General features: G+C 68.2%; 57 protein-coding genes and 1 riboswitch (2 of these 58 only partly in view). Of the genes, 27 read left to right on the top strand and 30 right to left on the bottom strand.

The features are described 5' to 3' along the window. Nucleotides 1-1,408 carry the 5' portion of a cobaltochelatase subunit CobN gene (gene cobN / locus B0F77_RS23465; protein ID WP_086665115.1) on the bottom strand. The gene continues 2,156 nt to the left of window position 1, outside the view, so only the first 1,408 of its 3,564 coding nucleotides appear in the window; its start codon is at nucleotides 1,406-1,408; the stop codon falls past the left edge of the window. Nucleotides 1,409-1,443: 35 nt separating this feature from the next. Beyond that, nucleotides 1,444-1,573, bottom strand: a riboswitch (cobalamin riboswitch). Between the two features lie 11 nt (nucleotides 1,574-1,584). Between cobN and B0F77_RS23460 the strand changes: the two genes are divergently transcribed. The 4 genes from B0F77_RS23460 to B0F77_RS48050 all read left to right on the top strand — a co-directional run bounded on the left by B0F77_RS23460 (nucleotide 1,585) and on the right by B0F77_RS48050 (nucleotide 4,947). Continuing rightward, entirely contained in the window at nucleotides 1,585-2,637 is a 1,053-nt protein-coding gene (locus B0F77_RS23460) for a hypothetical protein (protein WP_086665114.1), read from the top strand. Next, nucleotides 2,634-3,254 carry a precorrin-8X methylmutase gene (locus B0F77_RS23455; protein WP_086665113.1) on the top strand — a complete coding sequence of 207 codons (621 nt, stop codon included), beginning with the start codon at nucleotides 2,634-2,636 and terminating at the stop codon, nucleotides 3,252-3,254. Before B0F77_RS23460 ends, B0F77_RS23455 begins: the two co-directional genes overlap by 4 nt. After that, a complete protein-coding gene (locus B0F77_RS23450; protein ID WP_086665112.1) occupies nucleotides 3,251-4,714 on the top strand; it encodes a precorrin-2 C(20)-methyltransferase in 1,464 nt (487 codons plus the stop codon). Before B0F77_RS23455 ends, B0F77_RS23450 begins: the two co-directional genes overlap by 4 nt. Before the next feature lie 86 nt (nucleotides 4,715-4,800). Further along, a complete protein-coding gene (locus B0F77_RS48050; protein ID WP_158102799.1) occupies nucleotides 4,801-4,947 on the top strand; it encodes a hypothetical protein in 147 nt (48 codons plus the stop codon). On the opposite strand, the gene B0F77_RS23440 is transcribed toward B0F77_RS48050, so the two are convergent. From B0F77_RS23440 to B0F77_RS23420, 5 genes are all read right to left on the bottom strand, one after another. Further along, a complete protein-coding gene (locus B0F77_RS23440) occupies nucleotides 4,930-5,655 on the bottom strand; it encodes a cobalt-precorrin-6A reductase (protein WP_086665110.1) in 726 nt (241 codons plus the stop codon). The two genes, B0F77_RS48050 and B0F77_RS23440, sit on opposite strands and share 18 nt — an antisense overlap. Then, complete coding sequence (gene cobM, locus B0F77_RS23435) at nucleotides 5,652-6,392, bottom strand: precorrin-4 C(11)-methyltransferase (protein ID WP_086665109.1); 741 nt, start codon at nucleotides 6,390-6,392, stop codon at nucleotides 5,652-5,654. Before cobM ends, B0F77_RS23440 begins: the two co-directional genes overlap by 4 nt. Next, nucleotides 6,389-7,543, bottom strand: coding sequence for a precorrin-6y C5,15-methyltransferase (decarboxylating) subunit CbiE (gene cbiE / locus B0F77_RS23430; RefSeq protein WP_245848575.1), 1,155 nt, complete (start codon nucleotides 7,541-7,543; stop codon nucleotides 6,389-6,391). The genes cobM and cbiE overlap by 4 nt, the downstream gene beginning before the upstream one ends. Then, complete coding sequence (locus B0F77_RS23425; protein WP_086665108.1) at nucleotides 7,524-7,916, bottom strand: PPOX class F420-dependent oxidoreductase; 393 nt, start codon at nucleotides 7,914-7,916, stop codon at nucleotides 7,524-7,526. Before B0F77_RS23425 ends, cbiE begins: the two co-directional genes overlap by 20 nt. Before the next feature lie 68 nt (nucleotides 7,917-7,984). Then, a complete protein-coding gene (locus tag B0F77_RS23420; protein ID WP_425435708.1) occupies nucleotides 7,985-10,417 on the bottom strand; it encodes a chitobiase/beta-hexosaminidase C-terminal domain-containing protein in 2,433 nt (810 codons plus the stop codon). Between the two features lie 264 nt (nucleotides 10,418-10,681). Here B0F77_RS23420 and B0F77_RS23415 point away from each other — a divergent pair, with 264 nt between their 5' ends. After that, the gene (locus B0F77_RS23415; RefSeq protein ID WP_086665107.1) at nucleotides 10,682-11,521 is read left to right on the top strand and encodes a helix-turn-helix domain-containing protein; all 840 of its coding nucleotides are present in this window, start codon (nucleotides 10,682-10,684) and stop codon (nucleotides 11,519-11,521) included. Next, the gene (locus B0F77_RS23410) at nucleotides 11,496-11,678 is read left to right on the top strand and encodes a DUF397 domain-containing protein (RefSeq protein WP_086665106.1); all 183 of its coding nucleotides are present in this window, start codon (nucleotides 11,496-11,498) and stop codon (nucleotides 11,676-11,678) included. Before B0F77_RS23415 ends, B0F77_RS23410 begins: the two co-directional genes overlap by 26 nt. Before the next feature lie 206 nt (nucleotides 11,679-11,884). Here B0F77_RS23410 and B0F77_RS23405 read toward each other — a convergent pair whose 3' ends face one another. From B0F77_RS23405 to B0F77_RS23390, 4 genes are read right to left on the bottom strand one after another with little or no spacing between them, the layout of a single operon-like run. After that, on the bottom strand, nucleotides 11,885-13,549 hold the full coding sequence (locus B0F77_RS23405; protein ID WP_086665105.1) for a PAS domain-containing protein: 1,665 nt from the start codon (nucleotides 13,547-13,549) through the stop codon (nucleotides 11,885-11,887). A 1-nt stretch (nucleotide 13,550) separates the two neighbouring features. Continuing rightward, a complete protein-coding gene (locus tag B0F77_RS23400; RefSeq protein ID WP_211293959.1) occupies nucleotides 13,551-14,309 on the bottom strand; it encodes an amino acid ABC transporter ATP-binding protein in 759 nt (252 codons plus the stop codon). Next, a complete protein-coding gene (locus B0F77_RS23395) occupies nucleotides 14,296-15,126 on the bottom strand; it encodes an amino acid ABC transporter permease (RefSeq protein WP_086665103.1) in 831 nt (276 codons plus the stop codon). Before B0F77_RS23395 ends, B0F77_RS23400 begins: the two co-directional genes overlap by 14 nt. After that, a complete protein-coding gene (locus B0F77_RS23390; RefSeq protein WP_086665102.1) occupies nucleotides 15,116-16,018 on the bottom strand; it encodes an ABC transporter substrate-binding protein in 903 nt (300 codons plus the stop codon). The genes B0F77_RS23395 and B0F77_RS23390 overlap by 11 nt, the downstream gene beginning before the upstream one ends. Before the next feature lie 135 nt (nucleotides 16,019-16,153). Here B0F77_RS23390 and B0F77_RS23385 point away from each other — a divergent pair, with 135 nt between their 5' ends. From B0F77_RS23385 to B0F77_RS23350, 8 genes are all read left to right on the top strand, one after another. Then, nucleotides 16,154-16,534 (top strand): thioredoxin family protein, encoded by a 381-nt coding sequence (locus B0F77_RS23385; protein WP_086665101.1) that lies wholly within the window; start codon nucleotides 16,154-16,156, stop codon nucleotides 16,532-16,534. Nucleotides 16,535-16,567: 33 nt separating this feature from the next. Beyond that, on the top strand, nucleotides 16,568-16,957 hold the full coding sequence (locus B0F77_RS23380) for a phage holin family protein (RefSeq protein ID WP_086665100.1): 390 nt from the start codon (nucleotides 16,568-16,570) through the stop codon (nucleotides 16,955-16,957). Then, entirely contained in the window at nucleotides 16,954-17,241 is a 288-nt protein-coding gene (locus B0F77_RS23375; RefSeq protein ID WP_086665099.1) for a DUF3618 domain-containing protein, read from the top strand. Before B0F77_RS23380 ends, B0F77_RS23375 begins: the two co-directional genes overlap by 4 nt. Beyond that, nucleotides 17,238-17,507 carry a DUF4235 domain-containing protein gene (locus B0F77_RS23370; protein ID WP_086665098.1) on the top strand — a complete coding sequence of 90 codons (270 nt, stop codon included), beginning with the start codon at nucleotides 17,238-17,240 and terminating at the stop codon, nucleotides 17,505-17,507. Before B0F77_RS23375 ends, B0F77_RS23370 begins: the two co-directional genes overlap by 4 nt. A 61-nt stretch (nucleotides 17,508-17,568) precedes the next feature. Beyond that, nucleotides 17,569-18,417, top strand: coding sequence for a chorismate transformation FkbO/Hyg5 family protein (locus B0F77_RS23365; protein ID WP_086665097.1), 849 nt, complete (start codon nucleotides 17,569-17,571; stop codon nucleotides 18,415-18,417). 38 nt (nucleotides 18,418-18,455) lie between these two features. Beyond that, entirely contained in the window at nucleotides 18,456-18,974 is a 519-nt protein-coding gene (locus B0F77_RS23360; RefSeq protein WP_086665096.1) for a VOC family protein, read from the top strand. A gap of 13 nt (nucleotides 18,975-18,987) precedes the next feature. Further along, nucleotides 18,988-20,076 (top strand): S-(hydroxymethyl)mycothiol dehydrogenase, encoded by a 1,089-nt coding sequence (locus tag B0F77_RS23355; protein ID WP_086665095.1) that lies wholly within the window; start codon nucleotides 18,988-18,990, stop codon nucleotides 20,074-20,076. Next, nucleotides 20,076-20,675 (top strand): MBL fold metallo-hydrolase, encoded by a 600-nt coding sequence (locus tag B0F77_RS23350; RefSeq protein WP_086665094.1) that lies wholly within the window; start codon nucleotides 20,076-20,078, stop codon nucleotides 20,673-20,675. Before B0F77_RS23355 ends, B0F77_RS23350 begins: the two co-directional genes overlap by 1 nt. A gap of 10 nt (nucleotides 20,676-20,685) precedes the next feature. Here B0F77_RS23350 and B0F77_RS23345 read toward each other — a convergent pair whose 3' ends face one another. Continuing rightward, on the bottom strand, nucleotides 20,686-21,654 hold the full coding sequence (locus tag B0F77_RS23345; protein ID WP_086665093.1) for an IS481 family transposase: 969 nt from the start codon (nucleotides 21,652-21,654) through the stop codon (nucleotides 20,686-20,688). 105 nt (nucleotides 21,655-21,759) lie between these two features. Continuing rightward, entirely contained in the window at nucleotides 21,760-22,518 is a 759-nt protein-coding gene (locus tag B0F77_RS23340; protein WP_086665092.1) for an enoyl-CoA hydratase/isomerase family protein, read from the bottom strand. Between the two features lie 102 nt (nucleotides 22,519-22,620). Between B0F77_RS23340 and B0F77_RS23335 the strand changes: the two genes are divergently transcribed. Further along, nucleotides 22,621-23,589, top strand: a complete 969-nt coding sequence (locus B0F77_RS23335; protein WP_158102798.1) for a DUF2332 family protein — start codon at nucleotides 22,621-22,623, stop codon at nucleotides 23,587-23,589. A 217-nt stretch (nucleotides 23,590-23,806) separates the two neighbouring features. Further along, nucleotides 23,807-24,562: a hypothetical protein gene (locus B0F77_RS23330; protein WP_086665090.1), complete on the top strand. Its 756-nt coding sequence runs from the start codon at nucleotides 23,807-23,809 to the stop codon at nucleotides 24,560-24,562. Here B0F77_RS23330 and B0F77_RS23325 read toward each other — a convergent pair. Further along, nucleotides 24,538-25,494: a serine hydrolase domain-containing protein gene (locus B0F77_RS23325; RefSeq protein ID WP_086665089.1), complete on the bottom strand. Its 957-nt coding sequence runs from the start codon at nucleotides 25,492-25,494 to the stop codon at nucleotides 24,538-24,540. The two genes, B0F77_RS23330 and B0F77_RS23325, sit on opposite strands and share 25 nt — an antisense overlap. Continuing rightward, nucleotides 25,491-26,360, bottom strand: coding sequence for an alpha/beta hydrolase (locus B0F77_RS23320; RefSeq protein ID WP_086665151.1), 870 nt, complete (start codon nucleotides 26,358-26,360; stop codon nucleotides 25,491-25,493). The genes B0F77_RS23325 and B0F77_RS23320 overlap by 4 nt, the downstream gene beginning before the upstream one ends. A gap of 95 nt (nucleotides 26,361-26,455) precedes the next feature. Here B0F77_RS23320 and B0F77_RS23315 point away from each other — a divergent pair, with 95 nt between their 5' ends. Then, nucleotides 26,456-27,448 (top strand): helix-turn-helix domain-containing protein, encoded by a 993-nt coding sequence (locus B0F77_RS23315; protein WP_086665088.1) that lies wholly within the window; start codon nucleotides 26,456-26,458, stop codon nucleotides 27,446-27,448. Between the two features lie 75 nt (nucleotides 27,449-27,523). Next, on the top strand, nucleotides 27,524-28,903 hold the full coding sequence (locus tag B0F77_RS23310) for a glycoside hydrolase family 28 protein (protein ID WP_086665087.1): 1,380 nt from the start codon (nucleotides 27,524-27,526) through the stop codon (nucleotides 28,901-28,903). A gap of 54 nt (nucleotides 28,904-28,957) precedes the next feature. Here B0F77_RS23310 and B0F77_RS23305 read toward each other — a convergent pair whose 3' ends face one another. Further along, entirely contained in the window at nucleotides 28,958-29,680 is a 723-nt protein-coding gene (locus B0F77_RS23305; protein ID WP_086665086.1) for an SDR family oxidoreductase, read from the bottom strand. Between the two features lie 68 nt (nucleotides 29,681-29,748). On the opposite strand from B0F77_RS23305, the gene B0F77_RS23300 reads away from it, so the two are divergent. Beyond that, entirely contained in the window at nucleotides 29,749-30,507 is a 759-nt protein-coding gene (locus B0F77_RS23300) for a helix-turn-helix transcriptional regulator (RefSeq protein WP_086665085.1), read from the top strand. Here B0F77_RS23300 and B0F77_RS23295 read toward each other — a convergent pair. Beyond that, on the bottom strand, nucleotides 30,504-31,286 hold the full coding sequence (locus tag B0F77_RS23295; RefSeq protein ID WP_245848573.1) for an esterase/lipase family protein: 783 nt from the start codon (nucleotides 31,284-31,286) through the stop codon (nucleotides 30,504-30,506). The two genes, B0F77_RS23300 and B0F77_RS23295, sit on opposite strands and share 4 nt — an antisense overlap. A gap of 254 nt (nucleotides 31,287-31,540) precedes the next feature. On the opposite strand from B0F77_RS23295, the gene B0F77_RS23290 reads away from it, so the two are divergent. Then, nucleotides 31,541-33,139, top strand: coding sequence for a WS/DGAT/MGAT family O-acyltransferase (locus B0F77_RS23290; protein WP_245848572.1), 1,599 nt, complete (start codon nucleotides 31,541-31,543; stop codon nucleotides 33,137-33,139). Nucleotides 33,140-33,267: 128 nt separating this feature from the next. Continuing rightward, the gene (locus B0F77_RS23285) at nucleotides 33,268-33,693 is read left to right on the top strand and encodes a hypothetical protein (protein ID WP_086665082.1); all 426 of its coding nucleotides are present in this window, start codon (nucleotides 33,268-33,270) and stop codon (nucleotides 33,691-33,693) included. Here B0F77_RS23285 and B0F77_RS23280 read toward each other — a convergent pair. The 3 genes from B0F77_RS23280 to B0F77_RS23270 are packed head-to-tail and all read right to left on the bottom strand — an operon-like array spanning nucleotide 33,603 to nucleotide 35,993. After that, a complete protein-coding gene (locus B0F77_RS23280; protein ID WP_086665081.1) occupies nucleotides 33,603-34,517 on the bottom strand; it encodes an alpha/beta fold hydrolase in 915 nt (304 codons plus the stop codon). The two genes, B0F77_RS23285 and B0F77_RS23280, sit on opposite strands and share 91 nt — an antisense overlap. A 43-nt stretch (nucleotides 34,518-34,560) precedes the next feature. Continuing rightward, on the bottom strand, nucleotides 34,561-35,421 hold the full coding sequence (locus tag B0F77_RS23275; RefSeq protein ID WP_086665080.1) for a hypothetical protein: 861 nt from the start codon (nucleotides 35,419-35,421) through the stop codon (nucleotides 34,561-34,563). Beyond that, on the bottom strand, nucleotides 35,418-35,993 hold the full coding sequence (locus B0F77_RS23270) for an RNA polymerase sigma factor (RefSeq protein ID WP_086665079.1): 576 nt from the start codon (nucleotides 35,991-35,993) through the stop codon (nucleotides 35,418-35,420). Before B0F77_RS23270 ends, B0F77_RS23275 begins: the two co-directional genes overlap by 4 nt. Before the next feature lie 71 nt (nucleotides 35,994-36,064). Here B0F77_RS23270 and B0F77_RS23265 point away from each other — a divergent pair, with 71 nt between their 5' ends. Further along, the gene (locus tag B0F77_RS23265) at nucleotides 36,065-36,970 is read left to right on the top strand and encodes an aminoglycoside phosphotransferase (protein ID WP_211293957.1); all 906 of its coding nucleotides are present in this window, start codon (nucleotides 36,065-36,067) and stop codon (nucleotides 36,968-36,970) included. On the opposite strand, the gene B0F77_RS23260 is transcribed toward B0F77_RS23265, so the two are convergent. From B0F77_RS23260 to B0F77_RS23245, 4 genes are all read right to left on the bottom strand, one after another. Next, entirely contained in the window at nucleotides 36,967-39,102 is a 2,136-nt protein-coding gene (locus B0F77_RS23260; RefSeq protein ID WP_425435706.1) for a discoidin domain-containing protein, read from the bottom strand. The two genes, B0F77_RS23265 and B0F77_RS23260, sit on opposite strands and share 4 nt — an antisense overlap. Nucleotides 39,103-39,265: 163 nt before the next feature. After that, nucleotides 39,266-41,431 (bottom strand): hypothetical protein, encoded by a 2,166-nt coding sequence (locus tag B0F77_RS48045; RefSeq protein ID WP_086665078.1) that lies wholly within the window; start codon nucleotides 41,429-41,431, stop codon nucleotides 39,266-39,268. A gap of 111 nt (nucleotides 41,432-41,542) precedes the next feature. Next, a complete protein-coding gene (locus B0F77_RS23250) occupies nucleotides 41,543-42,403 on the bottom strand; it encodes a patatin-like phospholipase family protein (protein ID WP_245848571.1) in 861 nt (286 codons plus the stop codon). Nucleotides 42,404-42,414: 11 nt separating this feature from the next. Then, nucleotides 42,415-43,506 (bottom strand): alkaline phosphatase family protein, encoded by a 1,092-nt coding sequence (locus B0F77_RS23245; protein WP_245848570.1) that lies wholly within the window; start codon nucleotides 43,504-43,506, stop codon nucleotides 42,415-42,417. A 48-nt stretch (nucleotides 43,507-43,554) separates the two neighbouring features. Between B0F77_RS23245 and B0F77_RS23240 the strand changes: the two genes are divergently transcribed. After that, a complete protein-coding gene (locus tag B0F77_RS23240) occupies nucleotides 43,555-45,876 on the top strand; it encodes a Tex family protein (protein WP_086665077.1) in 2,322 nt (773 codons plus the stop codon). Nucleotides 45,877-45,935: 59 nt separating this feature from the next. Here B0F77_RS23240 and B0F77_RS23235 read toward each other — a convergent pair whose 3' ends face one another. Together B0F77_RS23235 and B0F77_RS23230 are read right to left on the bottom strand one after the other, a co-directional pair. Continuing rightward, a complete protein-coding gene (locus B0F77_RS23235; RefSeq protein WP_086665076.1) occupies nucleotides 45,936-46,913 on the bottom strand; it encodes a hypothetical protein in 978 nt (325 codons plus the stop codon). Between the two features lie 100 nt (nucleotides 46,914-47,013). After that, on the bottom strand, nucleotides 47,014-48,252 hold the full coding sequence (locus B0F77_RS23230) for an ABC transporter substrate-binding protein (protein WP_086665075.1): 1,239 nt from the start codon (nucleotides 48,250-48,252) through the stop codon (nucleotides 47,014-47,016). Nucleotides 48,253-48,458: 206 nt separating this feature from the next. On the opposite strand from B0F77_RS23230, the gene B0F77_RS23225 reads away from it, so the two are divergent. From B0F77_RS23225 to B0F77_RS23215, 3 genes are read left to right on the top strand one after another with little or no spacing between them, the layout of a single operon-like run. Further along, complete coding sequence (locus B0F77_RS23225; protein ID WP_086665074.1) at nucleotides 48,459-48,995, top strand: hemerythrin domain-containing protein; 537 nt, start codon at nucleotides 48,459-48,461, stop codon at nucleotides 48,993-48,995. Continuing rightward, nucleotides 48,992-49,855 (top strand): NAD-dependent epimerase/dehydratase family protein, encoded by an 864-nt coding sequence (locus tag B0F77_RS23220; RefSeq protein WP_086665073.1) that lies wholly within the window; start codon nucleotides 48,992-48,994, stop codon nucleotides 49,853-49,855. Before B0F77_RS23225 ends, B0F77_RS23220 begins: the two co-directional genes overlap by 4 nt. Then, on the top strand, nucleotides 49,852-51,390 hold the full coding sequence (locus B0F77_RS23215; RefSeq protein ID WP_086665072.1) for a phytoene desaturase family protein: 1,539 nt from the start codon (nucleotides 49,852-49,854) through the stop codon (nucleotides 51,388-51,390). Before B0F77_RS23220 ends, B0F77_RS23215 begins: the two co-directional genes overlap by 4 nt. 10 nt (nucleotides 51,391-51,400) lie before the next feature. On the opposite strand, the gene B0F77_RS23210 is transcribed toward B0F77_RS23215, so the two are convergent. The 4 genes from B0F77_RS23210 to B0F77_RS23195 form a co-directional block, all read right to left on the bottom strand. Beyond that, entirely contained in the window at nucleotides 51,401-51,838 is a 438-nt protein-coding gene (locus B0F77_RS23210; RefSeq protein ID WP_086665071.1) for an SRPBCC family protein, read from the bottom strand. Nucleotides 51,839-51,859: 21 nt separating this feature from the next. After that, nucleotides 51,860-52,489 (bottom strand): SNIPE associated domain-containing protein, encoded by a 630-nt coding sequence (locus B0F77_RS23205; RefSeq protein ID WP_158102797.1) that lies wholly within the window; start codon nucleotides 52,487-52,489, stop codon nucleotides 51,860-51,862. 75 nt (nucleotides 52,490-52,564) lie between these two features. Then, on the bottom strand, nucleotides 52,565-53,323 hold the full coding sequence (locus B0F77_RS23200) for an LLM class flavin-dependent oxidoreductase (protein ID WP_086665069.1): 759 nt from the start codon (nucleotides 53,321-53,323) through the stop codon (nucleotides 52,565-52,567). A 64-nt stretch (nucleotides 53,324-53,387) separates the two neighbouring features. Further along, nucleotides 53,388-53,855, bottom strand: coding sequence for a hypothetical protein (locus B0F77_RS23195; protein WP_086665068.1), 468 nt, complete (start codon nucleotides 53,853-53,855; stop codon nucleotides 53,388-53,390). A 144-nt stretch (nucleotides 53,856-53,999) separates the two neighbouring features. Here B0F77_RS23195 and B0F77_RS23190 point away from each other — a divergent pair, with 144 nt between their 5' ends. After that, nucleotides 54,000-54,551: an NlpC/P60 family protein gene (locus tag B0F77_RS23190; RefSeq protein ID WP_086665067.1), complete on the top strand. Its 552-nt coding sequence runs from the start codon at nucleotides 54,000-54,002 to the stop codon at nucleotides 54,549-54,551. 3 nt (nucleotides 54,552-54,554) lie between these two features. On the opposite strand, the gene B0F77_RS23185 is transcribed toward B0F77_RS23190, so the two are convergent. Next, nucleotides 54,555-55,243, bottom strand: partial view of an AfsR/SARP family transcriptional regulator gene (locus B0F77_RS23185; RefSeq protein ID WP_086665066.1) — the final stretch only. Its footprint extends 2,140 nt past the window's final position; 689 of the gene's 2,829 nt are visible here — the last part of the coding sequence; the start codon falls outside the window, past its right edge; it ends in the stop codon at nucleotides 54,555-54,557.

Raw genomic sequence — 55,243 nt, 5'->3', positions numbered from 1 at the left:
GCGGCTGGACGATCACGACGACGTTGTTCGACCGCAACGCGGCCAGCACGATCTCGCCGTCCTTCGACTTGCTGCGGTCGACGAACAGTTCACCGGGTGCCTCACCCCAGTGCTCCTGCATCGACTCGCGGAAGTCCTCTGGCAGCGTCTCGTAGTACGCCCGGTAGTCCGCCGCCGCGATGCGCACCGGGTTGCTCTCGAACTGCTCCTGCGTCAGCCAGTCCGCGTCCTGGCCACCCGCCGCGATCAACGCGTGGATCAACGCGTCGCCGTCCAGTTCCGCTACGCCCGGCAGCTCGTCGCCGATGTCGTATCCGTGCTCCTGCATGGCTTTCAGCAACCGCACGGTGGACGCGGGCGTGTCGAGCCCGACCGCGTTGCCGATGCGGGAGTGCTTGGTCGGGTATGCCGACAGCATGACCGCGATCTTGCGTTCGCTGATCGGGATGTGCCGCAACCTACCGTGCCGGACCGCGATGCCCGCGACGCGCAGCGACCGTTCCGGGTCGGCCACGTAGACGGTGAGCCCGTCGGAGTCGATCTCCTTGAAGGAGAACGGAACCGTGATGATCCGGCCGTCGAACTCCGGGATCGCGACTTGGGTCGCGGTGTCCAAAGGAGACAGTCCGTCGTCGTTCTCGTCCCACGACTCGCGGCTGGAGGTGAGGCACAACCCCTGCAGAATCGGCACGTCGAGCGCGGCGAGCGCACCCACGTCCCACGCGTCGTCGTCGCCACCGGCACTCGCCTTCGCCGGGTTCGTGCCACCGGCCGCGAGCACCGTCACGATCAGCGCGTCAGCCTGACGCAGGGTGTCGAGAAGTTCGGGCTCCGCGGTGCGCAGCGACGAGCAGTAGACCGGCAGCGGCTTGCCGCCCTTGGCCTCGATCGCGTCGCACAACGCGTGCACGAACGCCGTGTTCCCGGCCACGTGATGCGCGCGGTAGTAGAGCACCGCGACCGTCGGGCCTTCCGCGCTGGTCTCGCGTTCGAGCACACCCCACGTGGGCGTGGCCGTCGGCGCCTCGAAGCCGTGTCCGGTGAGCAGCACGGTGTCCGACAGGAACTTGTGCAGCTCGGTGAGGTTCGCCGGCCCGCCGTGCGCGAGGTAGAGGTGCGCCTCGGCGCACACGCCACCGGGCACCGTCGACAGCTCCATGAGCGCCGCGTCCGGCTGCTGCTCACCGCCGAGCACCACCACGGGCACCCCGCTGGCCAGCAGCCAGTCGAGCCCTTCCTCCCACATCCGGCGCCCGCCGAGAATGCGCACCACGACGAGGTCGACGTCGTCGATGAGCGCGGGCAGGTCGTCGGCGGTCAGTCGCGCGGGGTTGCCGAGGCGGTACTCGGCACCGCTCGCACGCGCCGACAGCAGGTCGGTGTCGGAGGTCGACAGCAGCAGGATCACGCAGGCTCCATCCCTCGTGGGGTCCTCGCCCCAAAGTGCGGGTGACTCGGAAGCGGAGTTCCTGACTCCCAGCGTGTTCGCTGGTCACAGTGGCGGGACCGCGCCGGATTCACACCGGCTTCCTCCTGCGCTTCGTCGTTCGGGCTCACCCTAACCGGCGGGTTACAGTCCGACCTATGCGTAGTCACCCGGACGCCTGCCCCGGCGCCGTCGAGCTGCACGCCGCGGCCGACGGCGGCCTGGCGCGCATCCGGGTGCCGGGCGGCACTCTTTCCGCTGCTCAGTGGGACGTCGTGCGACTGGCGGCACTCGAGTTGGGGTCCGGCGTCATCGAGCTGACCTCGCGGGCGAACCTCCAGCTCAGAGGGGTCGCGGACGGCGTCGAGCTGGGCACGCGGCTGGCCGCGGCGGGCCTGCTGCCGTCTGCCACCCACGAACGCGTCCGCAACATCATCGCGGCGCCGTTGGAGGACAACCAGGCGCTGGTGGACGAGATCGACATGGCGCTGTGCGCGGACCCCTCGCTGGCCTTGCTACCAGGGCGTTTCCTGGTGACGGTCGGCGCGTCGGTGAGCGGGCTGGGCGGCGACTTCGGCATGGTCGACGACGTGCTCCTGCTCGCCGGAACCGATACAGGCGTGCGTGTTTCCGACCCTGTCGACGCTGTTGTCACGGCCGCCCGCCTGTTCCAGCAGATGCGTGGAACCGCCTGGCGCCTGTCCGAAGTGGACGACGGTGTGCGAAAGATCACCGAGCACTTCGGGGTCTCGTCCGACGCTTTGTTCACCCCGGCTGTGACGCCTGTCGCACCTTCCCCGACGACTCCCGGCGTCCCACTCGGCCGGCTCGACGCCCACCAGCTGCCCGGCGTCCCACTGCGGCTGACCCCGTGGCGCGGCCTGGTCGTGCCCGCCGGCGCCGACGTCTCCGGCCTGATCACGGCCCCGGACTCGCCGTGGCACGGCGTCAGCGCCTGCACCGGCCGCCCAGGCTGCGCGAAGTCGCTCTCCGATGTGCGTGCTGACGTGCGCGAATGGCTCGGCCGCCAGGAATTGTCAGACCTGCCTGAGACGATAGGAGTGGGGACCCGATCCCCCCAGGGGGCCCGCCAGTCGGAATCGATTCGGCGCCCCGTGCACTGGTCGGGTTGCTCACGCCGCTGTGGTCGTCCGGCCGGCGATGTGATCGAGTTCGTCGCGACCGGCGACGGCTACGAGGAGATCAGGTGACGCAGTACATCAAGGACGGCGCGGAGATCTACCGCCAGTCCTTCGCCACCATCCGCGCGGAGTCGGACCTCACCAGGTTCCCCGACGACGTCGCGAAAGTCGTCGTCCGCATGATCCACGCGTGCGGGATGACCGACCTGCCCGCAGACGTCGGCTTCTCCCCCGGCGTCGTCCGCAACGCCCGCGCCGCGCTCCAGGCAGGCGCGCCGATCCTCTGCGACGCCAACATGGTCGCGTCCGGCGTCACCCGCCGCCGGCTGCCGAAGGACAACGAAGTCCTTTGCTACCTGCAGGATCCGCGCACGCCCGAGCTGGCCAAAACCATCGGCAACACCCGCAGCGCCGCCGCCCTCGAACTCCTCACGGACCGCTTCGAAGGGGCCGTGATCGCGATCGGCAACGCCCCCACCGCGCTGTTCCACCTGATCGACCTGATCGCACAAGGAGCCCCGCGGCCCGCCGCGGTGCTGGGCATCCCGGTCGGGTTCATCGGCGCGCAGGAGTCCAAAGAAGCTTTGGCCGCAACGGATCTGGAGCACCTCGTGGTGCACGGCCGGCGCGGCGGGAGCGCCATGACGGCAGCGGCCATCAACGCGATTGCGAGCGAAGAAGAGTGACGGGCAAGCTCTACGGCGTCGGCCTGGGTCCCGGCGACCCCGAACTCGTGACGGTCAAGGCCGCGCGCCTCATCAGGGAAGCCGACGTGGTGGCTTTCCACAGCGCCCGGCACGGCAGGTCAGTCGCGAAGACCATTGCGGAGCCCTACTTCCGCAGCCAAGATGACCCAAAGCCGCAGATCATGGAACAGCTCGTCTACCCGGTCACCACCGAGGACACGGACGACTACCAGGGCGAGATCGACGCGTTCTACGAGGAGGCCGCGGCCAAGCTCGCCGCGCACCTCGACGCCGGCCGCGACGTCGTCGTCCTCGCGGCGGGCGACCCGTTCTTCTACGGCTCCTACATGCACATGCACAAGCGGCTCGCCGACCGCTACGAATGGGAAGTCGTCCCCGGCGTGACGAGCGTCAGCGGTGCCTCAGCAGTGTTGGGCACCCCGCTGGTGGAACGCGACGAGGTCCTCACCATCCTGCCCGGCACCCTGCCGCCCGCCGAGCTCGCGACCCGCCTCGCCGACACCGACTCGGCCGCGATCCTGAAGCTGGGCCGCACTTTCGGCAACGTCCGCGAAGCCCTCGAAACGTCCGGCCGGCTCGACGGCGCCTGGTACGTCGAGCGTGCCACCACGGGCCGCCAGAAGATCTCACCGCTGGCCGACGTCAACCCCGACGACGTCCCATACTTCTCGCTGGCCCTGCTGCCCAGTCACTCCAAGCCCACCCCGAAGAAGGGCGAGGTCGTGGTCATCGGCCTCGGCCCCGGCGCGCGCACCTGGCTCACCCCGGAAGCCCGCCAGGAACTCGAGGCCGCCGACGAACTGGTCGGCTACTCCACCTACCTCAACCGCGTCCCCGACCGGCCCGGCCAGACCAAGCACGCCTCCCACAACCAGGTCGAGTCGGAACGCGCCGCCTTCGCCCTGGACCTGGCGCGCAAGGGCAAGCGGGTCGCGGTCGTGTCGTCGGGCGACCCCGGCGTCTTCGCGATGGCCACCGCCGTCCTGGAGGTCGCGGCGGAAGCAGGCGACGTCCCGGTGCGGGTCATCCCCGGCGTCACCGCGGCGAACGCCGTGGCGGCCAAGGCAGGCGCTCCACTCGGCCACGACTACGCGGTGATCTCGCTGAGCGACAGGCTCAAGCCGTGGGACGTCATCGCCGAACGCCTGACCGCCACCGCCAGGGCCGACCTGGTGATCGCGATCTACAACCCGGCGTCCAAGGCCCGCACGCACCAGGTCCGCCAGATGCGCGACCTGCTGCTCCAGCACCGCGCCCCGGATACCCCGGTCGTAGTCGGCCGTGACGTCGGCGGTCCCGAGGAGGAAATCCGCGTCGGGACGTTGAAAGACCTCGACCCGGACACGATCGACATGCGCTGCCTGCTGATCATCGGCTCGTCGCAGACCATCGTGACGGACACGGGCGTGGTGTTCACGCCGCGCCGCTATCCGTCCTGAGGAACCTGCCACCACTCAGCGGGCAGACGTGGCGCCCGTCCTCGGGTTTGATGCAGATCTGACTGTGTGAGCCCGAGGAGATGCAGATGAAGGTCGCAGTTGCCGCAAGCGCGGTCGTGGCACTCGTCGCCACAGCACTGATGTCCACCCCCGCGGTAGCGTCCAGCCCCGTGGAATACGTCATCCTGGTGCAGGCCGCACCGAACCGGATCGAGTTACCCGAGCAGTCCTGACCTTCCGGTTCCGGCGAGTCCAGGCCAGCGCAGCACGTCCTCCACCGTCTGCACCACCTCGGCGGGCGGCAGCGGTGGCCTGCGCACGATCACGACCGGAACACCGAGCTGCCGCGCGGCCTCCAGCTTGGCCGACGTCATCGACCCACCGCTGTCCTTGGTCACCAGCACATCGACCCGGTGGTACCGCATCAGCGAAAGCTCACCGTCCACAGTGAACGGACCGCGCGACAGCAGCACCTCGATCCGTTGCGGCATGGGCGGTGCCGGCGGTTCGACCATCCGCGCCAGGAACCACTGCGGACAGTCGGCGAACTCCGCCAGGTCCTGCCGCCCGGTCGTGAGGAACACTCGCGAGCCAGGCAGATTCCTCGCCGCCTCGGCCACGCTGTCCACCCACTGCCACCCGTCGACCGGCGTGAACCCGGGCCGGCGCAGGATCAAAAACGGCACCCCGACCCGCGCACAGGCCTCGAAAGCGTTCGCGGTGATCTGCCGGGCGAACGGATGCGTGGCATCGACGACGGCATCAACCCTGTTGTCCCGCAACCACTGCGCCAGCCCGTGGACCCCGCCGAACCCACCGATCCGCACCTCACCGACCGGCAGCCTGGGCGCGCTCACCCGCCCGGCCAACGACGAAACGACGTGAGGAACGCGAGCAGCCAGCTCCCGCGCCTCCCTCGTCCCGCCGAGGATCAGAATCATCGAACGCGCGTCGCCGAGTACAGGTGACTGTCCGGGAACTGCGTCGCACCCAGCACAGACCCCACGATGATCACCGCGGTCCGCTTGATCCCGGCCGCGGAAACCTGCGCCGCGATGTCGTCCAACGTCCCGCGCAGCACGATCTCGTCAGCACGCGAGGCGTACGCGACCACCGCGACCGGGCAGTCCACGCCGTAGTTCGGCACCAGCTCCGCCACGACCTCGGAAATCCGCTGCACAGCCAGGTGCAGGACCAACGTCGCGTGCGAGCGCCCCAACGTGTCCAGGTCCTCGCCGGGAGGCATCGGCGTGGCGCGCTGCGACGTCCGCGTGAGGATCACCGTCTGGCCCACGCCCGGCACCGTCAGCTCCCGCTGCAACGACGCCGCCGCGGCCGCGAACGCCGGCACGCCCGGCGTCACGTCGTAAGCGATGCCCAACGCGTCCAACCGGCGCATCTGCTCGGCCATCGCGCTGAACACCGCCGGGTCCCCGGAGTGCAGCCGCGCCACGTCCAAGCCCTGTTCTTCAGCGGCGACGAGCTCACCGATGATCTCGTCCAGCGTCAGCTCGGCGGTGTCGACCTTGCGCGCCCCGTCCGGGCAGAAGTCCAGCAGCTCCACCGGCACCAGCGCACCCGCGTACAGGCACACCGGCGACGCGGCGATCAGGTCCCGCCCCCGCACCGTGATCAGGTCGGCGGCCCCCGGACCAGCGCCGATGAAATGCACAGTCACTTGGTCACGCTCCACGTCGTCACGGGCATGTGCGGCCGCCATCCGGTGAACTTGCCGACCGGCGAACCCCGGCTGACCGAGATCCGCACCAGGTCACCGCCGACCTTCGCGTACCACTGCGCCACCACGGCCTCGGACTCCAGCGTCACGGCGTTCACCACCAGCCGCCCACCGGCGCCCAGGGCGTCCCAGCACGTCTGCATCAGGCCCGGCACGGTCAGCCCGCCGCCGACGAAGATCGCGTCGGGCTTCTCCAGTCCCTCCAACGCCTCCGGCGCGCGTCCGATGTGGACCTCGACACCGGGAACGCCCAGGGAAGCAGCGTTCCGCACGATCCGCTCAGCCCTCTCGGCGGACTGCTCCACCGCGATCGCCCGGCACGTCGGATGCGTCCGCGACCACTCGATCGCGATCGAACCCGACCCGGACCCGACGTCCCACAACAGCTGGCCCGGCAACGGCCCCAGTGTCGACAGCGAAATCGCCCGCACCTCACGCTTCGTCAGCTGGCCATCGGTCTCGTAAGCGTCGTCCGGCAACCCCGGCACCCGCGAGTACGCGCTCCCGGTGCTCTCGATCGCGATGACGCACAGCGGGTCCCAAACTTCCCCGGACCACTGGTAGACCCGCTCGGCGGGCCCACCCAACTGCTCCAGCACGGTGATCGGCCCGGCGATCCCGGCCACGACCGCCGGATCACCGCCCAGCACGAGCACCCGGCGTCCCGGCGTCAGCGCGGGCCGCAGCAGGTCCGGCGAGCGCCCGACCAGCGACACGACCTCGACCTCGTTCAACGCCCATCCGAGCCGCGCACAGGCCAGCGACACCGACGAGGGGTACGGGATCACGGTAACCCGCGAACCCAGGAAACGGACCAATGTCGTGCCAATTCCATGGAACATGGGATCGCCGGACGCCAGCACGCACACGTCGCGGTACTTCTCGAACAACGCGGGCAACGCCGGCACCAGCGGCGAGGGCCACGCGACCCGTTCGAACTCGCCGGGCACCAGTTCAAGCTGCCGCCGCGAGCCCATCAGCACCTTCGCGCCGCGCACAGCCTGTTGCGCGGCGGGCGACAGCCCGTCCCACCCGTCGGCACCGATGCCGACGACGGTGACGTCAGCGCGGTCAGACGGTTCCGGTGACACGCTTCACCCGGATCTCGATCACCACGCGCTCCGGGTTCACCCGAGGCTGCTTGTAGCGAAGCGCATACCGCCGCACGGCCTCGTCGACGGATTCCGCGTCGTCGAGAATGACCGCGGGCCCCTCCAACGTGGACCAGCGCCGACCGTCCACCTGACACACAGCCGCGTACCCGGCCTTGCGCACGTGCTTGACCTTCCACGACGCGCCGTGCGTGATGATCCGCGCGATGCCGTTCTCCTGGTCGAGCGTCACTCCGACCGGCACGACGTGTGGAGTCCCATCCGGACGCACGGTGGACAGCGTGCACAGGTGCCGCTCGGCCCAGAACTCGGCGAACTCGGCGCCCCGCTCGATCGACATGTCACGCATCATGCAATGCGACGCCCTCGAAACGAAATCGGGCCCGCCGGCATCGCCGACGGGCCGTCATTCGGGTGCTACTACGGGTAACTGACGACGTTCACCGGCACCGTGCCCGGCGGCGTCACCCCACCCACGTTGTTCACGACGTGGGTGATCGTTCCCTGGTAGTTGAGCGACACGGTGAGCAGGTTGTGCATCCTCACGCCGGACCGGTTGGGCACCTCGAACGCGTTCTCGGCCCGCACCGACGGATTGACGTTGAAGAAGCAGTAGCTGCCGAGCCCCCACGCCTCGTGCGTGGTGACGCTGTCGCCGACCTTGTAGGCCGCGTACCCGGCCTGCCCGTTCGGCCTGTTCCAGGACGCCTGGTCCGGCACGTCGTACGGCATCTCGTTCTGGAAGAAGATCGTCCGCCCGCGCTCGCCGTTCCAGATCACCTGGTACTTCTGGTAGTGCTCGACGAACAACCCGGTGGCCAGCACGTCGTTGCCGTTCACGACCAGACCGGTGTCACCGATCGCCTCGTTCCAGCCCCAGGTACCGGCGTTGCCGTGGTCGGCGCGCCAGATCCAGGTGTGGTCGATGATCGTGTTGTTGCTGTTGACGACCAGGCTGTTGGTCGCCTTGCCCGCCACCGCCCCGCCGACCCGGAAGAACACGTCCTGCAACGTCGTCGGGTTCGCCGCGTGCGACGCCGACGAGCCGGACGGTCCCACGGTCAGCAGCGAGTTCGACAGCGTCGTGCCCGCGTCGAACAGGATGCCCTTGATCCGCACGCCGTCGACGTCCGCGACCTGCATCGCGGTGACACCGTTCTGCGGCACGATCGTCGCGTACCCGATACCCAGCACGACGGTGTTCGGCCGGGTGATGTTGATCGTCTGGTTGACGTTGTAGATGCCGGGCGTGAAGAACAGGTTGCAGCCCTGGCCCAGCGCCGCGTTGATCGTGGCGGCGGTGTCGCCGGCCTTCACGACGTAGAACTGGTTCATCGACAACGACGTGCCGGGCGTACCGCCGTTGATCCACGACGCGCCAGAAGCGTTGGTGCGCAAGGAAGGCAGGAACACCCGGTACGCGCCGTTCTCGAAGTACAGGTAAGGCACGTCACGAGAGACCGGCGTGGTCGCGAGGGTCGTCTCCGGCGGGCTCGGGAACGTGTTCGCGGGTGCGCCCGGAGTCCCGGAGAACACCATGTTCCACACGCCGCCGTCCCAACTGCTGTAGTTGGAATCGCGCGTGTACCACTGCTGCTGCGAGATGGACGCAGTCTGGCCGGACACACGGGTATCAGCCGTGTAGCCACCGGACGCGAACCCGTAACTTGCCGGGTAGAGCGCCAGGTTGCCCCGGATGTCCATCCGACGGAACGGCGCGGCCTGCGCGACCGCCCAGCGGTTGGTGCCGCTGCTCGGGTTGACCGCCATGTTCTCGGCCGAACGCCAGAAGTTCTGCAGCGCAACGCCCTTGTCCGACTCGTTGAACGCGTCCACGGTGATGTCACCGTTGATCACGACGTCACCGGGGTTCTTCCCGAGGCCCGAGACCGACGTGTAGAAGCCGACGTCGTCGTGCACGTTGTAGGTACCCGGCTTGAACAGGTGCGCGACCCGACGGGGCGCCATCTGCGCGGTCAGCGTGTCCTTCTGGTTGTTGAAGTCGGTGTCGAGCTGCGCCTGGATGCTCTGCGCCGACATGCTTGGGTCGAAGACGCGCGTGTTCGGCCCGAAGTTCGGGTTGTCGGGCTGCGTGCACCCCGGCTGCGTGCCGATCGTGTAGGTCGCGCTGGCCACGGCCGAGTTCGCCAGCCCGGACTTGATGCCGATGGCATTCACGGTTCGGCTGCTGGGCACGGAGATCGGCCCGCTGTACACCGGCGAACTGGCCGTCGGCGTCGAACCGTCCACTGTGTACCGGATCGTCGCGCCGGACGTGGCGGTCGAGATCGTCACGGTCTGTGCCGCCGCGTACGCACCACCCGGCGGACTGAACGTCGGCGTGGCGACCGGCGTGCCGATCACGTAGGACGCTGACCCCACCGCGGAGTTCGGCTGGCCGGACTTGATGCCAATGGCGTTGATGGTCCTGTTGCTGGGAACCGAAATCGGCCCGCTGTAGACCGGCGAACTGGTGGTCGGCGTCGAACCGTCAACCGTGTAGCGGATCGTCGCGCCGGACGTGGCGGTCGAGATCGTCACGGTCTGCGCCGCCGCGTACGTGCCACCCGGCGGGCTGAACGTCGGCGTCGCGACCGGTTGCGGCGCACTGTTGTGGGCGTAGCTGAAGTGCGGCGTGTCGTACTGCGGCCCGCTCTTCTCGTAGGTGAACCAGTAGTCGATCACCGTGCCGGCCGACAGCGACCCGACGGTCTTCTGCCAGGTCCCGGCGTTGTTGGTCATCCGGAAGTTCTGCTGCGGCGTGCCGGTGATCAGGTAGTGCACGTCGACGTACAGGGCAGGGGTCGTCGGCGTGAAGTTGATCCGGGCTTGAGTCGCGTCGATCGCGGTCACGTTCTGCGTGTAGTCGTCGGCTGCCTGGGCAGCCCCGACCGTCGCCAATGACGACAGGGCAATCGCTACGGCGGCAAGTCCACGCCGCCATCTCACCTTTGAGAGCGCTCTCACACCTGGAACGGTAAAGCGGAGATGGCAACGAAGGAAGACGAAAGTTTCAGGAAAGGTTCTGAGCTCAACCGGAACGCGAACCGGTCCGGGAAACTGTTTTCACCCGAACGAGCGGCTTCATGGATTGGATACAAGTCATAGCGTCGGCTTATGACTCCATCCACCGCGTACAGCAGGGACCTGGGCGACGAGCTCCGGCGCCTACGGGAGACCTGCACCGGGCTGAAGGGCCACCAACTCGCCGACAAGCTGGGCTGGGACCCGAGCAAGGTCTCAACTGTAGAGCACGGCAAGGCGCGCGCCAGCGAGATCGACCTCATCCAGTACTTGTCCATGTGCGGCAAGGACATCGACTTCGTCAACGACTTCAAGCGCCGCTACCAGTACGCGTTCGACGAGTACCGGGTGCAGGTCTCCGGCAACCTCCGCACGATGGCAATGGCCGAGGCGACCGCCGTCACGATCACGAGTTACGACGTGCTGGCCCTGCCCGGCCTGACGCAGTCACCCGAGTACGCCGATGGCATCTACCGGATGACCGGACTCGTGGCTGAAGAACGCATCCCGAACCTCGTCCAGTACCGGATCGAGCGTCAGGCGATCTTGCGCCGACACAATCGGCCGACTTGCGTGTTTTACATCCATGAGCATGCCCTCCAGTTGCAGGTGGGCAACGCCGAGATCATGGAGGACCAGTACGCCCGTCTGCTGTTCAACACGCACACCATCCGGATCGTGCCCAACGACGCGCCCATCGTCGCCTCCGGCTTCGTGCTCTGGGATTTCCACAAGGCGCGGTCACTCGTCTTCAGCGAAACAAATCTCGCGAACGTCTTCGTCGAAGATCCAGGCGCCATCGCACGCACCAGGCTCTTCTTCGACCGCCTGGATGAGGTCGCCTTGAGTGCGGAACAATCGCGGAGCAAGCTGGCGGAGTACGTCAGCCCACCGCGAGAGGGACTCGATGACTCAGGACCGCACCTGGCGTAAGAGCAGCTACAGCGGCGGAGCGGAGGACGGCAACTGCGTCGAGGTGTCGCTGACCCACGACGCACTGGTGCGGGACTCGAAGAACGCGAGCGGCGACGTCCTCGCGTTCTCGTCCCCCGCCTGGCAACAGCTACTCGTATTCCTCGCAAAGCAGTGACCGAGGATGGCCCTGTTGGCGTCTGCAAGTACCGCCAACTCATGATCCAATCGCCGCTAACTACACCCAACTGACCCGCTGCCACGAACCGGCCACCACGGCGGCCGGTGAGTTGGTAGTAGAAAAGCGCTGGATGATCTTGAGTTGGTGGTACTTGCAGACGCCATGAGCAACAGCGGGGGTGCGGGCATGCTCCTTGGAAGCGGTCAGGTTCCCCGGTTCTCGTTGAGGTAGTTGTAGATCGTGTAGCGGGTGACCTCCAGGACGCCCGCCAAGTGGTCGACCGAGTCGCGGATGAGGAAGAACCCGGCCTCGTCCAGCACCCGCACGACCTGAGACTTGTGCACCTTCTTCATCAGATCGACAGGCACGCCCACGTCAGCGATCGCCTTCTCCACCAACACCCGCTGCAGCGTGTCCACGTCCTGCGGAAACGACTCGACGGGCCCGGAAGCCTCGTGTGCCGCCAGCTTGTTGACGCACAGGCACCCGACGGCAACCCCGGCCGCATCGCGCACGAACGTCGTGGACGACCAGATCGCCCGCCCGTCCGGCGCATAGGTCTCATAGCCGGGCATGTCGGTGGTCGTCCCGCGCCGCACCAACCCCAGCAACAGGTCGGTCATCGGCCCGCCCACCTGCCTCCCCGTCAACGACCCGGCGATAGCGATGATCGAGTTCGGCAGCCGCGACAGGTCGTGGACCACGACCTCGGTGTCCGGTCCCAAGGCCGACGCCAACGAGTCCACCGTCGGCACCAGAGCCGACAACGCCGCCGGCACCGGGGAAACCGTCGAGCTGGACAGCGACTTCAAGGCGGCCCGCACGCGTTCCAACGTGCCGCGCGAAGTGGTGGCATGCGGCGACAACCGGACGTGCTCGGGGCGCACGGTGGCCGCGATGCCGAAGCCGTTCAACGCCTCCCCGACCACCGAAGCGGCCTCGGGCATCGTGAACGCCAAGATCCCGCCCCGGCGTTCACGGGCGGACACGATCCTGCCGCCGCACGACAGCACGATCTCCTCCAGCTCCGAAACCACCGAAGAAACCGCGGCATCGAGCGCGGGAACCCCGGCGACCTCGACCAGTTCCAGCGCCTCCGCGAAGGCTCCGGACACGACCGGCGAGAGGTTCGTGATGTTCCAGGAGGCGGCGTCCGGAGCCGCGTCGTGCACCGCGTTGTCGAACAGGCCCGCGTCCACGGCGCCGGTCCAACCCGATAGAACAGGCGACAATCGTTCCAGGGCGCGGTCCGACAGCACCACGAAACCGGTGCTCCACCCGGCCCGCAACCACTTCTGGCCGCCGACGACCAGCACGTCGGCCAGCTCCCACGGTTCGTCGACCACGCCGAAACCCTGGATGCCGTCCACGATCAGCAACCGGTCACCGATGACCTCGCGCAACGCCGCCAGATCCGCGCGATAACCGGAGCGGAAGTCCACAGCGGACACCGACAACGCGGAAACCTCGTCGGTCAGGCCGACCGCGACCGCCGCGGGCACCACCGGGCCGTTCAGAACCACGGAAGGCAGTCCGGCCCGCACCCACGGATAGGTGTTGGACGGGAACTCCGACGCCGAGTACATGACCGTGCCGGACAACCCGAAGGCCGCCTGGAACAGGCCGATCGAGGTGTTCGGGACCAGCGCGACGTGGTCGGTGTCCGAGCGGGTCAGCCGCGCGACGGCGGCCTTCACCCGTTGTTCCTCGCGCATCAGCGTGTCCACTGTGGATGGACCGGCTAGAGAGGCCTGTTCCATCAGGCGTGAGGTGGCCGCCACCACCGGGAGCGACGGCGGGCCGAAGCGGGCGAAGTCGAGGTACCCCTCCGGTTCGCGGAACTGGGCGAGGTACGAGGCGTCGATCAACTTAGAGCACCTTTGCGAGGAACTGTTGCGTGCGCGGTTGCTGCGGATTGTCCAGCACGTCGGACGGCGTGCCGCTCTCCACCACGGCGCCGTCGACGAGGAACACCACGCGGTCGGCGACCGAGCGGGCGAAGCCGATCTCGTGAGTGACCACGATCATCGTCATGCCGTCGCGGGCCAGCGAGGTCATCACGTCGAGCACCTCGCCGACCAGCTCCGGGTCCAACGCGGACGTGGGCTCGTCGAACAGCATCAGCTTGGGCTTCATCGCCAGAGCGCGCGCGATCGCAACACGCTGCTGCTGCCCGCCGGACAGCTGCGCGGGATAGGCCGAAGCCTTCTCCGCCAGCCCCACCCGTTCCAGCAGCGCCAGCGCCTCCGCGCGCACCTCGGCGCGACCCCGGCCCAGCACCTGGACCGGGCCCTCCATGACGTTCTCCAACGCCGTGCGGTGCGGGAAGAGGTTGAACCGCTGGAACACCATCCCGACGTCACGGCGCTGCGCAGCGACTTCGCGTTCTCGCAGCTCATACAGCTTTCCGCCGGCTGAACGGAACCCGACCGGCACGCCGTCGACCCAGATCCGGCCGGCGTCGATGGTCTCCAGGTGGTTCACGCACCGCAGGAAGGTCGATTTGCCCGCACCGGACGGTCCGAGCAGGCAGACGACCTCGCCGCGGTCCACGGTCAGGTCGATGCCGCGCAGCACTTCGGTGTGACCGAACGACTTGCGGACCCCAACCGCCTCAACGAGGGCCATAAGCACGCTCCAGGTAGTGCTGCCCGACCGACGCGAGGGACACCATCACGAGGTACCAGGCCGCGGCGGCGAACAGGGTTTCCATGATCTCCAGGTTGCGCGAGGAGATGTTGTTCGCGGCGTGGATGAGCTCCAGGAAGGCGATCACCGACGCCATCGAGGTGCCCTTGATCATGTTGATGAAGTTGTTGCCGGTCGGCGGGATGATCACGCGCATCGCCTGCGGCAGCACGACTCGCCGCAGCGTGGTCAACGGCGTCATGCCGATCGACTTGGCCGCCTCGGTCTGGCCGGGGTCGACGCTGCTCAGGCCCGCGCGGACGATCTCGGCCATGTAGGCGCTCTCGTTCAGGCCGAGACCCAGCAACGCCGCGACGAACGCGGTCATGACCACGTTGGTGGGCACCGAGAACAGCATCGGGATGCTGATGTTCTTGAACACCAGCGCGAGGTTGAACCAGATCAGGATCTGCAGCAGCACCGGCAGCCCGCGGAACAGCCAGATGTAGCCGACGGCGAACCACCGCGCGACCGGGTTCGCCGACAGCCGCATCAACGCGATGATCACGCCGAGCACGATCGCGCCGCCCTGCGCGACCACGGCGAGCACGATGGTGTTGAGCAGGCCTTCGAGCATCACCGGGTGCGTGAAGAACCCCGGCACGTCCTCCCACTGGATCTGCGCCTCGGCCATCGCCCAGCCGAGACCCGCGATGACCAGCAGGATCACCGCGCCGCTGAACCACCGCCAGGGGTGGCGCAGCGGCACTACCTCCAGGTGCTGCCGAACATCACTGGACTGGAGATCACTTGCCATTGATCGCGGCCTTGGTGATCGCACCCTGCTTGATGTCCCAGGTGGTGAGGATCTTGGCGTAGGTGCCGTCGTCGATCAGCGACTGCAGTGCGCCCTTGATCGCCTCGGACAGCTTGGCGTTCTGCTTGTTCACGCCGATGCCGTACGGGCCGCCGTTGATCGGCGCGAGCGGCACGACCTCGAAGTACTGGCCGTCGCCCGCGGTCTTCGCGACGTAGACGGCGGTCGGCAGGTCGTTGAGGATCGCGGCGACGCGGCCGGTGCGCAGCTGGTTCTGGTTGCCGGTGTCGCTGTCGGTGACGCTGAGCTGCACCTCGGGCTTGCCCGCGGCGACGCACTTCTGGCTCTGCTCCTTGCCGAACTGCTCCTGCGAGCTGCCGAGGTTGACGGCGATGCCCTTGCCGCACAGGTCGTCGGGTCCCTTGACGCCCTGCGGGTTGCCCTTCTGCACCATGATCGTGATGCCGGAGGTGAAGTAGTCGACGAAGTCGATCTTCTGCTGGCGTTCGGCGGTGTCGTTCATCGCGGCCATCGTCACGTCGACGCGGCCGGTCTCCAGGCTGGTGATCAGGGAGCTGAACGCCATGTCGCTGTGCTCGGCCTTGAGCCCGAGCTTGGCGGCGATCGCCTTGATCAGGTCGACCTCCGACCCCAGTGGCGTCTTCCCGTCCTGGTCGTAGAAGTTGTTCGGCGGGTTCTGGATGTTCGACCCGACCTTGAGCGTGCCGGCCGACGCGATCGCGGGCGGCACCAGCGCGGCGAGCGCGTCGTCCTTCTTGACCGAGCCCAGGTCGGACGACGGGGGCGTGGACGTCTGCGTGGTGTCAGACGTGGACCCGCAGGCGGCGAGCCCCAGTACGAGCAGCGAGGTCACGAGCAGGCGCGGCATCATGGCGGGGACCGTACAACGTCGAGTTGAAGACGTCCACAAAAAGTTGAAGTTCCGGGGTGACCGGCGGCACGCGGGGAATTCCGTCGGCACCTGCTTCGTTGGACGGGATGCCCCCAGCAAACGAGGAGGACCAACATGGCGACGGTCGAGCTGACCAAGGAGAACTTCGACGAGGTGGTCGGCGGCTCCGACGGCTCCGGCATCGTCCTGGTCGACTTCTGGGCCGAGTGGTGTGGCCCGTGCCGCGCGTTCGGGCCCACCTACGAGGCCGCTTCGGACAAGAACGAGGACATCGTGTTCGGCAAGGTCGACACGGAGGCGCAGCAGGAGCTCGCGGCCACGTTCGGCATCCGGTCGATCCCGACGCTGATGATCGTGCGCGAAGGCGTCGTGCTGTTCTCGCAACCGGGCGCGCTGCCCGGCCCCGCGCTGGACGGTCTGATCCAGCAGGCGCGCGAGGTGAACATGGAAGAGGTTCACGCGAAGGTGGCGGAGGCACAGGCTCAGCAGGGCTGATTGGTCCAACTCGGCTGTGGGTACCTGACGTGCATGAACACCGACACGTCGACCGCACAGCTGGTCCACCAGCTGTCCGAGCAGGTGAGCAGGCTCGCCCGCGATGAGATCCGTCTCGCCGTCGCGGAGCTGAAGGACAAAGGCAAGCACGCCGGTGTCGGCGCCGGGATGTTCGGCGCGGCCGGCGTGTTCGCGTGGTGGGGCGGGCTCAGCGTCGTCGCGGGCCTGATCCTGCTGCTGGCACTCGTAGTTCCGCCGTGGGCGGCCGCATTGATCGTCGCGGCCGCCCTTCTGCTGTTCGCGGGCATCTTCGCGCTCGTGGGCAAGGGCCAGGTCAAGCAGGCGGCTCCCCCGGTGCCCCGCCAGGCGATGGACAACGTCCAGCAGGACATCGCGACGATCAAGGAGAGTGCGCACCGATGACCGATCCCAAGGACCAGCTGCAGCGCGACGTCGAGCAGACCCGCCGCGAGCTCGGTGAAACCGTGGAAGCGTTGGCGCACAAGGTGGACGTGCCCGGACGGGTCAAGGAGCAGGCGCACGAGACGGTCGTGCGGATGACCGCCGCGACCAACCAGGCGGTCGACGCGCTGCCCGAACCCGTGGCCGTGCAGATCGAGAAGGCGCGCCGGCACCCCGCGGCCATCGCGGCCGTGCTGATCACGCTGCTTCTCGTTATCTGGAAACTTTCCAGGAGGAATGGATGAAGTTCCTGTACCGCCCACTGGGAATGCTGTTCGGCGCACTGGGAGGGTTCCTCGCAACCGCGATCTTCGGCCAGGTGTGGAAACTCGTCGCGGGTGACCAAGAAGCGCCCAGCGCCACGATGCGGAACCGCACCTGGCGGGAGATTCTGCTGGCCGCGGCGTTGCAGGGAGCCATCTTCGGCCTGGTGAAAGCCGCGATCGACCGCGGCGGCGCCAAGGGTTTTCAGAAGCTCACCGGGGAATGGCCCGGCGACGAAGAGGATTGAGCGCCGCGAAACGAGACGCGAAGGTGCACACCGGCCGTCCCGCGACCTAACCTGACCGGCGATGACTCGTCAGCTGCGAGCTCGCGCGCTGTCCTCGACGTTCGAGCCGCTCACCGCCGTTCCGGACGACCCGGCTCGATCGCGGCTGGGTGTCGTGCGGTTCACCGGCACGTCCTTCAACCCCGTGTTGAAAGCCGGGTGTCCGGAACTGACGGTTTTTCTCGCGGAAGAGGGCGACGGGTTCGCTGAGGTCTGGACGAGTTCACGCAGCGTGGAATCCGGCGAGCACAAAGCGATCGCCTATGCGCACGACGGCGAATACCTGTTCTGCGCCGGCCGGATTCCGCCGTGCGACGAATACACCTACGCCGCACGGCTCGCGTACCGCGCAGCGCTCGAACTCGCCGGAAAACTCGGTTATCTCCACGTCTTCCGCATGTGGAACTACCTGCAGGACCTCACCCCGCAGCGCTACCGCGACTTCCTGCTGGGCCAGGCAGAGGCGTTCGCGCGACGTCCGGTGACGTGGAGCGGCCTGACCGCGGCGACGATGGTCGGCTCGCGCGGCGGCGGCATCGCGTTCCACTTCCTGGCGTGCCGCACGGGCAAGCCGGTCACGATCATCTCGCCGAGCGGCGCGCGCGGCGTCTACCTGAACGGGCGGCTCTACTTCTCCGCGCCGTCCCTGGACGACGCGGAGAAGCTGATGAGCGCGGCGAATCTCGCGAACTGGGGCGTCGACGACGGGTTCGGGCTGCACGACATCACGTCGCTGAAGATCTACGGCCGCCAGCCGGGTGATCTTGCTCGGACCGACCCGCGACTGGCCCCCGGGACGAGCGTGGCACATCTGCACGCCACACTGCTTCTGGACGAGCCCGCCGTGGAGTTCGAGGGCATCGTCGGATAGGCAAGCGAACGCTTGAAGCCTCAACTATTCTGGCTCGCATGCCACAGCCAGAAGGTGCCGAGCTCGAAGCCATCAGGGCCAAGCGAGATGAGCTGCGCGACCAGTTCGTGAAGCCGCTCGACGAACGGGGTGGCTCGCCCACGCGCGGGGTGCACCACATCGCGTTGATCTGCAAGGACGTCGAGGAGACGATCCGCTTCTACCAGGAGTTCCTGGGCTTCCCGCTGGTCGAGCTGGTGGAGAACCGCGACTACCGCGGCTCCAGCCACTTCTTCTTCGACCTCGGCAGCAAGAACCTCCTGGGGTTCTTCGACTTCCCGGGTCACGACCACCCGGCGTTCATGGAGACGATCGGCGCCGTGCAGCACCTGGCGCTGTCCACCTCGCCCGAGCGGTTCGACGAGATCAAGTCCAAGCTGGACGAGGCCGGGATCGAGTACCTGGGCCCCGACCGCGGCGTCGAGGACAGCCTGTACATCCGCGACCCCAACGGTGTAGGGATTGAGTTCTACCGGGAAGAACTCGGCGAGTTCGAAGGTACGACCCTGATCAAGTGAGGACGGAGTCGCAGTGGCGCAAGAGGTCAAGGGCATCGTCGCCCGGGGCAAAGGTCAACCCGTCGAACTGACCTCGGTGCTGGTGCCAGATCCCGGTCCGGGCGAGGCCGTGGTGAAGGTGCAGGCGTGCGGCGTCTGCCACACCGACCTGCACTACCGCGAGGGCGGCATCAACGACGAGTTCCCGTTCCTGCTGGGCCACGAAGCCGCGGGTGTCGTGGAGTCCGTCGGTGAAGGCGTCGCGGACCTGGAACCCGGCGACTTCGTCGTGCTGAACTGGCGCGCCGTCTGCGGCACCTGCCGTGCTTGTCGTCGAGGCAAGCCCTGGTACTGCTTCTCGACCTTCAACGCCTCCCAGCCGATGACGCTGACCGACGGCACGAAGCTCTCCCCCGCGCTGGGCATCGGCGCGTTCGCCGAGAAGACGTTGGTCCACTCAGGACAGTGCACGAAGGTCGACCCGTCCGCCCGCGCGGCCGCCGTCGGCCTGCTGGGCTGCGGCGTCATGGCCGGCGTCGGTGCCGCCATGAACACCGGCGGCGTCACCCGCGGCGACTCGGTGGCCGTGATCGGCTGCGGCGGTGTCGGCGACGGCGCCATCGCGGGCGCCCGCCTCGCTGGTGCCGCGAAGATCATCGCCGTCGACACCGACCCGCGGAAACTGGAGTGGGCCAAGGGTTTCGGCGCCACCCACACCATCAACGTCCGCGACGTCGACGACGTGGTGGTGGAAATCCAGCGACTGACCGACTCGTTCGGCGCGGACGTGGTGATCGACGCCGTCGGCCGCCCCGAGACGTGGAAGCAGGCATTCTACGCCCGCGACCTGGCCGGAACCGTTGTCCTGGTGGGCGTTCCGACGCCGGACATGCAACTCGACATGCCGCTGATCGACTTCTTCTCGCGCGGCGGCTCGCTGAAGTCCTCGTGGTACGGCGACTGCCTGCCCAGCCGCGACTTCCCGATGCTCGTCGACCTGTACCAGCAGGGCCGCTTCGACCTCGACGCGTTCGTCAGCGAGGAGATCCCGCTGGACGGCGTGGAAGCAGCGTTCGAGAAGATGCACCACGGCGAGGTCCTGCGATCGGTCGTGGTCTTCTGATGACCCTGCGCGTTGATCACACCATCACGTCCGGCACCTTCTCGCTGGACGGCGAGACCTTCGACGTCGACAACAACGTGTGGGTCATCGGCGACTCGTCGGAGTGCGTCGTCATCGACGCGCCGCACGACGTCGACGCCATCCTGAAGGTCGTGGACGGACGTCGCGTCGTGGCGATTCTCCTGACCCACGCACACGATGACCACGTCCGGGTAGCGCCGGATCTGGCTCATGCCACCGGTGCACCGCTGGCTCTGCACCAGGACGACCACATCGTCTGGTCGTTGACGCACACCGGCGTGATCCCCCACCAGGCGTTGGAAGACGGCCAGGTGCTGACCGTGGCCGGCGAACGGATCGAGGTGCTCCACACGCCAGGACGTTCGCCTGGCGCGGTGTGCTTCTACGTGCCGTCGCTGGGTGCGGTGTTCACCGGGGACACGTTGTTCCAGGGCGGGCCTGGGGCTACCGGGCGGTCGTTCTCGGACCGGCCGACGATCGAGAAGTCCATCCGGGAGAAGCTGCTGACGCTGCCCGGCGAGACCGTGGTGCACACGGGCCACGGCCCGGACACCACGATCGCCGCGGAGGTGTTCTAGATGTACTTGGTCATGAGGTTGGTGACTGAACGCGGCTGATGGGTGGCTGACCATCAAGTGCGAAGTGACCGCGTTCAGTGTTGTAGTGATCAAGCCACGGCGCCAGCGCTGCGGATCGAGTGGTGTTGTCGAGGAAGATCTCGTGATAGGCCCACTCGGTCTGCAGCGTGCGGTTGAACCGCTCGACTTTGCCATTCTGCCAAGGACAATGCGGCTTGATGGTCTTGTGGCGGGCGCCGATCGCCGCGACCGCGGTGGCGAAGTCGCGGGAGATCAGGTAGTTCTTGGCGTTGTCGGTCAGGACGCGGTGAACGCGTGGGATGCCCTGTTCGGCGAACCACGCGGCAGCGCGAAGCAGGAACCCGGCACAGGTAGTGCCGCGTTCATCGTCAAGGATCTCTGCGTAGGCGAGCCGGGAGTGGTCATCGATGGCGGCGTGGACGTAGTCGTAGCCCAGGCCTCGGTGGGAGCCGGGACGCAGGCCGCGGCCGTGCGCGCGCCAGCCGCCTCCCGGCGGGATCTTGCCGATCTTCTTGACGTCCAGGTGCAGCAGATCGCCGGGTGCGGGGTGTTCGTAGCGGCGGGTGGTGTGCCGGGTCGCGCGGATGCGTTGCCCGGTCAGCGGATCGCACTCGGCCAGCCGCGGCACGCCGTGCCGGGTCAGCACCCTCGACACGGTGCGAGCGGGGACGCCGGTGCAGGCGCTGATCCGAGCAGGGCCGCAGCGCAGCTCGCCGCGCGCCATTACGATCTTCAGTTCTGTCTCGGCCGAGGTCCGCGACGGCATGTGGTGCGGCCTGCTGGACCGATCAGCCAAGCCCGCCAGACCCTCGTCGCGGAAACGACGGACCCAGCGGTGCGCGCACTGCCGGGAGACTCCGAGCTCTTTGGCCACGTGGGCGACCGGTCTGCCGGCAGCCACCCGTGAAACCAGGACCAGGCGTCCGTGCGGGGTCAGGCGGGCGTTAGCGTGTCCCATCGAGGCCTCCGGTTGTGGTGACTGACTTCGCAATCACCACCGCACCCGGAGGCCTCACCCATGATCAAGCCGACACACCGTCACCAACGTGTTGGCCAGGTACATCTAGAACCGCGGGGGCCGCTTCTCCAGGAACGCCGACACGCCTTCCGCGTAGTCGGCGCTGGAGGCGGCCTCCGCGTACAGCGCCCGCACGAAGTCGTCCTCGTGCCCGCCGTCGGTGATCGAGTTGATGATCTTCTTGGCGCCGCGCACCGACACCTGCGCCCGCCCGGCGATCTGTTCGGACAGTTCCTTCACCCGCGCGTCCAACGACTCCACGACCTCGTTCACGAGCCCGATCCGCAGGGCCGTCGCAGCGTCGAGCAAATCGGCCGAGAAGAGGATCTGCTTCGCCCACGCCGGTCCGACCGCGTCCACGAGCGCCTTGGTGGACGTGAAGTTGTAAACGATGCCGAGTTTCGCGGGCGTGATGCCGAATCGCGCGTCGACAGCCGCCACCCGAATGTCGCAGGCCAGGGCGATCTCGCAGCCACCGCCGACGCAGAAACCGGAAATCGCGGCGATCGTCGGCTTGTCCAGCCGGGCGATCGCACGTTCCCCGTTGTGCACGGCCTCGCCGTAGTGAGCGGCTCCCTCGGGGCCCCGCCGCAACGTGGAGAACTCGGCGATGTCGGCGCCCGCGGAGAAGTGCTCCCCACCCCGGATGACCAGCACACGGATGCTCTCATCAGCGGAAACAGTCGCCATCAACCCAGGCAGGGCCGACCACATCTCGTAGCTCATCGCGTTGCGCTTGGCCGGGCGGTTGATCGTCAACGTGGCGACCGGGCCGGCCGCGGACAGTTCCAGGAACTCGCTCACCCGCCGCACGATACCCACCGTCTTTGGCGGCACGCCCGGTCTCAGTTGGGTAGAAGTGCGTTCCCGCCCTTGTAAAGTCCGTTGCCGAAGAGGGGAGAGAAGGTGACCGCGGCCAGCATCGGCGCTTCCACCCTGCGCACGTTCGCAGTGCGGTTGCGCACCAGCGCGCCCGTGTCCGCGCGCATCCTCTCGGAACTGGCGAGCGAACTCGACCGCGGCGGGCCGGTGGCGGATCTGATCTGTTCGCACAGCGCCGTGCACAGTCCGTTGTTCGGCATCCAGGCGCTCGCCGGGGTGCGGTTGCTGATGCTGTCGGGAAAGGCGCCGGAACTGAGCCAGCGCTTCGCCAGCGCGCACGCCGCGGCGATGGCGGGCGAGTCCGACTCCACGGCGCTGCTCGCCTGGCTGGCAGCGCGCAGGGCGATCGTCGAGAACCCGGGCGAGATCCTGGCGGCGCTCGACCGCACGGTGCAGCAGCACCAGCCCACGACCGCCGGGTTCCTGTTGAGGGGCCTGACGATGATCGGGGCGCCCAAGGTGCGGCTCCTCGAACTCGGGGCGTGCGCGGGCCTCAACCTGATCCTGGACCACTACCGCTGGTTCGGCCTCGGCTGGGAGTGGGGCGACCAGGACTCGCCCGTGCGCCTGGCCGCCGTCGGGCCGCCACCGCCGAAGCTCGAGATCGTCGGACGGGCCGGGTGCGACCTGCAGCCGCGCGACCCCGGCGACGCCAAGCACGCGATGATCCTGCACTCGTTCATCCCGCCCGAGCACGACGCGCTGCGGTGGGACCTCGACGACGCCATCGAGCTCGCCGCCAAGGTCGGGGTGAAGGTCGACCGCTCGCCGGCCGGGCGGTGGCTGCGCGAGAACCTCGTGCCGCCGGACGAGCGCGGCACGTACACGGTGATCTGGCACAGCTCGTTCTGGCCGTACCTCACCGAGGACGAGCGCAACGAGATCGAGACGACGCTGACGGCCGCCGCGGGCTCGATGCCGCTCGCGCGCGTTGCCTACGAGCCGACCGATTTTCGCTCGAACCCACGGCTCACGGTCACCATTTACAGCTAAGCAGGCTGCCGGAAGTTGCGTCCGTTACTCGCCCGCCGGACGTGCGTCCGGCCCCGATGGCGTCTGCAAGTACCACCAACTCAACATCAACAGGCACTTTGCCACTACCAACAGGCCTGTCCGGTGGCGGGCCGCAGTCCTTGCGGACGCCACTCGGCACCAGCTGGCACAGATGTTCCGGACAGGAGTTCTGGCCAGGCGCTTAGCCTCCGCCGTTGTGAAAACGATCCGCGCCTCCCTGCTGGCCGTCGCCCTCTTCACCACGATCCTCGCCGCACCCGCCCACGCCGCCGTGTCCGACCACGACCTGGCGTTCCACTGGGCGCCGGTGCACTACCAGGACACCGACTCGTCGGACTACGACGCCGACTACCTGTCCACTGTGGACTTCGACGGCGACTGGAACGGGCTGAACAACTGGGAGAACCAGACCCAGCTCGCGAAACTCACCGGCGCCGCCTACTACTCGGTGGTCGAGACGTCGACGCACTGGTTCATCGTCCACTCCTTCTTCCACCCGCGTGACTGGGACGACGAGCCCGACCCGTCCGGCAAGCGGACTCACGAGAACGACCTGGAAGGCGCGCTGCTGACCGTCCGCAGGGACAGCGGGTTCGGCACACTCGAAGCCGCGGTCACCGTGGCGCACAGCGACTTCTACTCGTACGTGCCCGCCGGATCGCCGTACCGCAACGGCGCGGAGACCATCGACGGCACGTTGCTGCTGGTCAACGGCCGCCCCGCCACCCGGCAGAAGGCCAAGGGGCACGGCCTGTACCGGTGGGACGGCAACAACTTCCCCGGTGGCGACGGCAAGGACAACGCCGCCAACGCGCCGTGGGGCTGGGACGACCACGACGACGGCGCGATCTACCGCGGTTACCTGGCCACCGACCCGGCGTTGGTGGTCGACAAGTACTTCTCCAACAAGGGCAGCTTCAGCCTGACCTACACGCGCAACGCCTTCCGCTGAAACGCCACCAACGCCTCATCGATCGCTTTGTTGTTCCAGCGCTGAAGGTTGACGGCGAGCGACACCTGTCGCTCGCCGTCCGCGCTGTGGAACGACCACGTGCCCGCGCCCCACGCCGACCCGTCGTGTCCCCAGAAGCCGCTGTGCTCGTGCAGGCCGAGGCCGTACTGCACCGTCGAGCCGTCGAACGCGACCACCGGACCCGTCTTCTGCATCAACGCCAACGACTCCCGCGACACGATCCGGCCGTCGAGCAGGGCGGCGAAGAACAGGTTGAGGTCCTCCACGGTCGAGATCAGCGAGGCCGACACGCCGACCCACGACATGTCGTAGACGCTGTAGTCGCGCGGCGGATCGAGCAACCCGAACAACGCCTCGTACATCGGCGGGTGCGGCCCCTCGATCCGCGTCCCCGTCGGGAACATCGTGTTGCGCAAGCCCGCGCGTTCGATGACGTTCCGCGTGATCCACCGCTCGGCGGTCATGCCGGTGACGCTCTCGATGAGCCGGCCGAGCAGCAGATAGCCGGTGTTGGAGTAGGTGCCGGGCGGCACGGCGGGCGCGTCGACGCCCAGTTTGATCAGCTCGCGCGGGTAGAAGTGCCGGAACTGGTTGTCCTCCAGGCTCTTCGGCGAACCCTCCAGCAGCGACGGGAACGCGAGGAACCGGTAGTCGGCCAGCCCGCTGGTCATGCTCAGCAGCTCCCGGACCGTGCTGGCGCCGTGGACCGGCGTGTCCAGCTCGATCCTGCCGCGCTCCACCAGCAGCATGATCGCGGCGGCGGTGAACGTCTTGGTGACGCTGCCGACGCGGTGCCGCATGTCCGGCGTCGCATCACCGGCGGCGCCACGCCACACGTGACCGTTGTCCCGCACTTCCGCCCACACGCCGGGAACTCCGGCCTGGTGGATCGCCTCCAGCGCGGCCCTCATGCCAGCGCCCGGCGCAGCACGTCACCGATTTCGGCGAACTGGCGTTGCGACACGTCGGCGGACAACAGCGCCTGCGAGCCGTGGAACGTCCCAGGCCACTGGTGCAACTCGACCTGCACGTCCGACTGCATGAGCCGCAACGCGTAGGCGATGTTCTCGTCGCGGTTCGGGCAGAACTCGGCGCTGGCGATGTACGCGGGCGGCAGGTCGGACAGGTCCTCGGCGCGCGCCGGGGCCGCGTACGGCGTGGCGGGCTGCCCACCCAGGTAGTGCGCCCACGCCTGACCGGCCTTGGCGCGGTTGTACCAGGGCGTTTCGGTGAAGTGCCGGGCCGACCAGGTCGTCAGCCGATCGTCGAGCCCCGGCTGGTGCAACAGCTGGAACCGGATCGGCGGGCCCTGTTCGTCCCGCGACCTCAACGCCAGCGCCGCCGCCAGCCCACCGCCCGCGCTGTGCCCGGCGACCGCGATGGAGTCCGCGCTCTCGTACGCCCACCGCAACACCGTCCAGGCGTCGTCCAGCGCGGCCGGGAACGGGTGCTCCGGCGCCAACCGGTAGCCCACGGAGATCACGACAGCACCCGACCGTGCGGCCACACGGGACGCCCACGGGTGTTCGGTCTCCACGTCACCGATGCACCACCCACCGCCGTGCATCCAGATGACGGTGCCGTGCGCCTCATACGGCCGATAGATCCGCACGGGCACGTCGGGGTCGCCGGGCACCAGCAGGTCCTCGACCTCCATGCCGTCCGTCTCGGCGGGGATGCCGGCGGCGAGCTTGGCGAGGAACTCCCGTTCCTTCGCCACGTCGGTGAGCTCGGCTTTCGGGAAGAACGGGATGAACGCTTCCAACTCGGGATCCATGCGTTCCATCCTCACGATCTCCTCACCGCTCTTCAGCCGACGTGCGTCGCGCAATCCGCCCCGGTCGCGCGACGTTCGTCGCTATCGTCGTCCACATGGAGGCCTTGGCGACGCGACTGTCGAACCTCGACTCGCACGTCGAGGGCGCGATCAGGGTCGTGATCTTCTACGACACGCTGATGCGCCGCCGGGTCGACCTCCCCGCCCTGGCGCGGGCCTCGGCGGGCCTGGCCGAGTGCGTCGCCGGGATCCGGTTGCACGGCACCGGCAAGGTGATCCGCATGTCGCCGGCCGGCACCGAAGCCGCCGCCACCAGCCCGATGTCCTCGCGGAGTGCGATCACGCTCGACGACGAGGAGATCGGCGAGGTCTGGCTGGAACGCGCGGAAGCCGGTCCTCTCGACGAAGTGCTGCTCGACCGCCTCGCCATCGCCGTCGCCGCCGTGGTCGAACGCTACGGCCCGGCGCGCACCACGATGGCCGATCCCGCGCTGGTCGAGCTGGTGATCAGCGCCGACGGCGACGAGGCCGGACGCGCACGGGCGTTGCGCCTGCTGGGTTTCGCGCCGGACCAGCGGATCCACGTCGCCGCGGTGCGCGCCGACCAGCCGCTGGACCGGATCGCGGCGCTGGTCTGCCCCGCACACCTGGTCAAGGCGGCTCCGGTCGATGGTTCGGGTGTCCTGCTGGCCACGAAACTGGGCGACTTCCCCGCCGGAACTCGCGCCGGCGTCGGCGCCGACCCGCACCCCGCCCGAGCGTGGACCGAAGCCCGGACAGCGCTGCGCTTCACCACCTCCCGAACACCCGTCGTCCACCACCCCGACCTGGGAGCGCTCGCCCTGCTCGCCCAGGTCTCCACCGAAAACCTGCGCGCCAACGCCGACGTGGCCGCGGTGGCCGAGTTGTCCCCGGAAGACCTCGAAACCCTGGACGCCTACTGCGCCACCGGCTCCCTCCGCAAAGCCGCCGACCTGCTGCACCTGCACCACAGCAGCGTCTCCCGCCGCCTGGAACAGATCAGCCTCGACATCTCCGACCTGGCCAGGGTCAAGCTCGCACTGGCCGCCTTCCGGCTCCTCGACTAACGGACCGCAAACGTTTACAGTCTTTCTGTAACGCCGCCGCCCAACGTTGCCTTCACTGTGGAAGAGGACGTCGAAATGGACGGCAGGATCAACCGTCGGCTGCTGATGAAGTCCACCGTCGTGGCCGTGATCGCCACCCCGGCGCTGACCAGGACCGCACTCGCGGCTTCGAGTCGTTCGGCCGCGGTGCCCGAACTGCCCTGGCCGGCCGCCAACGAGATCGTGCGGAACACGAAGCTCCCGTCGTTCCCCGACAAGAACTTCGACGCGACCGCGTACGGCGCCAAGGGCGACAACAAGACCGACAACACCGAAGCGTTCAAGAAGGCCATCGCCGCCTGCAACGCGGCCGGCGGCGGCCACGTGATCGTCCCCAGGGGCACCTACGTCACGGGCGCGATCCACCTGCTGAGCAACGTCGACTTCCACCTCGAGGACGGCGTGCTGCTCAAGTTCTCCAGCGATGCCTCGAAGTTCCCCACCGTGCTCACGCGCTACGAGGGCATCGAGTGCATGAACCGCTCTCCCATGGTCTACGCCCACAAACAGACCAACATCGCGCTGACCGGCAAGGGCACACTCGACGCGGGCGCGACCGGCAGCTGGAACAAGGGCAGCGACCGCTCGTACCTGGAGTCCTTGGTGGCCAAGGGAACCCCGCCGGAGAAGCGCGTCGTTCCCGGCTCCGGCAAGAACATGCGCTCGACGTTCATCGAGCCCTACTCGTGTGACACCGTGCTGATCCAGGGCGTCACGCTGAAAAACCCCAAGTTCTGGCAGATCCACCCCACGCTCTGCAAGAACGTCACGGTCGACGACGTGCACACGGACCCCACGACGTCCGCCAACAACACGGACGCGTGCGACCCGGAGTCGTGCGACCACGTCGTGATCTCCAACAGCGACCTCGGCGCGCACGACGACAACGTGGCGATCAAGTCCGGCCGCGACGAGGACGGCCGGCGGATCAACGTGCCGTGCCAGAACCTCGTCGTCGTCAACTGCCGCATGAACGGAAACTGGGGCGCCATCACGTGCGGCTCCGAGCAGACCGGCGGCATCCGCAACGTCTACGGCTACAAGCTGAACTGCGTCAACGCCACCAAGTTCGCCCTGTACGTCAAGTCGAACACCAAGCGCGGCGGCTTCTCGCAGAACATCAACCTGGACAGCGTGTCCGGCACGTTCGAGCGCGCGTTCGTCTACGTCACCACGACCTACAACTCGCAGACGGGCAGCAACGTGCCGAAGTTCGGCCCGTTCTTCATCTCGAACTGCGGCAGCACCAAGGCTTCGAAGGTCCTCGACGTCTCCGGCCTGACGCAGGAGCACGTGAAGGGGCTGGAGCTGAAGGACTCCAAGTTCACCGTCAGCTCCACCACCAACACCGTCAAGAACGTCGACGGCCTGAAGTTCACCAACGTCACCGCGAACGGCAAGCCGATGACCAAGTAGGCCTCAGCTCTGGGTAGGCCTCAGCTCTGGGTAGGCCTCAGCTCTGGGTAGGCCTCAGCTTTGGGCAGCCGGCCGCACGACGATCTCGTTCACGTCGACGTCGGCCGGCTGCTCGATCGCGAACGCCACGGCGCGGGCGATCGCGTCCGGAGAGATCGCGATCTCGTCCCGCATGCCCGCGATGCTCTTGCGCACGTCGTCGTTGGTCGACGCCTCAGCGAACTCCGTGTGCACGATCCCCGGCGACACGGTCGTCACGCGGAACGTGCCGTTGGACTCCTGGCGCAGTCCCTCGCAGATCGCCCGCACGGCGACCTTGGTGCCCGCGTAGACCGCCATGGCCGGCACAACGCGGAACGCGGCGGTGGAGGCGGTGGTGACGAAGTGTCCCGCCTGCTGCGCCCGGAACACCGGCAGCGCGGCCGCGATCCCGTGCAGCACGCCCTTGATGTTGACGTCCACCATCTCGTCCCACTCGTCGACGCGCAGGTCGTCCAGCGGCGAGATCGGGCCCGCTCCCGCGTTGCCCACCAGCACGTCGAGCCTGCCGAACCGCTCACAAGCCAGTGCCACCAACGAATGCAGGTCCTCCCGCCGCGTCACGTCGGTCCGCACGTGAAAACCCCCTGTCTTGGCCGCCAAATCCGCGAGACGGTCTTCCCGCCGTGCACCGAGCACGAGACGTGCGCCCCGTTCCGCGAGCAACAACGCGGTGGCTTCCCCGATGCCGCTGCTGGCGCCGGTGATCGCCACGACCTTTCCTTCGATTCCTGTCATGAACCCAGCCTGCGACGGTTTTAGCCTGGTATCCAGAGCCGTCTTATGCTGGTACTGGAGGTGCCAGCATGAGCGAACTGGGCGCGTTCCTGCGCAGCCGCCGGGAGCGGATCACTCCCGCTGAGGCCGGTCTGCCGAGCACCGGCCGCCGCCGCACGCCGGGCCTGCGCCGGGAGGAGCTCGCCGTGCTCGCCGGGATCAGCGCGACCTGGTACACCTACCTCGAACAGGGCAGGAACGTGCAGGCGTCGGACCAGGTGCTCGGAGCGATCGCGGTGGCGCTCGGGCTCGCTCCGTCCGAAAAGGACCACCTGTTCCGGCTCGCCGGGCGTGCACCGGCAGAGGCCCCCGAGGAGACCCTGCCGGACGAGGTGGCCGCCGTGCCGAACCTGTTGGGGCCGAACCCGGCGTACGTCATCGGCGCCACCTACGACGTGCTCAGCCACAACGCGGCCGCCGCCGAGCTCTTCCCGAACCTGCAAGCGGGTCAACCGAACTTCGCGCGCTGGGTGTTCACCGAGCAGGAGTCACGGCACGTCCTGCTCGACTGGGAACCGGAGGCGCGCGGCCTGCTCGCCCGGCTGCGCACGCTCGCCGGCCGGCACCCCGGCGACGCGCGGTTCACCCGGCTGATCGACGACCTGCACGAGGCCAGCCAGGAGGTGCGCTCCTGGTGGCCCCACCACGAGGTGCAGGCCCAGAGCAGCGGCCGCAAACGCCTGCGGCACCAACGGCTCGGGGCCGTCGACTACGCCTACACGGCGTTCCACCTCGCCGAGCAGCCCGCCCAGACGCTGGTGATCTACGCCGACCCGCGGCCCTGCTAGGCCGCCCTCGGGTACATGCGTGCCATTCCCGGTGGCGCGGCGAAGGGCGCCCACGTGCCCTCCGCCTGCGCCAGCCGGTCAGCGACCACCCACAGAACGGTGGCGTTGAAGCCATAGCCGAGGTGCGACGACGACACCTGGACGTTCTCCCGCCGCGTTCCCGGCTCCTCGATGCACGACTCCCACGACACGATGCCGTCCGTCTTGGAGTAGATCGACGTGGCGGGCACCGGGATCGGCGGCCGCGTCGACTCGAGCGGCGGGAACTCCTCGCGCGGGATGTGCAGGCGCGAGAACAGCGCGAAGGCCGGCATCGCCCGTGACTGCACGGGATCCGACATGTTGTACGGCGAGCCGAGCGTGATCACCTGGCGCACGCGGTGCGGGTGGTCCCGCGCCATCTCGCGCGCGAAGATCCCGCCGAGCGACCAGCCCACAATGGAGACCGGGCCGCCGTGCGCGTCGGAAACCTTCTTCACCAAGGCGTGCATGCCGTCGACCGCGCGGCGTGTCGGGCCGATGTTGCGGCCCAGGCCCCAGCGGTGGACGTCATAGCCCAAACCGGATAGAAACCGGCGCAGCATCACCGTCGACGAGTCGGCGGCACCGAGACCGGGGAACACCAGGACCGGGTGACCGTCACCGGACGGCGCACCGCGCAGCATCGAACGCGTGGCGACGAACTCGCTCACGTCCAGAGCGCAGCGGGTGGGCTCGGTGAGGTACCAGAACAGGCCGGGCGCGCTTCCTCTGACGAGGTGCAGTGGAGAAGCAGGCACATCGAAGACTTCGTCTGAAGGTACGGCAGACATAGGAGCCTCCCCACACGTCGACAACCCCGAGCCGGCGCCCTGGGCCGCGTTGCCCAGTGAGTCCATGATGTTTCGTGAACGATCTTTTCGCCAGTACTTTCGAGTCTCGATTCGCCACCACCAGGTAACACGTTGGCAACCTCACACCTGTGCAGTGCCTCTCACCTGCATGGACGTCGATTCAGAAGCAAAGCTCCTCTACCATTTTTCGAGTGGATCGGATGAGCTCTCTGGACGCAGGCTTCTACTTCATCGAGGACGAGAACGTGCCCATGCACGTCGGTTCCGTCCTGGTTTTCGACGGCCCGGCGCCGTCCTACGGCGACGTGATCCGCCTCTTCGTGTCGCGGTTGGACCAGGTCCCCCGCTACCGGCAGAAGGTGAAGGCCCTGCCGTTCCACGTCGGCCGTCCGGTCTGGGTCGACGACGACCACTTCAACATCCTCTACCACGTGCGGCACACCGCGGTGCCGTCGCCGGGCGGTGAGGACCAGCTGCGCAACCTCGCGGGCCGGATCTTCGCGCAGAAGCTCGACGACTCCAAGCCGCTGTGGGAGGCCTGGCTCGTCGAGGGCCTGGAGGGCGGCCGCTGGGCCATCATCTCCAAGGTCCACCACTGCATGATCGACGGAGTGTCCGGAACGGACATGCTCCAGCTCATGCTGGACTTCAAACAGGAAAGCGTTCTCCCGGAGCCGAGGGAGTGGAAGCCGCAACCACAGCCGTCGACGCTCGACCTGGTGGTCGACGGTGTGCGCGACGCCGTGGTGACCCCCGTGCAACACCTCGCCGCGCTGCCCGCCGTCGCACGGAACCTGCGGTCGTTCAGCGAGATCGTGGACTTCGGCAAGTCGGTGCTCGGTTCGCTTCCCGGCACGGCACGTCGTCTCGTGACGCGTGCCGCGACGTCTCTCAACGGTCCTATCGGGCCGCACCGCCGTTGGGTGTGGGCGCGCGCGAACCTGGCTGAGATCAAGCAGATCCGCAAGGCCGCCGGTGGCACGGTCAACGACGTCATCCTCACCGCGATCACGCGTGGTTTCCGGGACCTGCTGGAGAAGCGCGGCGAGCTGACCGAGGGCATGGTCGTGCGCACCATGGTGCCCGTGTCGATGCGCAAGGCCGACCAGCACAACGAGCTGAACAACCGCGTCAGCGCGGTGTTGGTGAACCTGCCCGTGGGCGAGTCGGACCCGGTCAAGCGCCTCGCGTCGATCCGCGCGCAGATGGACGACCTGAAGAACTCGCGTCAGGCCGCCGGCGCCGACGTGATCACGAACCTGTCGAACTTCGCCGCGCCGACGTTGATGGCGCTGGGCTCGCGGACCGCGATGCGGTTCCCGCAGCAGATCCTGCAGACCGTCACCACGAACGTGCCGGGCCCGCGCATCCCGCTCTACATGCTCGGCCGCCCGCTCGTGGAGATGTTCCCGTACGTGCCGATCGCCTCCACGATCCGGATCACCGTCGGCATCTTCTCCTACCTGGACAGGTTCACCTTCGGCATCAACGCCGACTTCGACGGCGTGCCGGACGTCCAGCTGCTCGCCGACGGCATCCGCGCGGGCTTCGACGAGATGGTCGCGCTGGCCGCAGAGGCCGAGGAGAAGGCCGCCGCGAAGGCAGAGGTCGCCAAGGAGGCCGCCGCCGTGGCCGCCGAGCAGGCCGCCGCGGTGAAGCCGGCCGCCAAGCCCGCTGCGAAGCCCGCTGCCGCGAAGGCCACGGCGAAGCCCGCCCCCAAGCCGCGGGCCGTCCGCTCGACGGCCAAGGCCGCGCCGAAGAGCTCGGTGAACGGAGTGAAGCCGGAGACCACGGCCTGAGACACGATCTGACGGTTCAGGCGGGCGCGCACGACCTGCACCTGACCGTAGTAGGACTCGACGCACGGCTGGGCGCCCTCGGGCTGGCGCTCGGTCAGGTCGACGACGTCCGCATCGAGCTGGAGAACGTGCGATGGTCGCGCTGGCGTGCTCGCCGCGCGACCATCGTGTGCCGGGACGTGCACGTGAACCCGCCCGCGGTGCTGGTGTCGTCCCCCGTCGAGTTCCGCGTCGAAGTGAACTTTTCCGACATTCCGGAGTTGCAACCGGTCAGTTGGTTGCCGTTGACCGTCCGGTTGGTCGGCACGGAGCTGCACGTGCGGCTGCACAAGTGGCTGCCGGCGCGCGTGTTCGCCGTGCCGGAACTCCCGCGCGGGATCCAGCTGACGGGCGTGGAGCAACTCGACGACCACTTCGTGCTGACCGGAGCCGCTCCCGTCCTGCGGGAGCGGCTCACGCTCGGTCAGCTCGCGGAGGTGCTCAAGCGGTTGGCGTCCATCCAGTCCAGCACCCGCTCGGACACGACGCCGGGGATCTCCATCTGGGGCACGTGACCGATGCCCGCGTACTCGTCGTAGCGCCAGTGCGGGTGCCGGCGGGCCACGTACCGGGCGGCGGCCACGTTGACCAGCCGGTCCCGGTCGCCGCTCATCAGGAACACCGGCACGCGCACCTTCGACATCGCCGCGTAGTAGGCGCCGCGCTTCGACGTCGTGAACACGGTGCTGCGGGCGGCCGCGAGGAACGCCGTGTCCAGCCCCCGCACCTTCGCGCGTTCACCGATCAGGTGCTCCGACGCCTGCTTGAGCTCCTCGGGGATGCCCGACGGGTCCGCGCAGACCAGTTCCAGCAGGCGGTCGACCTGCGCGCGGGGCGGCGCGGTCTTCGCCCTGGCCAGGAACCGCTCGCCCAGGCCGGGCACCGAGTACATGAAGAACGTCCCGAGCATCGTCGGGTCCGGGCGTGTCCCGAACACCATCGGCAGCGCCGGGTCGACCAGCACCAGGCCCCTGACCAGGCCGGGGTTGTGGGCGGTGTGGAACAGGGAGATCATCCCGCCCATCGAGTTGCCGACCAGGATCACCGGCTCGCCCACGACGTCGGTGATGAACCGGCCGAGCAGCCGCGAGTTGGCCTGGACCGTGGTCTCGCGGCCCTCCGGATGCGTCAGACCGTGCCCGGCGAGGTCGACGGCCACGACGCGCGCCTTCTTCGCGAGCAACGGCGCCAGCAACGCCCAGTTCAGGTGCGAACCGCCGAGCCCGTGCACGAGGACGATCCGCGGTCCGTCGTCCGGTCCGCCGAAGTCGACCCAGTGCACGGGCCCGTCGAGGTCCGCGTACTGACTGGTGCCGCCGAAGTTCGCCACAGTCGTCATACCAACCAGTATGTCGCTTGGGGCTACTGATCGGTAGGGCTCGTTAGCGCCACGGCGTCGCGGGCTTGCACTTGTCCGCCGAGGCGCCCTTCTCGCCGTGGACGATCTCCTTGGTGTCCGGGGCGTAGTAGCAGGTGGCGGCCAGCTCGGTGTTGGTGCCGAGCAGGTTCCCGGCGTCGTCGTAGGCCCACAGCTCCATGGGACCGTTCACGCTGGGGGCCCAGTTCGACGGGTAGGCGATGCGGGCGACGTAGGTGCCGTTGACGATCTTGGCCTCCGCCACCTCGCCGTCCTGGGGCCGGTAGGTGATCCGGGCGACGGACGAGTCGACGCGACCCGCCACGACGCGGTAGCCGGGGGCGCCCGCGAGCTCGGGGATGGACGGGGTGACATCGCCGCCAAGAGCGCTGCTGACCCAGTCCACGGAGAAGTGTCCCGGCAGCCAGCCGCGGACGACCTCAGCGGGACGGAACGTGTAGTACTCCACTCCGCCGCGGCCGAGATCGCACGTCAAGACCGCCCTATCGGTGTAAACCAACGCCCACGGACCTGCGTCTTCGCGGCCGTACTGGTACATCGTCGGCCGACCCGTCATGTTCTCGGCCTTGGCACAGCCCTGCTCGATCGCCGTGATCTGCTCCGGGGTGAGGCCGAAGGTGTGCCGCAGCGTCGGCGTGGACGTCGGTGACGTCGTGATCTGGACGGCCGGCGTGTGCTCCGCCGGACCTGACCTGAACAACACCACGCCCGCCGCCACGACAGCCATCGCGGCAGCGGCGGCGAGGATCGGCACGGTGAGCCGGGACGACCTGCGGCGGCCGGTGAGCGCCCGTTCGACCTCGGCGCGGATCTGGGTGTGCCGGCCCGGTGGCAGGTCGCGAGTGGGTGGAAGCATGCTGGTCATCGGTCCTCCCCGGTGTGCACGAGCTCGCGGTGCTGCTGGAGCTTCGACTTGGCCTTGCTGACCCGTGCCCGCACGCTGCCCTCGGTGATGCCGAGCACCGCCGCGGCGTCCGCGTACGACACGCCGGACCACACGCACAGCGCGAGCGCCTCGCGTTCGTTGCGCGGCAGCTTCGCCACGGCGGTCAGCAGCTCCTTCATCCGCCGCTGGTCGTCGAGCCGCTCGGCCACCTGGTCCGCGTGGTCGGGCATCGGCCGCTCCTCGCCGACGCGCCGCAGGTTCCGCAGCCGGCGCGTCAGGGACCGCTGGTCGTTGCGCACCACGTTCGTCGCCACCGTGAGCAGCCACGGCAACGCCGACTCGCGCTCCAGCCGCACCTCGGCACGCTTGCGCCAGGCCAGCAGGAACGTGGCCTGCAGGTGGTCCTCCGCCTCGGCCCAGGACGCGGTCAACCGGAAGCAGTGGTTGTAGACCGCCTTCGCGTGCCGGTCGAACAGCACCCCGAAGGCGTGTCCACCGCCCTCAGCGGCCTGCGACCACAAGGCGCGGTCGTCAGGGTCTTCGGTTGTCATACCTGTTCGTGTCCGCTCGCCCCGCCGGTGTTGGCACCAGTTTCACGTGCCGCTCTCTAACGTTCCGGAGCGTGGCACATCTGGGGGTGGCCGACCTGACGGACATCGCGCACGCGGCATACGGCCGTGAACTGCGCGAAGTGGCACGTCTGCGCGGCGGCAGCAAGAAGGGCGTCTACCGGCTGATGCTGGACGACGGAACCACGGGCATCGCCTACGTGTGGCGCGCGTCCGAGGATTACTGGCCGGAGCACGAGTACGACCCGTTGTTCGGCAACGCGAGCGGACGCGACCTGTTCCTCACGGCGCACACGACGCTGTCCGAGGCGGGGGCGTGCGTCCCGCGTCTGGTGCTGGTCGACCGCGACGTGATCGTGGTCGAGGACCTCGGCGGCGACTTCCTGGAGAAGCAGCTCGACGGCGGTACCGAGGTGCTCGAACGGCTGTGGGACGACGTGCAGGCCATGCACCAGCGCCTCAGCCCGCGCTACGGCCGCCCGAACTCCCTCCAGCCCGCCGACGCCCCACCGGTGCCGGACGTAGTGCTGCGGCGGGCGCTCGGACATCTCGACGCGTGCTGCGAGCGAGTCCCGCGCATCGCCGCCGAACGGTCACGGCTGGAAACCCAGCTGCGCCAACGGCATGCGCTGATCGAGCCGCGCACGACCTACGGCCTGATCCACGGCGAGCTGGGCCCTGACCACGTGCTCGTCGCCGACGGCAGGCCGGTGCTGATCGACATCGAGGGCGTGATGTTCTTCGACGTCGAGTGGGAGCACGTGTTCCTGGAACTGCGGTTCGGCCCGCACTACCGCCCGGTCGCGGGCCTCGACCCGGCGCGGCTGTCGCTGTACCGGCTGGCGCAGTACCTGTCCCTGGTGGAGGGTCCGCTTCGGTTGCTGGACGGCGATTTCCCGCACCGCGACGCGATGCGGGAAATCGCCGATCACAACATCGAGCGCGCCCTGTCCTGTTAGATCTCCAGGTAGTCGAGGTTGGGCCCACCGTTCGCGGTCGTCGCGACCGCCCGGACCGTGTTCTCGCCGGCGTCGAGGTCCAGCGTCACGGTCACCGACTGCCAGGTCGTCCACGCGCCGGTGCCCGCGAACGCCTGTTCGTCCACCGCGAGCCGGCCGTTGACCGAGATGTCCAGCGGCCGGTTCGCCGTCGTGCCGTTGGCGAACCGCAGCGTGACCTGCCGCGGTCCGGCGACGTCACTGGTGACCTTGAACTCGACCGCGGACCCCGCGACGTTGTCGTAGTTGACGAACCCGGTGCCGGAGAACCCGGCGTGGTTCGACTCCACGACCCCTTGCGACACAACAGCGTTCTCGGCCTCGTACCGCGACTCGGGCGTGGGCTCGCCACCGCCCGCACCGGGATGGGCCGACCCGAGCCACGCCTCGTCGATCCGCAGCTGCGCCTTGCCCTGCGTGGACGTCTTCTCCACCCGGATGTGGCGCGCGGTCGTGTTCGCCGGCAGGTCGATGAACTGCACACCGCGGTGGTTCGCCAGCGATCCGGACTTCACGTTCGTCCAACTGGAACCGTCGTTCGACGTGTAGACGTTGTAGTTCTTGATCCGCGCGGAACCTGACGCCGGATACGTCGTCGAATCCTCACGCTGGTTCAGCGCGACGTACGAGACCTTCTTCGCCGACCCCAGGTCGAAGCGCAGCGACACGGTGCCCGCACCCGTTGCGTCCCAATAGGTCTGGTAGTTGCCGTCCGCCGCGTGCGAAGCGGGGTGCCCGGAACCCGAAGCGGACGCGCTCATCGTGTAACTCGACGGCGCGATGATCCCCTCGCGCCCGGCGGTCTCGACCTTGAACACGGTGTCGTACTGGTCCCAGTTCGAGATGCCGCTCAGCGTGATCGTGCCACCGGCCTGCGCCCAGTTCACCGCCGCGCCCGTGCGCAGGTTCGTGACCTTGCTGACCTTGTACCCGTTGTCCCGCACCTTCAACGTGCTGCCGGACGGCTTGGTGAGCACGTGGACGTAGTTGTTCTGAGGGTTGCTCTTGGACACGGTCGTGACGCCGTGCGCGCCGTCGTTCCAGAACCCCGGCTTGAGCCCGCCGTTGAGGTACCCGCCGCCGGACGTGCCGCCGATCGACTCCCAGATGTCGGCGAGGTAGGTGCTGGTGAAGTTGTTGAAGGAGGCCTGGTTCGACGGGAACTTGCCGTTGACCATCGCCGTCTCCGCCATCAACGCCTTGACGTCGCTGCCGACGTTGGTGATCAACCGCCCCAGCGTCAGCTTGTAGTCGACGGTGGAGTTGGTGCCGGAGTACCACCACGCTCCGCCGCTCGGCAGCTTGAAGCACGCCTCGATCAACCGCGGCGCCGCCGTGTAGACCGCCTGCGGGTAGTCGTAGTTCGGCGTCATGCCGGTCTTCTGCTCGTTGCTGATCGTGTCCATGATCGCCGTGTCCTCGTTGTTGTTGCTGAGGACCATGTCCGGACGATCCTTCCGGATCCGCTCGTACAGACCGTTCTGCTCCCAGTAGGCGTTGTCGTTGTCGATCCAGAACCCGGCGAGCTTCGGGTACCGCTGCATGACCTCGACGAAGTTGTCGTAGCTGAACTGCCCGAACCCAGGCCGCTCCTGCAGGTTGACCGTCTTGCCCTTGTACTTCGAGTACCCGGCCGAGTCGAGCCACTCGTGCCCGCCCTCGTCGTGCCACTGCGGGTCGTCGGTCATGTAGTTGATGACCTTCAACCCTTCCGCCGAGGCGGCGTCGACCAGCTCGCCGAGGAAGTCCCGCTTGGTCGAACAACTTCCCGGAATCGCCGACGGCCACGCCCGCGCGTACCCGAGCCTGCTGTGGAACGACGCCAGCACGAGGTACTGCGCGTGCAGCTTCTTCGCCTCGTCGACCCAGTACTTCGCGCTCCAGCCACCACCCGTGACAGCGGCTTCCCAAGCGCTGCAACTGGTGTAGCCCGGATTCGTCCGCATCCCCCAGTGCAGGAACAACCCGGACGTGGACGCCCGCAACCAGTCCTGCCGCGGATGCAGCACCTCGGCGCGCGCCGGAGTGCTCACGCCTGCAACGAGTAGAGCGGCGGTCATCAACACGCCGAGACGACGCAACCTTTTGCGCACGAGCCAGCCTCCTGGTGGACGCCTCCTGCGGCGGAAGGAAGACGTGCTCGGTGTTACCGCGCAAAGGTCTACGCCAATCGACGGCCGCGCTCAAGAGGTCATCGGAGGTATGAGCGAATTACATGCCCTGCAGAATCGATAAAGGCTCCAAATGAGCCGATGTCTAACGCTCGTCCCGCTTGAAGAGCCGGCCGACACCGGTCACGAGGCAGATCGCCAGAACCCATCCGACGACGGTGAAGGCCAGCGACAGCCACTTGGTGGTGCCCAACGGTATCCACAGATCGCTGTGATGCAGGCTCACCACCGGCAGAAGAAGGTCGAACGTGTACAGCCACGAGTGGAACCACCCGGCTTCGATGCCACTCCTCACCGGGACGAACCTGCCGACCCGGTTGAACAGCAGCCCTCCGAGGACGAGCAGCCCGCCGAGCCACCAGAGCATGAGGAAGGGCCGGTACCCGTATCCGACGGTGGGCTTCAGGATCAACCAGACGTTGCTGTACACCGTGCCGCGAACGCCCTTCCACTCACGGCGGCGCCTGTCCTCCTTGGCCACCAGCACCTTCACCGCCTGATCATGACGACCCGCTCGTTCGTATGTGGCGGCGAGCTGCAGGTAGACCTGCGGGACGTAAGGACGGTCCTTCAACCAGTTGAGGCGCTTCTCCAGATCCATCGGCTTGTCGCGCAGGGCGCCGTAGACGAAGTGGTCGAGTTGCGTCCCGTCCGACCAGTCGGGTTCGCGGTCGTCGAGAGACCCGGTGGTCACGTCCCGCAGGTCCAGCGGGCCGTCCGGCTGCTCGGCGAAGTTCAGCCGCAACGTCCCGCGGATCTGGCTGCCCTTGAGCTTCAACGCCGGATCGCCCGCGAGCGCCGCGCCGTCGAACGTGACCTCGGTACCGATCCTGGCGTCGCACATCCGCACGCCACCGCTCACGCGCGCCTGATCGAACTTCACGGCGTGCCCGACCCGGATCCGGTCACACCGCAGCGCCTCGACCCGGCTCTCGAACCACCCTTCCCGGAAGTCGACCTTGCCGTCGACCGACGCGCCCGCCAGATCGACCCTGCCGTTCGCGGTGAACATGCGGCGCAGCGCCACGTTCCGGTCCACCCTGATGCCACGGGCGACCAACGCGTCCCGTTCCTTGTTCTCGAACCACCCGCCGGTGCAGTTGAGCGTGCCGCCCACGTGCGCGTCGCTGAGCACGACCTGGCCCAGCGCGTGGAACCGCTCGGAGTCGCGCACACCAAGGCTGAGATCGCTGTGCACCTTCAGTCCCAGCGCCTCGATCGCGGTGTCGAACCTGTTCTGGAAATGACCGCCCTGCGCCCGAAGCGCACCGCCGATCTTCGCGTTCGACAGGCTGAGCTTGCCGTGCACGAGAGTTCCCGCCCGCATCACCAGGTTCATCGCGGTCGACGCCAGCGTGAGGTCGATCGCCCTGCCGCCGGCGTTGCGGAACTGACCACCGGTGAAGTCGAGCCAGCCGCCGATCTTGCATCCGACCAGGCTCAGCTCACCCTCCACAGTGCACCCGCGGGAGAACTCGGCCTCCTGCCTCACGGTCATGTTCGGCCCTTGCAGGGCCATGCCGCGGAGGTTGAAGAAGCGGGCACCGTGGCAGATCAGCCGTCCGGCGATCTCGGCACCGCTCAGGTCGACCTCACCCTCGACGGAGAAACCGTGCCGCCAGAAGACGTGTTCCCGCACGACGAGACCGCTCAGCTCCAATGCCTTCTCGGTCCCGGGATTGCGGAAGACCGCTCCGTCGCAGATGAACTCACCGCCGATGTGTGCGCCGATCATCCGCATCGGCCCGGTGACCCGGAACTTCCCGGTGCAGTAGACGTCCTGCTCCACCCGCAGCCCGTCGGCCTCCAGCGCGCCGTCGGCCGAGCCGACGATCACGCAGTCCTCCATGTCCAGCTGCCCCGCGACGTGCGCGCCGGTGAGCTGCACGCACCCGTTCACGTGGCAGTTGTGCAAAGCCAGGCCGTCGTGCAAGCGGACCTGCGAGGCACGCAGTCCGGGTAACCGGCAGTCGGTGAAGTAGAGGCCCGCCATCGTCGCCTGCTCGACGTTCGGTGCGTGGTCGAACGCGCATCCCTCGAACTCCACCGGGAAGCCGACCTCGCCCGCCTCCAGATCGAGCTCCCCCGTCACCACCACGTCGCACAGGATCAGCACGCGCGGCCGGCAACCGTTCCCGCGCAGCAACTGCTTCGAGAGGAATCCGGCGCCGACCTTCCGTCCCGCTCCGGCGAACCTGACCCGCCCCATCTTCTCGATCGCGTTGTACAGGTCCATCTCCGCCGGCGTCATGTCGCGCGCGCTCCCCAAGGACGCGACCGCGGGTGATGGACGCGATCTGATGTGTCGGGTTAGTCCGCCTGAACCGGTCTGTTGTTAGCCGTCAGGCGAACGTTCACCCGATCAGCCGTGAGAGGGGTGGCCGTACAGCCCGGCGCCGGTGATCTCCAGCGTCGTGAGGAAAGCGTTCGAAGCCTGGTAGGAGGCCTCGACCAGTTCCGCGGTGTGCGAGAAGTCCAGCGGCGTCACGGCCTGCACCGGCGGTCCTGGCAGGTACAGCACGGGCGCGTGCTGCGAGGCGAGCTCGACCTCCAGCACCGCCTGGTTGCGCATGCCCAGGGTCGCCCAGAACAGCAACGTCTCGGCGAGCGTCTCGGGCACGGTCGGCAGGTGGCCGGGGAACGCGCAGTCCAGCACCACCAACGACCGCGCGCCCATCGCCAGCGCCTGGCGGATCGGGACGTTCGCCAGCACACCGCCGTCGTAGAGCACGTGCTCACCGATGCGCACGGGCGGGTAGATGCCGGGAATCGCCGCGCTCGCCATGATCGCCGGGACGAGCTCACCCGACGTGATGTTGACCGCCTCGCCGGTCACGCAGTCCACCGACACCGCCCCGAACGGCAGCGTCAGCTCCTCGAACGACGTGCTCCCGTCGAGCCCCTCGGCGAGCACGGCGGCCAGACCGGTGTTCGGGAACAGGTAGGTCTTGTTGGTGCGGAACGACCTCAGCTGCGCGATCGGGCCGCCGGGGAACACCCGCTGGCGCGTCATGCCCTCCCACATCACGGCGAGCCGGGACGCGGCCTTCTCCGGGTCCAGCGCCAGCAGCGAGCCGTTGACCGAGCCCACGGACGTGCCGACGACCAGGTCGGGCCGGACGCCGTGCTCCTGCAGCGCGCGCAGCATGCCGACCTGCGAGGCGCCGAGGCTTCCCCCGCCGCCGAGCACGAAACCGATGGGACCGGGCAGTTCGATCGTCACGTCGGATGATCCTAAGGCGAAACGTGGCAGAGCACCGGAATCGCCGTTTCACGTCTCGTCAGCGACCCGTGCATGCCGGTGAGGTTGCTCAGCAGGGGTTCCGCCTGGCTGCGCACGACCACCGCGTTGTCCTTCATCGCCACGACGACGTCACCGATGCGGTCGGCCGCGAGCGGGCTGACCGGACCGAACCACCCGGCGTCGGCGGCCTGTTCCCGGGAGAAGACATCCGCCCGGTTTCCGAGGAACTCCCGCCACACGTGCAGGACCTCGTCGCTCTCGGTGTGCAGGTAGCGCACCCGAGGTTCGCCCGCGATCACCCGGACTCCCTGCCACAGCTGGGGTTCGGTGTCGAAGTCGATCCGGTCGTCCACGGTGATCATGCCGTGGTCCGCGGTGACGACGAGCAGCGCGCCGGACGGCAACCGTGCCGCGATACGTGCGGCCAGCGTGTCCACGAACTCCAGCTGCAGCAACCACTCCTCGGATCCTGGCCCGTAGAAGTGCCCGATCGTGTCAAGATCGGCGTGATAGGCGTAGCAGAACGACCGGTCCTGCTGGACCGCCGCGACCGCGCCCAGCGCGAGGTCGCCGAACCCCGCCGTGCCGCGGAACCACGAGCCGCGCAGCACCGCCCGCGTGAGGCCGCTGCCGCGCTGGTTGAGCGGGGCGACCGTGCTCACCGCGACCCCGGCGGCCGCCGCGCGTTCGAACAGCGTCGGGTGCGGCTGCACGACCTCGGGCACGAGCGTCTTGCGCAGGTCGTGGTGGTGATCGCCGACGCGCGACCAGGTCAGCGAGTTGAGCACCTCGTCCTGCACCACGAACGTGTAGCCCACGATGCCGTGCCCGCCGGAGAGCAGCCCGGTGCCGATCGAGGCGATGCTGGTGGCGGTCGACGACGGGAAGCCCGCGTCGATGTCGCGGCCGGGCAGACCGGACAGGAACGGGGCGTGCTCGGCGTGGTCGCGCAGCAGTTCGTGCCCGAGCCCGTCGACGAGCAGCAGCACGACACGCCGGGCGACCGGCAGGTTCAGCGTGTTGTCCGCACCCGGTACCTCCAGGCCGGACAGCAGTGAGGGGACGACCTCGGCGATGGTCACCCGGACACCGTGCCACGTCGAATCGGACAGCGGGCAGAATGGCGCGCTGTGACAACGCTCATCCACCAGAAGATCGCTGACGAGCTCGGCGTGGCCGCGGGCCAGGTGAGCTCAGCCGTGGAACTGCTCGACGGTGGCTCGACCGTCCCGTTCGTCGCCCGCTACCGCAAGGAGGCGACCGGCGGTCTCGACGACGCGCAGCTGCGCACGCTCGAGGAGCGGCTCGGCTACCTGCGCGAACTGGAGGAGCGCCGCGCGGCGGTGCTCGAGTCGATCCGGTCGCAGGGCAAGCTCGACGAGGCACTCGAAGCGCAGATCCTCGCCGCCGAGAACAAGGCGCGGCTCGAGGACCTGTACCTGCCGTACAAGCCGAAGCGCCGCACGAAGGCCCAGATCGCGAAGGAGGCCGGTCTCGAACCGCTGGCCGACGCACTTCTGGGTGATCCTTCCCTGAATCCGCAGGAAGAAGCCGCGAAGTTCGTCGACCCCGCGAAGGAGGTCGCCGACGCGGCGGCCGCCCTGCAGGGCGCGCGGGCCATCCTGGTCGAGCGGTTCGGCGAGGACGGCGACCTCATCGGTGAGCTGCGCGAGCAGATGTGGACGCGCGGCCGCGTGGTCTCCAAGGTCCGCGAGGGCAAGGAGACCGAGGGCGCCAAGTTCGCCGACTACTTCGAGTTCGACGAGCCCTTCGGCAAGCTGCCGTCGCACCGCATCCTGGCGCTGTTCCGCGGCGAGAAGGAGGAGGTCCTCGACCTCGTCCTGGAGCCGGAGGAGCCGGTCGAGGACGGTCCCTCGTCGTTCGAGGTGCGCATCGCCTCGCGCTTCGGCATCGACGACCGCGGCCGCCCCGGCGACAAGTGGCTCACCGACACGGTGCGCTGGGCCTGGCGGACCCGGATCCTCGTGCACCTGGGCATCGACCTGCGCGGCCGCCTGCGCCAGTTCGCCGAGGACGAGGCCGTGAAGGTGTTCGCCTCGAACCTGCGCGACCTGCTGCTGGCCGCCCCGGCCGGCACCCGCGCCACGATGGGCCTCGACCCCGGCTACCGCACCGGCGTGAAGGTCGCGATCGTCGACGCCACCGGCAAGGTCGTCGCGCACGGCGTCATCCAGCCGCACGTGCCCGCGAACCGCTGGGACGAGTCGATCGCGAAGCTCGCGGTGTGGGCCAAGCAGCACAACGTCGACCTGATCGCGATCGGCAACGGCACGGCCTCGCGCGAGACCGACAAGCTGGCCGCCGACCTGATCAAGCGCCACCCGGAGCTCAAGCTCACCAAGATCGTGGTGTCCGAGGCGGGCGCGTCGGTCTACTCGGCGTCGGCGTACGCGTCCTCGGAACTGCCTGGGCTCGACGTGTCCATCCGCGGCGCGGTCTCCATCGCGCGCCGGCTGCAGGACCCGCTGGCCGAGCTGGTGAAGATCGACCCGAAGTCCATCGGCGTCGGCCAGTACCAGCACGATCTGGCCGAGGCGAAGCTGTCGCGCTCGCTCGACGCGGTGGTCGAGGACTGTGTGAACGCGGTCGGCGTGGACCTCAACACCGCGTCCGTGCCGCTGCTGACCCGCGTCTCCGGCATCACCGCCGGTCTCGCGGAGAACATCGTGCTGCACCGCGACGCGAACGGTCCGTTCAAGACGCGCACCGCGTTGAAGGACGTGGCACGGCTCGGCCCGAAGGCGTTCGAGCAGTGCGCGGGCTTCCTCAAGATCCGCGGTGGCGACGAGCCGCTCGACGCCTCCTCGGTGCACCCGGAGGCGTACCCGGTGGTGCGCAAGATGCAGTCCGCTGCCGGCGCTGAACTGATCGGCAACACCGCGGTGCTCACGAAGCTGCGGCCGGAGCAGTTCGTCGACGAGAAGTTCGGTCTGCCGACCGTCACGGACATCCTGCGCGAGTTGGAGAAGCCGGGCCGCGACCCGCGCCCGGCGTTCAAGACGGCGACCTTCGCGGACGGCGTCGAGAAGATCGCCGACCTCAAGCCCGGCATGGTGCTGGAGGGCGTCGTGACGAACGTGGCCGCGTTCGGCGCGTTCGTGGACATCGGCGTGCACCAGGACGGTCTCGTGCACATCTCCGCCCTGTCCAACAACTACGTCAAGGACCCGCGCGACGTCGTGAAGTCCGGTGACGTGGTGCGGGTGAAGGTGCTGGAGGTCGACGAGGCCCGCAAGCGGATCGGCCTGACGCTGCGCCTGACCGACGAGCCGGGCAAGCCCGCTCCGAAGCAGCAGGGCGGCGGTGGCGGTCGTGACCGCCGGCCTCAGCGCGGGGGCCAGCCCCAGCGTGGCGGCCAGAACCGCACCTCGACTCCGCCCGCGAGCGGCTCGATGGCGGACGCGCTCCGCAAGGCGGGGTTCGGCAAGTAGCTTCAGACCATGAAGGGACCCTTCATCCACCTGAGGTGGATGAAGGGTCCCTTCATCGTTCAGGCCTTGGGTCCTGCCGCTTCCGAATTCTTGATGTGTACGGGTGGCCGGGGGCGCGCCAACGCAAAGGCGTAGGCGGCGCGAAGTTCCGCGATCACTGCTTCAGGTTCTGCACGCAGGCGCGATGGCAGAGTCTGCACAACACTGATGCCCACCGCCGCGTACCTCGAGTTGCGCGCCAGCGTCTTGGCGTAGGCGTCCTTGCTGTAGTGGAACTCGTTGCTGTCGATCTCCCAGGCAAGCCCGACTTCGTCGCACCACGTGTCCGGCATGCCGACGTAGCCGCCCTCCAAGTCGACGATGACAACGTTGCGATACGGCGTCGGCAGTCCTGCCTGATGCCAGATCTCCAACGCGTCTGCTTCGGCCACCGACCGCACACCCAGATCGATCTCGTTCAGCACTCGTCTCGGCAGAGCAGTCCCTCGCTTGGTGCCTGTGTCCAGCTTGCGACGCAGTTCGGTCGGGTCAGCAAGCCGACTTTGAATGGCTTCGATCAGTAGCGCGCGAACGGGATCAAGGTCCCGTAGACGGCGCACCCCGTCCAGCACGGCGCGTACGGGAGGGGCAAGCGGTATACCGTCGCGAAAGAACACAGGCGGGAAGAACACCGTTCGTTCCACCACGGCGAACCCGGAGCTGAGCACGCGGCACTTGTGAGGTACGAGGACGTGCACGAACTGCGGATCGGGGCCAGCGCGCAGGTTGTAGAGGCGCGCCGCCTGGAGACCTGTGACGAGTGCGCCGTGTCCAGCGAGCATCAACGCAGCCTCGACCCGCTGCCGAATTGTCGGTTCTGACCGTTCAAGCAAAACGATTCCGGGTAGCAGGCGACGCCACCGGCCGCCTGGTTGGCATTGCCGGTACGTGGTCGTCTGGCCGATTCCCAGCGTCTCCAGTTCCGACGCGCGGATCACGCCGAAGCGGCTGTGCTGCCAGAGCTGACCTTCAACACCGTCCCACTTACCTCGCTCCATGAACCCATAGTGCTCAGCAGCCCTGACAATTCCGGCGCGCGTGGTGGATGAAGGGCTCCTTCCTCCACCTGAGGTGGAGGAAGGAGCCCTTCATCGAGAACTACCTGGCGCGGGTGCCCTTCGCCTTCACCAGCTCGGACTCGAACAGCTCCTCCACGGTCGTGAGACCGCCGGGTGCCGACCTGTCCACCTTGGTGACGTACGACTGCGTGGACGACGGCCGCCCGACCAGCGAGTAGTGCAGCGGGCCGGTCAGCCCCTGGGTGTCCAGGCCGTTGGTGTCGTGGAACGCCTTCAGCACGCCGTCCCGGGTGAGGTCGCCGTTCTTGCAGGCCTTCTCCACGACCGACAGGAACACCTTCGCGACGGTGTAGCCGTGGTCGACGTAGAGCGCGGGCTTGTCGTTGGGGTAGTTCTTGTTGAACGCCGCCGCGACCTCGCGCGGGCCGGCCTGGGTGCCGGTGAACGGCGCCACCGACGTCACCACGGACACCTGCTTCTCCACGGCCGCGGCGACCGGCGACTCCAGCAGCGCGGGGTCGTAGCCCACGACGTTGACCATGAACGGCACGTCCCACTTCAACGCCGCGGCGACGCCCACCGCGGCGGCGGTCTGGGCGGGAGCGGTGCTGAGCACGATGGCCTTCGCGCCCTGGGCCTTCAGCGAGGCGATCTGCTGGGAGAGGTCGGCCGTGGTCTCACTGATCGGCTGCTCGGCGATCTTCATGTTCCACTGCGTCCCGACGAACCGGCTGCCCTCGACGGCGTTGTCGCCGTAGCTGCCCTGGACGTAGACGTGGCCGACGGTGTCGCCCTCCTTGATGACACCGCGGCGCTTGTAGTGGTCGAGTCCGTTGATCACGTCGAGGTCGTAGGTCGTCCCCACGATCATCATGTGCGGGTTGCCGAGCAGGGACGCGGCCCACGACGCGGGCGCGGTCAGCGTGCGCGTCTGCATGATGTCCGGCTCGATGGCCGTGGTCATCGGCGTTCCCGCCAGCTCCAGCAGGCCCAGGACCTGCGGCTCCAGCTCGAAGTAGGCGTCGAGCGCCTTCTGCACGTCGTACGCGTGGTCCTTCTGCTTGAGCTCGACCCGCCGGCCGCAGATGCCCCCGCGGTCGTTGACCTGCTTCAGGTACAGCTCGTAGCCCTTCATGCGGGTCAGCGCGGAGGCTTTGAACGGGCCGGTCATGTCCGTGAGGATGCCGAGCGAGATCGTGTCAGCCGTAACGCCCGGTCCGGTTTTGACCTGCGCTTTCTCATCGTTCTTGGCGCCGCAGCCGGCGGCCAGCACGGCGAGCGCCAAGGCGGTGGGCAGTACACGGCGGCGGAAGGGCATGCAGCAGTCCTTGTCCAAATGATCGCGACATACTAAGCGGTAGCTCAGTATTGATTTCGTCGTCACATAATGCGTCTCTATGTGGTACGGAACACAGATACGTAAGGTTCATGCGACTACCGCTCGACTACGCAGTGTGCTAGCTCTTCGGTGCCGAACGAAATGAGATACGGCGTGATCGCCCACATTTCGGGTATACGGACGGCATGGCTGACGTGATCACATTGCTGCGGAAGCAGCACGAAACGATCCGCACGTTGTTCGCCGAGGTCGAGAGTTCTAGCGGCGCCGAACGCAAGGAAGCGTGGCATCAGCTCGTGCGGCTGCTCTCCATCCACGAGACCGCAGAAGAAGAGATCGTGCACCCCGCTGTCGCACGCGTGAGCGGTGGCGAGCCGATCGTGGACGCACGCGTGGCGGAGGAACACCGCGCGAAGGAGCTCCTCAGCACGATGGACGACATCGGTCCCGACGCGGAGGGCTTCGACACTCTGCTCGTGCAGCTCCGTGACGACGTGCTCGCTCATGCGGCCCACGAGGAAGAGGCCGAGTTCCCGCTGCTGCGCGAGGTGCACGACCAGGAACGCCTCGAACGCATGGCGCGCGCGGTGGAAGCCGCCGAAGCGATCGCGCCGACCCGTCCGCACCCCGGCGTCGAGAGCCCGATCGCGAACCTGGCGCTCGGCCCGGTCGTGGCGGTGGTGGACAAGGCCAGGGACGCGATCCGCAAGGCGCTCGGGTGAGGATCGTCGTCACCGGCGGCTCCGGCAACGTCGGCACGGCGCTCCGCCGCCACCTCGACTTCGAGGACGTCGGTGTGGACGTGCGCACGCTGTCGTCGTTGAGGGACGCCATCCGCGGTGCCGACGTCGTCGTGCATTTGGCGTGGGCGATCAAACCCACCGATCGGCAGACGAACGTCGACGGCAGCGAACACGTCCTCGCCGCGTGCCTCAAGGAAGAGGTCGGCCACTTGGTGTGCGCGTCGTCGGTCGCGGCCTACGCACCGGCGGCGCGCTGGTCCCGCATCGACGAGTCGTGGCCGGTGACGGGCATTTCCGGCAGCACGTACAGCGCGCACAAGGTGCGGCTGGAAGAGATGATCAGCCGCTATCCCTTGCCGTGCACGGTCATCAGGCCGTGCGGCATCGCCCAGGCGTCTGCGGCCCCGCAGCTGCGACGCTGGCTGCTCGGCCGTTGGCTGCCACCGGCGGTGTTGCCGTTGTTGCCGATCCCGCTGTGGAACGACTTGCGCCTACAGCTCGTGCACTCCGACGACGTGGCGCGCGCGATCGTGGAGATAGTGCGCCGCAGGGCGTTGGGCACCTTCAACCTCGCCGCCGAACCGGTGCTGACCGCGCCGATGATCGCCGAACGCGTCGGCGCCGGCCGCCTGCCCGTCCCGTACCCGGTGATCGAGAAGCTGGCAGGGGCGACGGCGCGGCTCGGGTTGCAGCCGTTGACCCCGGAGTGGGTCCGGATGGCCGATCAGGCACCTCTCGTGCGGACCACACGCGCACACGATGATCTGGAATGGTGGCCCGAACACGACGCGCGTGATGTGCTGCGCGAAGTCGTCACGGCAATGGGAGGGCGTGCGTGAACGAGGTGGACGCGGTCGTCATCGGCTCCGGCCCGAACGGCCTGGTCGCGGCGGCACTGCTGGCGGACGCGGGCTGGGACGTGCTGGTGCTCGAACAGCGCGCCACCCCCGGCGGCGCCGTCACATCGGCCGAGATCACCGCCCCCGGCTTCACCAACGACGTCTACAGCGCGTTCTACCCCCTCGGACTCGGCTCGCCCGTCCTCGGCGCGTTGAACCTCGACGTGCAGTGGCAACACGCACCTGCCGTGCTGGCCCATGTGCTGCCCGACGACCGCGTGGCGCTGCTCTCGCGCGAGGTGGAGACCACGGCGAAGTCGGTCGGCGCGTTCTCTCACGCCGACGCCGACCGGTGGGAGGCGGAGTACGCGCGCTGGCGCACCGTTCGTGACGCCGTGCTCAGCTCGCTGCTGCGCCCCTTCCCACCGGTGCGTGGCGCACTGTCTCTCTTGAAGGCCGCCGGAGTAGGCGACGCCTTACGGCTCGCGCGCACCCTCACGCTGCCCGTGCGCCGTCTGGGCGAGGAACTGTTCGACGGCGAAGGCGCCCGTGTGTTGTTGGCGGGCAACACGATGCACACGGACCTCGGCCCGGACCAGGCCGGCGGCGCGGGCTTCGGCTGGCTGCTGGCCATGCTCGGCCAGGACGTAGGCAACCCGGTGCCCCGCGGCGGCGCGGGCGAGCTGTCCGCGTCTCTCGTGCGCCGCTTCGCTGGACGCATCGACACCAACGCCCGTGTGACCTCAGTGCTCCACGCACGCGGCGTGGCCGTTGGCGTGCATCTGGCAGACGGTTCCGTCGTACGCGCACGCCGCGCCGTCCTGGCCGACATCCCCGCACCGTCGCTCTACCTGGACCTGATCGGCGGCGACGCCCTGCCCGGCAAACTGGCAGACGACCTGAAGAAGTTCCAGTGGGACGGCGACACGATCAAGGTCGACTGGGCGCTGTCCGGCCCGATCCCGTGGACCAACCCGGAAGCCGCGCAGGCGGGCACGGTCCACCTCGGCGGCGACGTCAACGGCATGGCCACCACGGCCCACGAACTCGCGTGCGGCAAAGTCCCGCGCAACCCGTTCATGGTCATGGGCCAGATGACGACGACCGACCCGTCACGCTCCCCCGCCGGCACCGAAGCCGCCTGGGCGTACACACACGTACCGCTCAACGGCAACTGGACCCCAGACCGCCTGAAGCGCCGCGCCGACCGCATCGAGCTGATGATCGAGGAACGCGCCCCCGGCTTCCGCTCCCGCATCCTCAACCGTTCGGTCCTCGGCCCGGACGAGATCGGCACGGTCAACGGCGGCACCGCGGCCATCCACCAGCAGCTGATCTTCCGCCCGGTGCCGGGCCTCGGCCGCGCGGACACCCCGTTCGACCGCCTCTACCTGGCGGGCTCGTCGGCGTGGCCGGGCGGCGGCGTGCACGGCGCGGCGGGCGCGAACGCGGCACGGGCGGCGCTCACGCGCTGGGGTGCGGCGGGTGAGCTGTACCGGACCCTGGTCCAGGGCCTGCACAAATCGATCTACTGACGCGCTGCGGTCAGGAGCGTCCGCGCGCCAGTGCGTCAAGGCGTTGCAGGGTTTCCTTGTTGCGCGGGATGAGCAGCATGTCCTGCAAGAACGACGGCAGCAGTGCCGACGGACCGCGCACCACGCGCTCGGCCATCCGCACGTGCGTGATCGACTCCGACCGCGGCTGCAGGGTGAGGGTGATCCGCGCGGCCCCGGCCGGCCACAGCCGCGCGTCCAGTTCCAACAACCCGCCCGGTTCGCAGCGCACCACCTCGGTGGTGTCCTGGATGACCAGCGGCCACGGCCCCACGCTGTGGTGGATGCGCGTGCCGGCCGCGGGCCAGCCGGTGTCCACGTCGCGGATGTGCGACGCGCCCACCACCCAGCCCGCGTAGGACCAGCCGTCGGCGAGCACCGTCCACACGGCGTCGACGGGCGCTTCGACGTTCAGGGAAACCTCAGCCACGCCCCCGAGGTACCCCGTGAATCAGGAAGCAATCCGGCGCGTGCGGCGGCTTTCTGCCTTGCGTTGCAGGTGGTCGGCGGTGAGCTCCAGCTCGTAGGTTCGCAACGCCTGGTAGCGCGGCGAGATCCGGAGGGCGAACGTGCCGCTGAGCCGCTCGATCGCCGACGCCGCGCGATCGAGCCGCCTGCGGGCGGCGTCCAGGCCACCGGCTCGCAACATGCGCAGGCAGTTCTCGGCCTCGCAGTTGTACGAGCGGAGCATCAGCGCCGACCAGTCGTCGACGAGCCGGCGCCCCGTGGCGTCCGACCCGTTGTAGGTGACCTGCCCGCCACCCTCGACCGCCTGGCCGTTCTTGATCAGGGTCTTCATCTCGTCGTGGATCAGGTCGAGCTGGGTCTGGTGGTCCACCGACTCCCCGGTGCGGAAGACGCCGGCCCGCTGGAAGGTCAGCTCCTCCTTCAACGGCTGCAGCTCGGCCCGCGCGCTCTTGATGCGGTGCCGCAGCGCGACGAGCTCGGCGCCGGCCCGGTCGACCTCCTCCAGCGCGTGTGTCTGCGCTGTTCGGGCGTCACCGATTCGAGCGAGCAGCTCCTGCAGGCCTTCGACGGCCCGTTCCAGCTCAACGATCCGGCGGTTCTTGCGCCCGAGCATGCTTACCTCCCCGAACAGCGACGAAAGGCCCATGCCCGTTCCATCGCAAGGAGGTATCCGCCGTTATCTCTCGCGCTATGCACTCACTCCATCGAGTGATCCCACGAAACGAACGAATCCTTCGGGGTCCTCGCTCGTGGCGGACTGCTGCAAGATCACGCTGGTGGCGCCCGCCGCGGCCACCGACGACACCAGGTCCGTGACGAACGCACGGTCGCGCGAGTCCGTCTCGACGTAGACGACGATCGGGTGCTCGCGGGTCGCCCGCGTCTCCCGCACCCGCGCGACGTCGGCGGAGGCATCCAGGATCGTGCCGTCGCCGACCTCGCCGGCGAGGTCGAGGGTCTTCGGGCCGAGTCCGCCCACGTAGATCGGCATCGGCGCGGGTGGCGGCCAGTCCAGCGCGACCTCGGTGAGCGACACGTACCTGCCGGAGCACGTCACCCGTTCGCCCGCGAGCAGGGCGCGCAGCGCGTCCGTGTACTCGCGCAGCAGGGTCAGCGGCGACGACACCCGTGCGCCGACCTGTCCCATCCACGACTGCAGTCCGTGCCCGACGCCGATCGTCACGCGTCCGGGGAACAACCGGTCCAGCGTCGCGGCCTCCATCGCGGTCAGCGCGACGTTGCGCAACGGCACCGGCAGCAGCCCGACGCCGACCTTCAGCCGGGAAGTCCAGGCCAGCGCGGCGGAAGCGGCCGCGATACCGCTCTCCAGGAAGCAGTCCTCCCACAGCCACAACGAGTCCACACCGGACTCCTCGGCGGCGAGGACGACGGAACGCAGGTTCTCAGGCGGAAGCTGGGGCCGGTAGACAGCGCCGAGTGTGGTCACCCGACAACTACTACCGGCCCCGGCCTTCATTCAGCAAGCACCGCGGTTCAGCAACAGCGTTGGTTCAGCCGGCGCTGTGGTAGGTGACGTCCCAGTGGTTCGACTCGCGGTAGTAGATGTTGCCAGCGGCCGACTTCCACTTGTTGCCACCGATGGACGTGAAGGTCCCGGTGATGTAGTTGGTGACGCAGCTCGACAGCCGGTAGTCGACCTTGTACCCGTTCCAGTGCGAGTAGGTGCCCGACGCGTGGCCGGTCTCGGTGCCGCCGGTGATGGTCAGCGCGCAGCCCGACGCCCGCTTGAACGTCTTCGCACCCGCGATGGTCGTCTGGTTGATCTGCTCGAACGAGGTGCAGTTCGAACGGTTGCGGTCGCTGCAGTTGCCACTCGAGTCCCAGGCGATGCCGGCGGCGCGCAACTGCGCGGTCGCCTGCGCGTGGGTGTACTTGGCCGGGGCCGCCGAGGCGATGGACGCGCCCATCAGCAGAGCGGCGAACATCGCGATCACGGCTGCGATCGTGCGAACGAACATGCTCTCTCTCCTTATGCCCAAAGCAAGGTGCGGCAGAAGGTAGGAACGAGCGGTAAAGAGACGCCTAAATCGACCTTTGGCCGATCTTTGGCGCCTCCGTGGACAGTCCCGGTCGTCAACATCAAGTCGATCGGAGCAACAACGATGCGCATCCGCCACGCCGTCGCGGCGACCGCACTCTCGCTCGGACTGCTGTCCGGCCTCAGCGGCATCGCCAACGCGATGCCCGAGGGTCCCGCCGAGCAGGAGACGCCCATCTCGCAGGAGCAGGCGGCCGCCGGGTACGGCGGCACCATCAAGCGGTCCGAGGTCATCAGCCGGGCCAAGGACTGGTGGAACCGCAGGGTTCCGTACTCGCAGAGCGCCTACGCGTGGGACGTCAACCACGGCAAGAAGTACCGCCAGGACTGCTCCGGCTTCGTCTCGATGGCGTGGAAGCTCACCTCGAGCCGCACCACGTCCACTTTGGACGAGGTCGCCACGCGGATCTCGTGGACGAGCCTCGAGCCGGGCGACATGATCCTGCGCAACGGCCACGTGAAGCTGTTCGAGAAGTGGGCGAACTCGGCCCACACCTCCGTGTGGATCTACGAGGAGGGCAACACCCGCGACGACATGGACCACGAGACCATCTCGATCGAGGCGCTGAAGGACGGCGGCTACGCGCCGTGGGAGTACAAGAAGATCCGCGACTGATCATCAGCTGATCGCGAGGCCCCATTGAGCTGGCCACTGGCGCACCTCCCCCCGTTCACGGGTGCCCAGTCGCGCGAACAGCCCGGCGGCCTCGTCCCAAAGGCGGTCCGCGCCTGCCATGTCCCCCAGGCAGGCGTGGACCGCTCCGAGGTCTCTGAGGGTCCGTGCCCGCCACAACGGCAGGCCGAGGTCGTTCCAGGTGGACAGCACCTCGGTCAGCACGACCCGCGCACCGGTGTGGTCGCCGGCCGCGAGCCGCCACTCCCCCAGCGTGCGGCGGACGAGCGCCTCGCCGAACCGGTCACCGACGTCGCGGCAGCCGTTCAGCGCGGTGTGCAGCAGCTCCTCGGCCGGGTCGAGCAAACCCTTGCGCAGCAACACCTTCGCCCACGCCTGGGCAGTGTAGCAGCCGAGCAGTTCGTCGCCGGTGCCCGCCACCATCTCGTAGGCACGCACGATGTGCTCCTCGGCCAGGTCCAGCTCGCCGCGAGCGCGGTGCACGAGCCCGATCCCGCGGGCCGCCAACGCCTCACCCCGTCTGCTCTTCGCCTGACGGTAGACCGATTCCGCGTGTCTCAACGTGTCGAACGCACCCTGGTCGTCGCCGAGTTCTCGTTTGATGGAGCCGATTCCGTAAAGCGCGTGCGCGAGGCCTTCCGGGTCCTGCGACTCCAGCAGCTCGCGGGCCCTGC

The organism is Lentzea kentuckyensis, assembly GCF_002150765.1.
Classification (GTDB): Bacteria; Actinomycetota; Actinomycetes; order Mycobacteriales; family Pseudonocardiaceae; genus Lentzea; species Lentzea kentuckyensis.
This window is presented reverse-complemented; position numbering and strand designations above follow the sequence as displayed.

What these genes read in the sequence shown, in the direction of transcription:
- B0F77_RS23315 (WP_086665088.1), top strand. Translation starts at nt 26,456, where the DNA reads ATGGAGGCCTTGGCGACGCGACTGTCGAACCTCGACTCGCACGTCGAG.
- B0F77_RS23460 (WP_086665114.1), top strand. Translation starts at nt 1,585, where the DNA reads ATGCGTAGTCACCCGGACGCCTGCCCCGGCGCCGTCGAGCTGCACGCC.
- B0F77_RS23235 (WP_086665076.1), bottom strand. Translation starts at nt 46,913, where the DNA reads ATGGAGCGAGGTAAGTGGGACGGTGTTGAAGGTCAGCTCTGGCAGCAC.
- B0F77_RS23425 (WP_086665108.1), bottom strand. Translation starts at nt 7,916, where the DNA reads ATGATGCGTGACATGTCGATCGAGCGGGGCGCCGAGTTCGCCGAGTTC.
- B0F77_RS23385 (WP_086665101.1), top strand. Translation starts at nt 16,154, where the DNA reads ATGGCGACGGTCGAGCTGACCAAGGAGAACTTCGACGAGGTGGTCGGC.
- B0F77_RS23365 (WP_086665097.1), top strand. Translation starts at nt 17,569, where the DNA reads ATGACTCGTCAGCTGCGAGCTCGCGCGCTGTCCTCGACGTTCGAGCCG.
- B0F77_RS23320 (WP_086665151.1), bottom strand. Translation starts at nt 26,360, where the DNA reads ATGGATCCCGAGTTGGAAGCGTTCATCCCGTTCTTCCCGAAAGCCGAG.
- B0F77_RS23410 (WP_086665106.1), top strand. Translation starts at nt 11,496, where the DNA reads ATGACTCAGGACCGCACCTGGCGTAAGAGCAGCTACAGCGGCGGAGCG.
- B0F77_RS23345 (WP_086665093.1), bottom strand. Translation starts at nt 21,654, where the DNA reads ATGGGACACGCTAACGCCCGCCTGACCCCGCACGGACGCCTGGTCCTG.
- B0F77_RS23350 (WP_086665094.1), top strand. Translation starts at nt 20,076, where the DNA reads ATGACCCTGCGCGTTGATCACACCATCACGTCCGGCACCTTCTCGCTG.
- B0F77_RS23290 (WP_245848572.1), top strand. Translation starts at nt 31,541, where the DNA reads ATGAGCTCTCTGGACGCAGGCTTCTACTTCATCGAGGACGAGAACGTG.
- B0F77_RS48050 (WP_158102799.1), top strand. Translation starts at nt 4,801, where the DNA reads ATGAAGGTCGCAGTTGCCGCAAGCGCGGTCGTGGCACTCGTCGCCACA.
- B0F77_RS23395 (WP_086665103.1), bottom strand. Translation starts at nt 15,126, where the DNA reads ATGGCAAGTGATCTCCAGTCCAGTGATGTTCGGCAGCACCTGGAGGTA.
- B0F77_RS23400 (WP_211293959.1), bottom strand. Translation starts at nt 14,309, where the DNA reads ATGGCCCTCGTTGAGGCGGTTGGGGTCCGCAAGTCGTTCGGTCACACC.
- B0F77_RS23275 (WP_086665080.1), bottom strand. Translation starts at nt 35,421, where the DNA reads ATGACCAGCATGCTTCCACCCACTCGCGACCTGCCACCGGGCCGGCAC.
- B0F77_RS23325 (WP_086665089.1), bottom strand. Translation starts at nt 25,494, where the DNA reads ATGAGGGCCGCGCTGGAGGCGATCCACCAGGCCGGAGTTCCCGGCGTG.
- B0F77_RS23375 (WP_086665099.1), top strand. Translation starts at nt 16,954, where the DNA reads ATGACCGATCCCAAGGACCAGCTGCAGCGCGACGTCGAGCAGACCCGC.
- B0F77_RS48045 (WP_086665078.1), bottom strand. Translation starts at nt 41,431, where the DNA reads ATGACGCCGGCGGAGATGGACCTGTACAACGCGATCGAGAAGATGGGG.
- B0F77_RS23300 (WP_086665085.1), top strand. Translation starts at nt 29,749, where the DNA reads ATGAGCGAACTGGGCGCGTTCCTGCGCAGCCGCCGGGAGCGGATCACT.
- B0F77_RS23205 (WP_158102797.1), bottom strand. Translation starts at nt 52,489, where the DNA reads ATGCTCGGGCGCAAGAACCGCCGGATCGTTGAGCTGGAACGGGCCGTC.
- B0F77_RS23225 (WP_086665074.1), top strand. Translation starts at nt 48,459, where the DNA reads ATGGCTGACGTGATCACATTGCTGCGGAAGCAGCACGAAACGATCCGC.
- B0F77_RS23390 (WP_086665102.1), bottom strand. Translation starts at nt 16,018, where the DNA reads ATGATGCCGCGCCTGCTCGTGACCTCGCTGCTCGTACTGGGGCTCGCC.
- B0F77_RS23190 (WP_086665067.1), top strand. Translation starts at nt 54,000, where the DNA reads ATGCGCATCCGCCACGCCGTCGCGGCGACCGCACTCTCGCTCGGACTG.
- B0F77_RS23310 (WP_086665087.1), top strand. Translation starts at nt 27,524, where the DNA reads ATGGACGGCAGGATCAACCGTCGGCTGCTGATGAAGTCCACCGTCGTG.
- B0F77_RS23415 (WP_086665107.1), top strand. Translation starts at nt 10,682, where the DNA reads ATGACTCCATCCACCGCGTACAGCAGGGACCTGGGCGACGAGCTCCGG.
- B0F77_RS23380 (WP_086665100.1), top strand. Translation starts at nt 16,568, where the DNA reads ATGAACACCGACACGTCGACCGCACAGCTGGTCCACCAGCTGTCCGAG.
- B0F77_RS23370 (WP_086665098.1), top strand. Translation starts at nt 17,238, where the DNA reads ATGAAGTTCCTGTACCGCCCACTGGGAATGCTGTTCGGCGCACTGGGA.
- B0F77_RS23440 (WP_086665110.1), bottom strand. Translation starts at nt 5,655, where the DNA reads ATGATTCTGATCCTCGGCGGGACGAGGGAGGCGCGGGAGCTGGCTGCT.
- B0F77_RS23305 (WP_086665086.1), bottom strand. Translation starts at nt 29,680, where the DNA reads ATGACAGGAATCGAAGGAAAGGTCGTGGCGATCACCGGCGCCAGCAGC.
- B0F77_RS23280 (WP_086665081.1), bottom strand. Translation starts at nt 34,517, where the DNA reads ATGACGACTGTGGCGAACTTCGGCGGCACCAGTCAGTACGCGGACCTC.
- B0F77_RS23270 (WP_086665079.1), bottom strand. Translation starts at nt 35,993, where the DNA reads ATGACAACCGAAGACCCTGACGACCGCGCCTTGTGGTCGCAGGCCGCT.
- B0F77_RS23360 (WP_086665096.1), top strand. Translation starts at nt 18,456, where the DNA reads ATGCCACAGCCAGAAGGTGCCGAGCTCGAAGCCATCAGGGCCAAGCGA.
- B0F77_RS23230 (WP_086665075.1), bottom strand. Translation starts at nt 48,252, where the DNA reads ATGCCCTTCCGCCGCCGTGTACTGCCCACCGCCTTGGCGCTCGCCGTG.
- B0F77_RS23195 (WP_086665068.1), bottom strand. Translation starts at nt 53,855, where the DNA reads ATGTTCGTTCGCACGATCGCAGCCGTGATCGCGATGTTCGCCGCTCTG.